The sequence below is a fragment of the Nocardia sp. NPDC059228 genome, from assembly GCF_042754245.1.
GTDB lineage: Bacteria > Actinomycetota > Actinomycetes > Mycobacteriales > Mycobacteriaceae > Nocardia.
This window is the reverse complement of sequence record NZ_JBHZAL010000026.1, coordinates 61,222-118,892: the sequence shown is the minus strand read 5'-3', so window position 1 is coordinate 118,892 and position 57,671 is coordinate 61,222. Positions and strand designations below refer to the sequence as shown.

Genomic DNA, 57,671 nt, shown 5'->3' with positions numbered 1-57,671 from the left:
GACCTGCACGATGGCGCATTGCGCAGCATCGCGCTGGTCTTGCCCGCGCGCCTCCCTATGTCATGCGCGTGTCTAGCCCCACACCGAATGCGGGGCCGGTCAACTGATGTACCCCACCTGTGCTGGCGTACAACCTCTCGATTGACTCGAAAAGCGAACAGCCGCCCGGTCTTTGGACCGGGCGGCTGTGCTGCTGTCAGCGGCGGGTCAGGCCGCGCACATGGACTGCATGACACCGCGCAGGATCGGCGCACCGTAGGTGGTGGGCGCGAACGCGATGGTCTCGGCCGTGCTCAGCGGGGTCAGGACGGCCGAGGCCACTCCGCTGAAGCCCGCCACCGTATTGCCGACAGTGAGCAGCAGGCTGGTGGTGTCCAGGGTGAGGGTGATGAGCGAGAAGACGTCCTCCACCTTCACATCTCCGAGCGCCACGGTGTTGAGCGCACGGCCCTCGTAGATGTCGAAGCCCAGGTTGGCCAGGAAGGTGAGCGGCCCGTAGTCCAAGGAGTCCACGATCGGACCGAGCTGCTCGGTGCGGCGCATCATCATGACGTCGGCGACCCGGTTGCTCTGCAGAAAGCCTTGCAGCGCATCGGCATTGGCGTTCACGGTCGCGGTGTCGACGGGCAGCGCGCCACTGGTGGCGAGGAAGTTGCGGGTGCGTTCGACCAGGTCGGAGGTCTTGAGCTCGGCCAGCGGGGTGCAACTGCCGTCGGCCTTGGTGAGCTGGTTGGCCAGGTCGATGAGCGGCTGCGGCACGTCCACGTGCTCATCGGGCAGGTCGAGTTGCAGCTTCTGGTAGACGCCATTGGCATCGCAGCCCAGCGACAGTTGCGACTGCACCGCGCGCGCCAGCGACTTCACGCCGTTGAACAGCGCGCCCACGATGGGCTTGAGCACGAAGCCGACGGTCGGCACCAGGCTGGCGGCGAACTGGGCCGGGATCTTCACGATCCGGGTGGCGAGGATGAACACCTCGACCACGTCGCGCACCTTCAGCTGCGAGACCGCGATGGTCTGGTGCAGCCGCCCGGTCTTGATGGCGTCGAGGTTGTTGACGATGTAGGTGACGATCGGGTCGTCGAGGAACTGGGTGCGGTCGTTCACCTCGTCCGGGCCCAGTGGCAAACCGTTGCGGTGCACGTGGATGGAGGCAACGTTCTGCCGGAAATCATCGACCGATCGGTCGTATGCGGCCTGCTGCTCGGCGGGGACCACCGTGCGGATGGCGGTGGCGGCCGCGGTGATGACGTCGTCGAAGGTGGCGGCGGTCCTGCCGCAGACGTCCCCGGCGTCGGCGATGTCGGCGGTGGTGAGGGTGTCGCCCTCGTCGGCGCGGGCCGGGGCCGCCGCACCCGGGATCAGGGCGGCCGTGCTCAGCACGGCGGTGATCGATAGCACGCCCACGAGCGGGGCGAAGCGAGCAAGGCGCATGTAATGGTCTTCCGGGTCGAGCGAACGGCACGGCCGCGCGTAGCACACGGCAACAAACTGGTCGGACGGTTAATTCGAGCGGATATGTAATACAGGTCCAATGACGCCGCTGTCTCCGCTTTGGTGAACTCTGCGCAAAACTTTTGCGACCTTTCCCAATCGCTGGGATGACCTACGACATCCGTCGGTCCGCCCGCGCGGACTCGGCCCGCCGGTCTCCGCAACACCGTGGCATCCGCCCCGCACCGGCCCAGTCGGCCCAGCGCGACGTAGCCTCAGCGCGCCTCAGGGTGCTGCCGGTAGTCTGGGCACCCGTGACCGTCGCATCCCCGTTCGATCTCATCGTCGTCGGCTCCGGCTTCTTCGGGCTGACCATCGCAGAACGCACCGCCAACCTGCTCGGCAAGCGAGTCCTGGTGGTGGAACGTCGCTATCACCTGGGTGGCAATGCGTACTCGGAGGCGGACCCGGAAACCGGCATCGAAATCCACAAGTACGGCGCCCACCTGTTCCACACTTCGAACAAGCGCGTGTGGGATTACGTCAACCAGTTCACCGAGTTCACCGGCTACCAGCACCGCGTCTTCGCCATGCACAAGGGGCAGGCGTACCAGTTCCCCATGGGACTGGGCCTGCTGTCGCAGTTCTTCGGCCGCTACTTCACCCCGGACGAGGCCCGCGCGCTGATCTCGGAGCAGTCCGCCGAGATCGAGACCCAGGACGCCACCAATGTCGAGGAGAAGGCCGTCTCGCTGATCGGCCGTCCGCTCTACGAGGCGTTCATCCGGGACTACACCGCCAAGCAGTGGCAGACCGACCCGAGGGAGCTGCCCGCCGGCATCATCACCCGCCTGCCGGTCCGCTACACCTTCGACAACCGCTACTTCAACGACACCTACGAGGGCCTGCCGAAGAACGGCTACACCGCGTGGCTGTCGAAGATGGCCGAGAACGACCTCATCGAGGTCCGCGTGGACACCGACTGGTTCGAGGTGCGTGACGAGATCCGCGCCCAGAACCCGGACGCCCCGGTCGTCTACACCGGCCCGCTGGACCGCTACTTCGACTACGCCGAGGGCGAGCTCGGCTGGCGCACCATCGATTTCGAGACCGAAGTGCTGGAAACCGGTGATTTCCAGGGCACCTCGGTCATGAATTACAACGATGCGGACGTCCCGTTCACCCGCATCATCGAGCCGCGCCACTTCCACCCCGAGCGCGACTACCCGACCGACAAGACGGTCATCATGCGCGAGTTCTCGCGCTTCGCCCAGACCGGCGACGAACCGTACTACCCGATCAACACCCCCGACGACCGCGCCAAGCTGCTGGCCTACCGGGAGCGCGCCAAGACCGAGACCACCGAGGCCAAGGTGCTGTTCGGCGGCCGCCTGGGCACCTACCAGTACCTGGACATGCACATGGCCATCGGCGCCGCGCTCAGCATGTTCGACAATGTGCTGCGCCCGCACCTGGAATCCGGTGCGCCGCTGGTGGACGTCGCCGAATGACCGCCCAACTCACGCGGGAAGACATGACCACCGAGACTCGCGCCGTATCCCTGCTCCAGCGCATCATCCTGCCCCGGCCGGGTGAACCGCTGGACGTGCGCAAGCTGTACCTCGAGGAATCCGAGACCAATTCCCGTCGCGCGCATGCCATTACGCGCACCGCGCTGGCCATCGGCGCGGAGTCGGAGGTCTCCTTCTGCACCTACTTCAACGCGGTCCCGGCCAGCTACTGGCGGCGCTGGAGCGTGCTGAAGACGGTGGTGCTGAAGCTGGAGCTGTCCGGCCACGGTCGCGTGGACGTCTACCGCTCCAAGGCCGACGGTTCGCGAATCCACGTGCAGGGCAACGAGTTCAGCACGCCCGGTGAGGGCGCGGCGGCCGCCGCCTTCGTGGAGTTCGAGGTGGATCTGGGCCCGTTCGAGGACGGCGGCTGGATCTGGTTCGACATCACCACCGACAGCCATGTCGAAATGCGCAGCGGCGGTTGGTACGCGCCGATCGAGGCGCCGGGTGAGGGCAGCATCGCCGTCGGCATGCCGACCTTCAACCGTCCCACCGACGCAGTGAAAACCCTGACCGCCCTCGGCTCCGACCCGCTGGTGCTGGAGAAGATCAAGGCCGTCATCATTCCCGACCAGGGCACCCGCAAGGTGGTCGACGAGCCCGGTTTCACCGAGGCCGCGGCCCGCCTGGCCGGCCGGCTGGCCATCCACGACCAGCCCAACCTGGGCGGTTCCGGCGGATACAGCCGGGTCATGTACGAGGCGCTCAAGACCACCGACGCCGAATACATCGTCTACATGGACGACGACATCGAGATCGAGCCGGACTGCATCCTGCGCGCGCTGGCCTTCTCGCGATTCGCCAAGTCGCCCATCCTGACCGGTGGCCAGATGCTCAACCTGCAGGAGCGTTCACACCTGCACGTCATGGGCGAGGTGGTGGACCGCTCCATCTTCATGTGGACCGCGGCCCCGAACGTGGAGTACGACCACGACTTCGCCAAGAACCCGCTGCGCGACCGCGACAACTCCAAGCTGCTGCACCGGCGCATCGACGTCGACTTCAACGGCTGGTGGACCTGCGTCATCCCGCGGCAGGTGGCCGAGGAGATCGGGCAGCCGCTGCCGCTGTTCCTCAAGTGGGATGACGCCGAATACGGTTTGCGCGCACGTGAACACGGCTACCCGACCGTCACCCTGCCGGGTGCGGCGGTGTGGCACATGGCCTGGTCCGACAAGGACGACGCCATCGACTGGCAGGCCTACTTCCACCTGCGCAACCGCCTGGTGGTGGCGTCGCTGCACCTGCCCAACGACGGCCGGCCGATGGTGGTCAACACCATCAAGGCCACACTGAAACACCTGCTGTGCCTGGAGTATTCGACCGTCGCCATTCAGAACGAGGCGATCCGCGACTACCTGGCCGGACCGGACAAGCTGTTCGAACTGCTGCCGACCGCGCTGGGCAAGGTGCACGCCATGCGCAAGGAGTACCCGGACGCGGTGATCCTGCCGTCCTCCACCGAACTGCCGCTGGCCTCGCACGCCGAGGTGGGCGCGGTCGGCGAGCCGGGCAATCCGATCGCCAAGGTGGCCCGGCTCGGCAAGGGCGTGCTGCACAACTTCCGCAAGGCCAACCTGAAGCACCATGAGACCCCGCAGCTGAATGTGCCCACGCTGGACGCGCGCTGGTTCCTGCTCTCGCAGGTGGACGGTGTCACCGTTACCACTGCCGACGGCCGCGGCGTCGTCTACCGTAAGCGGGATCCGCGAAAGGCCATGGAGCTGTTCAAGGAAGCGATGCGCCTGCGCAAGGAGCTGGCCGAGCGCTTCCCGGAGGTGCGCGAGCAGTACCGTCGCGCGCACGCGCAGCTCACGAGCAAGGCCGCGTGGGAGAACGTCTTCGGTATCGATACTGAATCAGGAAACGAACCCAAATGACCGCTGCTCATACTGCTTCCGGCCCGGACCGCGGCCTGCACGTGGTCCCGGACGCGCCGGCCGCCCCGGTCGCGTCCCCGGCCGAGGTCAAGATCATCAACCTGGTGCAGGGCACCATCGGGCAGCATCCTGCGGTCGTCAAGGCCGCGCGCGGTATGTCGCATTTCGGTGAGCACTCGCTGGGCTGGCTGGGCATCGCCGCGGCCGGAGCGCTGCTCGACAAGCCGCGCCGCCGCCAGTGGGCGGGCGTGGCCGTCGGCGCGTTCGGCGCGCACGCGGCCTCGGTGGTCATCAAGCGCATCGTCCGCCGCCCCCGCCCGCACGATCCGTCCGTGCAGGTCAACGTATCGACGCCGTCGAAGCTCAGCTTCCCGTCCTCGCACGCCACCTCCACCACGGCGGCGGCTGTGTTGCTGGGCAGGCTCACCGGGCTACCCTTGCCTGCGGTGCTCGTCCCGCCGATGCTGCTCTCCCGGGTCGTCCTCGGCGTGCATTACCCCTCCGACGTGCTGGCGGGTTCCGCGCTGGGCGCAGCATCAGCCGCAGCCGTGCTCGCCGCCGAAAAGAGACTCGCCAAGTGACAGCCCAGGAAAGAGCCACCGTTGACATGAGCGAAGAGCCGACCACCACCGACCTGGCAGAGGCGGTCATCAAGGGACCGCCGAAGACGTTGGGCGGCGGCTTGATCAAGGCCATGCGCCCCCGGCAGTGGATCAAGAACGTGCTGGTGCTCGCCGCGCCGCTGGCCGCCGGGAAGACCGCCGGCGGCACGCTCGTGATCACCGACCTGTCGGTGCTCGGGCACGTCGCCATCGCCTTCGTGGTGTTCTGCATGGCCGCCTCGGGCATCTACCTGGTCAATGACGCGCTCGACGTGGAGGCCGACCGGGCGCACCCGACCAAGCGTTTCCGGCCCATCGCGGCCGGCGTGGTGCCGGTGAACCTGGCCTACGGGCTGTCGGCGGTGCTGCTGCTCGGCTCGATCCTGTTGTCCTTCACCGCGAACTGGCATCTGGCCGTGGTGATGGCGGTGTACATCGGCATCCAGCTGGCCTACTGCTTCGGTCTCAAGCACCAGGCGGTGCTGGACATCTGCATCGTGTCCTCGGGCTTCCTGCTGCGCGCGGTCGCCGGTGGCGTCTCCTCGGATATCCATCTGTCCCAGTGGTTCCTGCTGATCATGGCGTTCGGCTCGCTGTTCATGGCGGCCGGAAAGCGCTACGCCGAGTTGAAGATCGCGCTCGACACCGGTGCCAAGATCCGCAAGTCGCTGGAGTACTACACGCCGACTTACCTGCGTTTCGTCTGGACCCTGTCGGCCACCGCGGTCGTCGTGTTCTACGGTCTGTGGGCGTTCGAGCAGGATCGTGCCAAGGACACCATCTGGTTCGCCATCTCCATGATTCCGTTCGTCATCGCCATCATGCGGTACGCGGTGGACGTCGACGGCGGCGAAGCGGGTGAGCCGGAAGAGATCGCCCTGGGGGACCGTGTCCTCCAGTTCCTCGCAGTCGCCTTGATCGGAGCCCTGGGTGTCGCTGTCTATCTCACCTGACGTGGTAGAGGGAGAAGAGCGAGAGACGGGCGCGCCGACGGCACAATTGCCGGTCGGTCGCGCCCGTCGGCGTGCGGATGCCTCCGCACGCTTCTCGCGACTATCCCGCGCCACGTTCATCGGTGGGATCGTGCTGACCGCGATACTGTTCGCGGCCGGCGCGTGGCAGCGGCGCTGGATCGCCGACGACGGCCTGATCGTCCTGCGCACGGTGCGAAACCTGATGGCGGGCAACGGTCCGGTCTTCAATCCGGGCGAACGCGTCGAGACCAATACCAGCGCGGCCTGGACCTACGTCGTCTGGTTCTTCAGCTGGCTCACGCACATGCGACTGGAGTACGTGGTGCTCGGCATCACGCTCACGCTCTCGGTGCTGGCCATGGTGTTCGCCATGCTGGGCGCGGCCCGGCTGTGGGGCGGCACCGGGTCCGCGCTGCTGGTGCCCGCGGGCGCGCTGGTCTACATCGCGCTGCCCCCCGCCCGCGACTACGCCACCTCCGGACTGGAGAACTGCCTGGTCATCTTCTGGCTGGCGGTGCTGTGGTGGGGGCTGATTCGCTGGAGTCAGGCCGAACGGGTGCGTCCCGCAGGCTTTTTCGGCCTGGTGTTCTTCGCCGGGCTGGCGCCGCTGGTGCGGCCGGAGATGACGGTGGTCGGCGGCCTGGCGCTGCTGATCCTGTTCTGCGCGCCGGTACCGCAAACCCGGCTGCGGCCCTGGGTCTTCCGCTGCCTGGTGGTCGCGGTGGCCGGCCTGGTGCCGCTGGGATATCAGATCTGGCGGATGGGCTACTACGGCCTGCCCTATCCGAATACCGCCGTGGCCAAGGACGCCGGTGGCGCGAAGTGGCACCAGGGCGTCATCTACATGTGGGACCTGGTGGGTCCCTACTGGCTGTGGCTGCCGCTGCTGGTGCTGACGATCGCCGCGATCGTGCTGGTCCGGCAGCGCCGGGCCGACCATCCGGCCGCCGCAGACGCGACCGCCGGCGCCGGAGACAAGAACTGGCGCGCGCGGATTCACCGTTTCAGCGTGTGGCTGCGCACCCCCGCCGCGATCGTGACGCTCATGGTCGGCAGCGGTGTACTGCTCACGGTCTACGAGGTTCGCGTCGGCGGCGACTTCATGCACGGCCGCATGCTGCTGCCGCAGCTGTTCCTGCTGCTCCTGCCGGTGTCGGTGCTGCCGCTGCGGCCCGCCCGGGGCTTCGGCCGGGGTGAGTCCGGAATGCGCGGCCTGGACTGGGCTTTCGTACTGGTGGCGGCCGCCTTCGTGGGCACGGCGGGCTGGGCGCTGTTCGCGGCGAACACCACCGCCATCACCACCGGGACCAAGATCCGCGCCAACGGCATTGTGGACGAGCGCATCTACTACGTGCTCAATACCGGGCACGACCACCCGATCCGCGCCGAGGACTACCTGGACTATCCGCGCATGCGCGCCATGGTCCGGGACATCGCCAACTCGCCGGATGGTGCGCTGCTGCTCAACTCGCCCTCGTTCATGAACTGGTATCTGGTGCCCGCGCCGGTGCCGGAGGGCAATGGCGAGCACGTGGTCTTCTTCTTGAATCTGGGCATGACCAGCATGAACGTCCCGCTGGACGTGCGTGTCATCGACCAGATGGGTCTGGCGTATCCGCTTGCCTCGCATACCGATCGGCTCACCGACGGCCGCATCGGGCACGACAAGAACCTCTACCCCGACTGGGTGGTCGTGGACACCGGCATGGTGGACCGGCACCCGTGGATGCCGTGGTTCCTGGACGAGAAGTGGGGCGACCAGGCCCGAACGGCGCTGTCCTGCCCGGATACTCAGGCGATGCTGGCCTCCTCGCGGGCGCCGCTGACCTTCGACCGCTGGCGGCACAACCTGATGCAGGCGTTCGACTTCGCGAAGTACCGCATCGACCGGGTACCGAAGTACGAGATCCAGCGCTGCCATCTGGAGGATCCGACGCAGCCGGCGCCGCCCGCGCCGCCGAGGTGATCCGCGCGCTGCACGTGTGAAAAGACCCCGCATCCTGTCCGGATGCGGGGTCTTCGCTTGTCCGTGAGGGGGTTTGACCGAAACATCACGTTCAGGGGTGTGAGTTGTGGTTAGCTATCTCGATTTGGTAACACCCCGGCGCGGGTTTCGCGATAAGCTCCGCGAGTACTCCCGACGCCGACCAGAAACCCGCTGTGCGGCAACGGTTGTCGCAATACGAACCCGGGCGGGTGGACAGGGAGGCCCGGGGCGTACGGACGGAAGGCCGAATATGCGGGGCGTGACGGTTCAGGGTGGGGCGCGGAGCTGGTTGCGGAAGTCGGTGCTGGCCTTGGCATTGGCGACCGTGGTGCCGATGGGGGTGTCGGTCCTGGGCGCGCCCGCCGCGCAGGCCGCGTTCGGTCCGGACGGGATGGACTTCTACGTCGACTCCAGCATGGGCCCGATCAAGTCACGCGTATTCCGTGCGGCAGACGGCAATACCAACCGGGTGGTCTACGCGCTGGACGGTGAACGCGCGCGTGAGGACGACAACGGCTGGGAGATCAATACCGATATCGCCCACGCGCTGACGGCCGCCAATATCAATGTCGTCATGCCGGTCGGCGGCCAATCCAGCTGGTACGCCGACTGGAACTCACCGAGCACCTTCCTCGGCATGCCGGCGGGCACCGCCTCCGGGCAGTCCGGATCCGGTGCCACCCAGGTACTTTCCGGCGGTCCCGGCAAGTCCTACACCTACAGGTGGGAAACCTTCCTCACCACCGATCTGCCCAACGCGCTGCGGGATCGCCTGGGCTTCAGCACGACTCGCAACGGCATCTTCGGCCTGTCCATGAGTGGCGGTTCCGCGCTGATGATGGCGGCCTTCCACCCGAACCAATTCGCCTACGCCGGTTCACTGTCCGGTGCGCTGGACCTGTCGCTGCCCGAAATGCGCACCGCTGTCCGGCTGGCCATGGTGGACGCCGGCGGCTACAACATCGACGCGCTGGCCGGGCCGAAGGACCTCAAGTGGCAGCACCTGGATCCGTTCCAGTTCGCGCCCAAGCTGAAGGCCAACGGCACCAAGATGTTCATCTCGGCGGGCAGTGGCCTGCCCGCGTCCACCGACGCCATCAACGCCTCGACCATCGAGGCCATGGGCATCGAGGCGGTGGCCCTGGTCGGCACCAAGGCCTTCCAGACCCGCTGGGCGGCGCTGGGTGGCGGCAATGTCGTGTACGACTTCCCGGCCGTCGGCGTGCACAACTGGCGCAACTGGGAAGCCGAGCTGAATCGGATGCTCCCGGACCTGTCCGCGAACATCGGGTGAGCCGGGCCGATCGGCGGTGAATTCTCCGAGAGTTTCGAGAGTCGCAGCGCGCCTTCGATATTCACCTTGCGTTATCGGGGATGCTGAAGTCGCGCAATGTGGTTCGCGCAGTATGGAGTGATAGTTGATGCGTATGAGTCTGCGGGGGCGGAATTCGACTCTCGAGTCGCACGCTGGCGCTGATGTGCGCCACATTCCTCACCGACAGTGGCGCTCGTCACTTTTGTCACGATCCGATAACGTCTCGTTGGCCCGCGCACGATAGGGTCGCCGAGACCTCAAACGTGGTTACGAGCACACGGTGAGACCGAACGACCGGAAAGGCCGGACAAATAAATGCGAGGCGATAGACGTCACAGATCCCGCGGTTGGCTCAAGAATTCCGTGGTCGGATTGGCGCTGGCGATTGCACTGCCGTTCGGGGTGTCGGCGGTCGGCGTCGGCACAGCGAACGCGGCACTGGACCCCGACGGGTTCGACTTCTACGTCGACTCGGCGTCCATGGGCCCGGTCAAGTCCCGCGTCTTCCGCGCGGCCGACGGCAATACCTCCCGCGTCGTCTATGCCCTCGACGGCATGCGCGCCCAGCAGGACCTGAGCGGCTGGGAGATCAACACCGACATCGCGCACGCGCTGACCGCGGCGAACATCAATGTGGTGATGCCGATCGGCGGCCAGTCCAGCTTCTACGCGGACTGGAACGCGCCCAGCAGCGTGCTCGGCGTGGGTGACGGCGCCGGCTCCTCCTCCGGCTCCGCCAAGCTGGGCTCCGGCTCGGCCTCGGGCTCGTCGTCGGGCTCGGGCGCCTTCCAGATCCTGGGTGGCGGCCCCGGTAAGAGCTACCGCTACACCTGGGAGACCTTCCTGTCCCAGGACCTGCCCAGCGCGCTGCAGAGCCGGCTCGGCTTCAGCCGCACCCGCAATGGCGTCTTCGGTCTCTCCATGGGTGGTTCCGGCGCGCTGACCCTGGCCGCCTACCACCCGGATCAGTTCAGCTTCGCGGGCTCGTACTCCGGCTACCTGAACATCTCCGCGCCCGGCATGCGCGAGGCCATCCGCCTGGCCATGATCGACGCCGGTGGCTACAACGTCGACTCCATGGCTCCGCCGTGGGGCCCGCAGTGGCTGCACATGGACCCGTTCGTCTTCGCGCCGCGCCTGAAGGACAACAACACTCGCTTGTGGATCTCCGCCGCGAGCGCGATTCCCGGCGCGGGTGATGTCTCGGGCGTGATGTCGGTGATCCAGGGCATGCCGCTCGAGGCTCTCGCGCTGGCGAACACCCGTGCCTTCCAGGCTCGGATGGCGTCCCTGGGCGCCGGCAACGTCACCTACGACTTCCCGTCGACCGGTGTCCACAACTGGAACAACTGGAACGCCGAGGTCTACCGGATGCTGCCGGATCTCTCGGCCAATATCGGCTGACAGCCGGCTCTCCACGCTGCGAAAAGCCCCCGCCTTCTCTCTCGGGCGGGGGCTTTTCGCATGTCTCGACGCCCTCTCCTGGATCGCCAGGGATACGCAGCGGAAATGGCTGGGAGGCCTGCGCGTGGCTCTGGATCGCTGAGGCGCGGTACCGAATCGTTGAGGATCGATTCGCGACTCGCCGCAGCGACCGCACCCGACACGCCCAGTCGGGCATCCGATACTCAGGTTGTACCGAAGATCTGTTCTGCGTGATCAATGTTCTGCTCAAACCGAGAAGGGCTGGGTCGATGCGGGTTCGAGGGTTCACACGGAAGGTACTGGGCGTCGCCGCTGCCGCCCTGCTGGTTCCCCTGATGGTGGTGATCGAATCGCCACCGGCCACCGCGGCGTTCGACCCGGCCATCTTCGATTTCTGGGCCGATTCCCCGGTCATGGGCCCGATCAAGACCCGCGTCCTGCGCGCTCGCGACGGCAATACCCAGCGCGTCGCCTACGTCCTGGACGGGATGCGCGCCCAGCAGGATCTGAGCGGCTGGGAGATCAACACCAATGTCGCCGAGGTGATGGCGGACCAGAACATCAATGTGGTGATGCCGATCGGCGGCGAGTCCAGCTTCTACGCCGACTGGGATGCGCCCAGCTCGTTCTTCGGCGCCGCGCCGGGCACCGGATCCGCGACCTACGGCACCGGGTCGGGCGTCACCGAGTCCATGGGCGGCGGCCCGGGCAAGAGCTACCGCTACGCCTGGGAGGACTTCCTCACCAACCACCTGCGCTGGGAGCTGCAGAACCGCCTGGGCTTCAACCCGTATCGCAACGGCGTGTTCGGGTTGTCCATGGGCGGCAGCGCCGCGCTCACCCTGGCCGCGTACCACCCCGACTTCTTCAGCTACGCCGGTTCGTACTCCGGCTACCTGAACATCTCGGCGCCCGGTATGCGCGAGGCGATCCGGTCCGCCATGCTCGACGCGGGCGGCTACAACGTGGACTCCATGGCCCCGCCGTGGGGGCCGCAGTGGCTGCGCATGGACCCGTTCGTCTTCGCGCCCACCCTGATCGCCAACAACACCCGGCTGTGGATCTCCGCCGGCAGTGGCGCGCCCAGGCCCGACGATCTGAACATCCCGCTCGGCGTGGCGGCCGACCGGCTGATCCGCGGCGCGCCGCTGGAAACGTTGGCGCTGGCCAATACTCGCGCCTTCCAGGTCCGCATGCTCAGCCTGGGCGCGCAGAACATTGTCTGGGACTTTCCGGCCACCGGGCTGCACGCCTGGACGAACTGGCAGGACGACGCCTATCGAATGATCCCGGATATGTCCGCGCACATCGGATAGACCCGACTCCCGGATGCGGCCGCCGTCCTCGCGGACGGCGGCCGTCGTGTGTTTCGCACCGGGGTGGTGGTCCATCACGGTTTGGTCGCGAGGGGTGTTTCGCCGCCTGGCGACACCGAATATGCGCCTAAGAAAGATCCTGCGGCAACAGCTTCTGCATTTCGGATGTGGTCATCGGAGACCACGCTCGTGAAAGGCGAGTCGATGCGGTCTGTTCGGGTACGCGAGTGGGTGCAGCGGTCAATGGCCGGTTCGGTCCGGGCGGTTTTGGCGGTTTTGGCTGTGGCGGTGACGGTTCCGCTGGCTGGGACAATCGGGGGGATGACGCCTGCGCATGCGTCATTCGATCCGGGCGGTTACGACTTCTGGGTCGATTCCGACATGGGCCCGATCAAGTCGCGCATCTTCCGCGCCCATGACGGCAATACCCGTCGCGTGGTGTACGCGCTGGACGGATTGCGTGCCCGCAACGACCTTTCCGGCTGGGAGATCAACACCGATATCGAGCGGGCGCTCACCGCGTGGAACATCAATGTGGTGATGCCGGTGGGCGGCCAGTCCAGCTTCTATTCGGATTGGGTGGCCCCGTCCGATACCAATGGCCAGACGGTCCCGTATGCCTGGGAGACCTTCCTGACCCGGGACCTGCGCCGTGCGCTGGCCGCCCGGCTGGGCTTCAATCCGCGCGGGAACGGGGTGTTCGGGCTGTCCATGGGTGGCAGTGCTGCCCTGGTGCTGGCGGCCTACCATCCGGATCAGTTCCGTTATGCCGGATCGTATTCCGGCTATTTGAACATTTCGGCCCCGGGTATGCGGGAGGCCCTGCGGGCGGCGCTGCTGGACGCGGGTGGCTTCAACATCGACGACATGTGGGGGCCACCCTGGAGCGAATTGTGGCTGCGCAACGATCCTTTCGTAATCGCGCCGATGTTGCGGGACAACGGCACCAGGATGTGGATCTCCAGCGGCAGCGGTGTTCCCGGTCCGCGGGATGTCGTGGAAAACCCGCTGGACGCGTACAACGTGACGGTGGCGATGGGGCTGGAATCCATAGCACTTACCAATACCCGCGCGTTCCAGGGGCGCATGGACTCCCTGGGCCCCAGCAATGCGGTGTTCGACTACACCTCCGAGGGTGTGCACGCCTGGCCCTACTGGTCGGATCAGGTCTACAAGATGCTGCCGGATCTGAGCGCCAACCTCGGCTGAGTGAAACCGCCAAGCTTCCTTGCGGCGTAAGGGATTTGCACGTTGCCGCGACATCACGAGGGATTCGCGATATGGTCACCGCACCATTACGGTCGTATGCGATAGTGACTGAGTTGATTCACTGAACCAGCCACTCATTAGCGTGGCCTTGCCAACCGCTCGGAGCGTCGAATACCCTCCAGCGAGCAAGTGTGACCAACCCGTGGTAGCGCTTCACTCACAGGGAAGTGTCGGGATTCGCTGTGAGCGGTGATTGCGCATGTCCGAGCATGGCTTTGTCATGCCGGGGGTACGCGATTGACAACTTAAGACACCGCAGCAGCGCAGTGCTGCGGTAGAGAAGGAGCAATATCCATGCGTTTCGGCAGGTCTGCCGTGCCGGGAGGAGTTTCGTCGCGACGCCGTGCGCAGAGTGCTTGGCGCACACGGCTTGTCGCGGCCACCGTCACCGCGGCGGCACTCGCGGTCCCGACCGCCTCCCTGGCCGTCCCGTCCATCGCCTCGGCCGCCCCGGCGTTCGGCCCGATGCACCGCGGTATTCCGGGCAGCTTCGAAGAGCTGATGGTGCCGTCCAGCATGGGCCCGATCAAGGTCCAGGTGCAGTGGGCCAAGAACGGTGGCAGCTCCGCGGTCTACATGCTCGACGGCATGCGCGCCCGCGATGATCGCAATGCGTGGGCCAATGCCGATGAGGGCGACGCCCCCGGCATATTCGCCAACGACGACGTGAACGTCATCATGCCGGTCGGCGGTCAGTCCAGCTTCTACGCCGACTGGGTGTCGCCGTCCAACACCAACGGTCAGAAGTACACCTACAAGTGGGAGACCTTCCTGACCAGGGAACTCCCCGATTTCCTTTCCGGCTACGGCGTTTCGCGCAACAACACCGCCATCGCGGGGCTGTCCATGGGCGGTTCGGCCGCCCTCATGATGGCCGCCTACCACCGCGACATGTTCAAGCAGGCCACCTCGATGTCGGGCTACCTGAACCTGTCCGCGCCGGGCATGCGTGAGGCCATCCGCCTGGCCATGCTGGACGCCGGCCGCTTCAATGTCGACTCGATGGCCGCGCCGTGGAGCCCGGCCTGGCTGCGCATGGACCCGTTCGTGTTCGCGCCGCAGCTCAAGGGTCTGCCGATGTACATCTCGTCCGGTAACGGCATCCCCGGCCCGTATGACGGTGTCGGTTCCGCCGCAGACGTTTTCAACACCGGTAACGCCATCGCGCTGGAGGCGCTGGCGAGCGTGAACACCCGTGCCTTCCAGGCGCGGCTGGGGCAGATCAACATTCCGGCCCAGTTCGACTTCACCGCGACCGGTACCCACAAGTGGCGCTACTGGCACGACGAGCTGGTGAAGGCCCGCCCGCAGATGCTGAGCGCGCTGGGTCTCGCCTAGTAGGAACGACCGCTGCTCGCCCCGGCGATAGCGTGAACGAATGAACCGGCCATCCGACAGGGTGGCCGGTTCTTTTATGCCTCCCCATCATTCGCCGCGACGCGGTAGAAACCTACTGTGACAGCGGTGGCAATTGGTAGATGGGGGAGAGGCGGCCGCAGAGGGCTGGCCGCGCTCGCGGTAGCCACGACGGCCTTGCTGACGGGTGGGGTTGCCGGTTGGGGCGCAACGGCATTCGCGGAACCGGGGGGCGCTCCACCAGCGGGTGAACCGGCGAAGCCCACCAAACCCGATATTCGAAATGTGGTGTGGCTGAGCGACAGACGCGTCGCCCTGTGGGTGGATTCCCCCGCCATGGGCGCTCAGATCCAGGTGCAACTGCTGCTGGCCAGAGACTGGAAAGCCAAGCCGGACAGCAAATTTCCCGTGCTCTACCTGCTCGACGGCCTGCGCGCGGGCGACGATCAGAGCGGGTGGACCAAAGACGCTGGGGCGGAAGGCTTCTACGCCGACAAGAACATCACGGTGGTGCTGCCGGTCGGCGGCGCGGCCAGCTTCTATTCCGATTGGAAGCTGCCCGACAACGGCACGACCTACAAGTGGGAAACCTTCCTCACCAGGGAATTGCCGCCGCTGCTCGACCGCGACTGGCGCACCACGAATGTGCGCGGCCTGACCGGGCTCTCCATGGGCGGCACCGCGGCCATGGCGCTGGCGTCCCGCAATCCCGGATTCGTGCGCTACGCCGCCTCCTTCTCCGGCTTCCTCACGCTCACGACCCTCGGTATGCCGCAGGCGATCGCGTACGCCATGCGGGACGCGGGCGGCTACAACGCCGACGCCATGTACGGCCCGCCCACCGACGCGGAATGGGAATCGCACGATCCCTACGCGCTCGCGGAAAAATTGAAGGGCCTCAGCCTGTATGTGTCCAGCGGCAGTGGCCTGGCGGGCATCCACGACATTCCGGCCGGGGTTCCGGGCGTCAGCACCAACTGGGTCGGCATGGCGCTGGAAGTGCTGGCGCGCTTCTCTTCTCAGCAGTTCGTGGCCAAGCTGGACAAGCTCAGTATTCCGGTGCAGGTGAACTACCGGCCCTCCGGCACGCATTCCTGGCCGTACTGGGATTTCGAGATGCGGCAGTCCTGGCCGCAGGCGGCGGCCGCGCTGGGCGTGGAGGAGACCAAGCCGGACTGCGCCGCCGCGGGCGCGATTCAGCCTGTGGCGCTGGCGAAGTCGTGGCTGGGCGACTGCCTGACCGCGGAGTATCCGGTGGCGGGTGGTGCGGCGCAGGACTTCCGGGGCGGACGGGTGGTGTGGTCGGCGGCCACCGGCGCGCATCCGGTGGGCGGCATGATCGGCGGCGCGTACGCGGGCGCGGCGGGACCCGCTGGCGCACTCGGCTTCCCCACCTCCGATGAAACGCCCATACCGGGCGGAGCGCAGCAGGCTTTCCAGCACGGCACCATCGTTTTCCACGACGGCAGGGCCGAGATACACGCCAGCTGAACCGGATACCCGCCGATTACCTCCGGGTCGACGGTAGAGTGCACCGTTGTCCGTGACTCCCGTCACGTCGGTGTGGTTCCCCCTGCGGTTCAGGAGATCGATCTCTATGGCAGTACAGGGCGCTTCGTCATGCCCGCAGCACGGTTCGATTCGGATGTCCGGACGCGCCCGCGTCAGACGCCGCTGGCGGCGCGCCCTCGCGGTCGTCGCGGCCGTGCTGGCGCTCCCGGCGCTGGCGGCGCCCGCCCTCGCCATGCCCGCGCATCCTCAGCACCGCGCCCGCGAGGGCGGCTTCGAGGAGCTGATGGTGCCCTCCAGCATGGGCCCGATCAAGGTGCAGGTGCAGTGGGCCGCGCATGGCGGCGACGCGGCGCTGTACCTGCTCGACGGCCTGCGCGCCCGCGACGACTTCAATGCCTGGAGCTTCGAGACCAACGCCCTGCAGCAATTCGCCAATGACAATGTCACCCTGGTGATGCCGGTCGGCGGGCAGTCCAGCTTCTATACCGACTGGCGATCGCCCTCGAACACCAACGGGCAGAAGTTCACCTACCGGTGGGAGACCTTCCTGACCGAGGAACTGCCCGCCTTCCTCGAGGGCTACGGCGTCTCCCGGACCAACAATGCGGTGGCCGGACTGTCCATGGGCGGGTCGGCGGCCCTCGCGCTGGCCGCTTATCACCGTGACCAGTTCAAGCACGCCTCCTCGTTCTCGGGCTACCTGAACATCTCCGCGCCCGGGATGCGCGAGGCCATCCGCATCGCCATGCTCGACGCCGGCCGCTTCAATGTGGATTCGATGGCCTGGCCGTGGAGCCCGCAGTGGCTGCGCATGGACCCGTTCGTCTTCGCACCCCAGCTCCGCAACCTGCCCATGTTCATCTCCGCGTCCTGGGGCGTGCTCGGCCCGCACGATCACCCGGACTCCCCCATCAGCATCTTCAACACCGCGAATGCCGTTGTGCTGGAGGCCCTGTCGATGGTGAACACACTCTCGTTCGTGGGCCGGATGACCCAGCTCGGCATCGGCGCCCACTACAACCTCCAGGTCGAGGGCACCCACTCGTGGCCCTACTGGCAGGACCAGCTGGCCACCGCCCGCCCCGACATCCTGGCCGCACTGGGGGTTTGATTCTGGACGTATGCCAACGCGGCCGCTGATTTCGTGGCGGTCGGGGTAACTCCGGGGGTACGCCCGAAATCGGTTTGCCACCTGACCGCCGGCGCGCGTGCGGGACGGCGACGGCTCTCGGCTGTGCGCTGAAGATGCGGGGAGGCAGGTCGGCAACTGGACGTTTGCTGTGGAAAGGTCCGTTTCCGTGTGTCCTGCCGGGACTGGCGGGCTTGCGGAGGTACAACACTTGTGTGGCTGGAGTTGTCCGTGGGATCAAAAGCAGGCGCGTGCGCTGGATGGCATGCGCTGTAGCGGCGCTGTTTCCGCTGGCCGCGGGCACTTTCGCACAGTGCGGACCGGCAAGCGCCGCACCGGATGCGCCCGCCGCTCCCGCGGCGTCCATCCAGAAGATGTCGTGGCTCAACGACCGCCGGGTCGCCCTGTGGGTGAATTCGCCGGCCACCGGCGCACCCATCGAAGTCCAGTTGCTGCTGCCGCGTGACTGGAACGCCAAGCCGGACGCCAGGTTCCCCGTCGTCTACATGCTGGACGGTCTGCGGGCCACCGACGACGAGAACGGCTGGACCAAGGACGCGGGCGCGGCCGGCTTCTACGCCGACAAGAATTCCCTGGTGGTGCTGCCCATCGGCGGCCAGTCCAGCTTCTACGCCGACTGGCTGGCCCCCGACAACGGCCACAACTACAAGTGGGAGACCTTCCTGGTGAAGGAGCTCCCGCCATTGCTGGAGAGCCAGTTCCGCGCCACCGATGCGCGTGCGGTGGAGGGACTCTCGATGGGCGGCACCGCGGCCATGATGCTGGCCGCCCGCAATCCCGGCTGGGTGCGCTCGGCCGCCTCCTACTCCGGTTTCCTCACCCTGACCTCGCTCGGTATGCCGCAGGCGGTCGATTTCGCCATGCACGACGCGGGCGGCTTCGACTCGGCGAAGATGTTCGGCCCGCCGGGCAACCCGGCCTGGAAGGAACACGACCCCTACGAGCTGGCCGACAAGCTCAAGGGCGTGGCCCTCTACGTCTCCAGCGGCAACGGCGTCGCGGGCACCACCGACCCGCTCTCCGACATTCCGGGCATCACAAGCAATTACGCGGGCCTGGGCCTCGAGGTGCTGTCCCGGCTGAGCACCCAGAACTTCGTGGCCAAGCTCAATCAGCTGAACATCCCCGTCTCGGTGAACTACCGCCCGTCCGGCACTCACACCTGGCCGTACTGGGATTTCGAGATGCGCCAGGCCTGGCCGCAGACGGGCGCCGCGCTGGGCGTGGACGCGACCCCCGTCGACTGCAGGACCGGTGGCGCGATCGCGCCGGTGACGCAGGGCAACTCCTGGCTCGGTGACTGCCTCACCGCGGAGTACCCGCTGCCCGGCGGCGTGGCCCAGGACTTCCGCGGCGGCAAGGTGTTCTTCTCGCCGGCCACCGGCGCCCAGCCGGTCGCGGGTGCGATCGGCGGCAGCTACGGCGGACTGGGCACGGCGGCAAGCGCTCTGGGCTTCCCGATCGCGGGCGAGGGCGGCCTGCCCGACGGCCGCGGCCGACTGCAGCCGTTCCAGCACGGGTCGATCTACTGGACCCCGCAGACCGGTGCGCAGGCGGTGCGCGGGGCCATCCTCGACGAATGGGCGAGGCAGGGCTACGAGCGCGGCCCGGCCGGGTACCCCTCCGGCCAGGAGGCCCGGACGCCCCAGAAGGACGGCGCGGTACAGGGTTTCGAGAACGGGCCCATGTACTTCAGCGCCAGGACCGGCGCGCACCTGGTGCAGGGCCTGATCCTGGGCAAGTACGCGCAGCTCGGATTCGAGAACAGCCCTTACGGATTCCCGACCTCGGGTGAGCAGCCGGTGCGCGACTTCGGCCGCTGGTCCGGCTTCGAGGGCGGCAATATCTACTGGAGCCCGCTCTCGGGCGCCTGGGGCGTGCGGACCGGTCCGATCATGGACGCCTGGGGCGCAACCGGATTCGAGAACGGACCGCTCGGCTACCCGATCTCCGACGAGAGCCCGACCCCGGGCGGCACCCAGCAGACCTTCCAGGGCGGCACCATCACCATCCGCGACGGCCGGGCCGCCGCGGCCACTCTCGACGGCCGCCCGATCGCCATCCCCGGCGCCGAGCAGCCCAAGCCGGCCCCGGCCCAGCCGGCCGCCCAGCAGCCCGCATTCCCGCTGCCGGGCCTGCCCGCTCTGCCGCTGCCGGTGCCGCCGGCCCCCGAGGTTCCGGTCCCTGTCCCGGCGACCCCGGCCGCCGCCCCCGCCGCCCCCGCCGCCCCGGCCGCGCCGGCCCCGGCCGCGACCCTCGCGCCTGCTCCGGCACCCGCACCCGCACCTGCCGCGGCTCCGGCACAGCCATCTGCCACGGCTCCGGCTCCGTCCCCGGCATCCGAGCCCTCACCTGCCGATCCCGCGCAGCCCGCGCCCATTCCGGCGCTGGGTCCGGAGGTCCGTCCCAACTGAGACTTTCCGCAGAAATAGCCCTAATCGGCCCTAAGAAGTGGATGTGGTTCCGTTGTGGCCCGGGACTCCGTCCCGGGTTGCGGCTAGCCTGGGGGCGACCTCTTGCCCCTGGACAGATATAGGAAGCGAATTGATGCACGGTACCCGTGGAAAGGTATTCGGCGTGGTGGCCGCCATCGCCGCCGCTGGACTGCTCGCCGCCTGCGGTAGCAACGACTCGACCGCCAAGAGCACGCCCACGCTCACCACGACCAAGACCACGGCCGCCGCGTCCGCCACCCCGGGCGACGCCGCGCCGTCCACGGATCAGCAGGCTCCGCAGGCCGCGCCGGATGCCGGGACCCCCAGCGCCACGGCCGAGCGCCCGGCGCCGGTGCCGAGCCAGTTCCTCACCACCCCGAACGGCTCCCCGGCGCTGTCGGACAAGGAGAAGAGCTTCCTCGACGAGCTGAAGAAGGCCGGTATCACCCCGGGTTCCCCGGACATCGCCGTCACCGCGGCCAATCTGGTGTGCCAGGGTAAGTCGGAGAACGCCCCGCAGGATCAGATCATCACCTACGTGACCGCGATCGCCGGTTCCGATCCGTCCTTCGATCCGTCCAAGATGACGGTCGAGCAGGCGGGCAAGATCTACTACGACGTCGCCTCGAAGAGCTACTGCAACAAGTGACGACGCGACGCCGAATCGGACAAACCCGGTCACGGCCGGTGGGTTGCCTGCTGCTCGCCATCGCGGCGATCGTGATCGTGGTCGTGGTGGCGCTGCTGCTGTGGTACCTGCTGGCCGGACGGTTGCGGCTGCCCGGCCCCAAGCCGCCGGCCCCGCCCCGTCCGAGTTCGCAGCCGGCCACCTGCCCGGACGTGCTCATGCTGTCCGTGCCGGGCACCTGGGAGTCGAACAGCCGCGACGACCCCTACAGCCCGGCCGCGAACCCGGCGTCGCTGATGCTGAACATCTCCAATCCGATCCGGGCCAAGTTCCCCGATGAGCGGGTCGAGGTCTACACCGTCCCGTACGTCGCGCAGTTCTCCAATCCGGTCGCCATTCCGCCGGACGGGCAGTCCTCCTACAACAACAGCCGTTCCGAGGGCGCCAAGCGGGCCAGCGACAAGCTCGCGCAGACCGCCGCCCAATGTCCGCTCACCACTTACGTTCTGGCGGGTTTCTCGCAGGGCGCGGTGATCGTCGGTGATATCGCCGCGCAGATCGGCGCGGGCAAGGGCCCGGTGGCCGAGGACCAGGTGCTGGGCGTGACCACCATCGCCGACGGCCGCCGCGATGTCGGCGATCCGGGCGAGGCCATCGAGATCGGCCCGACCCCGCCAGGCGTGGGTGCTGAGGTGGCGCTCAAGGGCCTGAACGTCCCCGGTATCACGATGACCGGACCGCGCGGCGGCTACGGCAAGCTCACCGGCCGCACCTTCACCATCTGTGCCGCAGGCGATTTGATCTGTGATTCCCCTCGGCAGGCGCTGAGCCCGAACAATATCCTGGGCAGCCTGAACATCCTGGTCCGCGCCGCGGGCAATCCGGTGCACAGCCTCTACAACGGCTACCAGGTGGACGACAACGGCACCACCGCCACCGAGTGGACGGTGAACTGGGCGTCGGGTCTGATCGAAAACGCTCCGCACCCTGCACATACGTAAGCCGTCGCGCAGCGAACCCTATGCGTTCGGGCGCACCCTGGTCGATGGGTGCTTCACCGGCGGTGTGACCCCCACCGACCGACCCCCCAGTTCCGGGGTCACCCGGTAAAGTGCTCCGGGTTGCGACACTGCCGAGACCCGGCGCGTGCGGCAACTCACATCCAGTCCTAGTTGTGTCCTATGTGGGGCGTTCCCCACCCATTTGGAGGCATTCGCGCCGGTCATTCCGTAGTCCAGAGATGTGAGCTGGGAGATGTTCGGCCGCTCCGAAGCATGGCCGGGCAGCTGCTCTGTAACATGTCCCTGGTTTGAGAACATCTAGCCAATAGACGGTCACCGCGCAGACCGCAACACAATTCTGCAGGTTGGCTCTCGTATGGAGCTCCCGCGGGCGAAGAGAGTCGGGGCCTCACAGGTAACAGCGGCAATGCATGCCGTCTCATGCCGCGTGTGCCTCGGAGGAGAAGAAGGAATGGACGAGACTTTCGACGATTACCTCGACGAAACGGGGAACATCACGATTCCCGAGGGACGCACCCTCGTCGACTACGTCGAGAAGCACACTCACGGTAACGACGCCAATGACTTGGCCTACCGCTACATCGATTACTCACGCGAGCGCGACGGTGAGTACCAGGACCTCACTTGGAGTCAGTTCGGTACGCGGCTGCGCGCGGTGGCCGCCCGACTGCAGCAGGTGACCAAGCGGGGCGATCGGGTCGCGATCCTGGCTCCGCAGGGCCTGGATTACGTCATCTCCTTCTTCGCCGCCATCTACGCGGGCACCATCTCCGTGCCGCTGTTCGATCCGGACGAGCCGGGCCACACCGATCGCCTGCACGCGGTCCTCGGTGACTGCACGCCCTCCGCGATCCTGACGGCGAGCTCCTCCGCCGCCGGTGTCCGCCAGTTCTTCCGGTCGCTGCCCGCGGCCCAGCGCCCGCGCATCATCGCCGTCGACGCGATTCCCGACAGCGTCGGGGAGTCCTGGATCCGCCCCGACATCGTGGTCGACGACATCGCCTACCTGCAGTACACCTCCGGCTCCACCCGGGTGCCCGCCGGTGTCGAGATCACCCACCGCGGTGTCGGCACCAATGTGCTGCAGATGGTGAACGCGCTTGATCTGAACGAGAATTCGCGCGGCGTGACCTGGCTGCCGCTGTACCACGACATGGGTCTGCTGACGGTGATCCTGCCCGCCGTGGGCGGCAAGTACATCACCATCATGTCCCCGGCCTCGTTCGTGCGCCGGCCCTCGCGCTGGATCAACGAGCTGGCCGCGGTGTCCGACGGCGCCGGAACCTTCGCCGCCGCACCGAACTTCGCCTTCGAGCACGCCGCCGTGCGCGGCCTGCCCAAGCCGGGCGAGTCGCTGGACCTGTCGAACGTGCTCGGCCTGATCAACGGCTCCGAGCCGGTGACCACCACCTCGATGAAGAAGTTCAACGAGGCGTTCGCCCCGTACGGCCTGCCCAAGACCGCCATCAAGCCGTGCTACGGCATGGCCGAGGCCACCCTGTTCGTATCGGCCACCCGGCACGAGGACGAGGCCAAGGTCATCTATGTGGACCGGCTGGAGCTCAATGCCGGTCGCGTGAAGAAGGTCGAGCAGGGCGCGGAGAACTCCATCGCCCAGGTGTCCTGCGGTTACATCGCGCTGTCGCAGTGGGCGACCATCGTGGACGGCGACTCCATCGACTCGCCCGAGGGCGCGCGTGAGCTGCCCGACGGGCAGGTCGGCGAGATCTGGCTGCACGGCAACAACATCGGCATCGGTTACTGGGGCCGCGCCGAGGAGACCCAGAAGACCTTCCGTAACCAGCTCGCGCATCGACTGTCCGAGGGCAGCCACGCGGAGGGCGTGCCGGCCGACGGCATCTGGCTGCGCACCGGTGACTACGGCGTCTACGTGGACGGCGAGCTCTACATCACCGGCCGCGTCAAGGACCTGGTCATCGTGGACGGCCGCAACCACTACCCGCAGGATCTCGAGTACTCCGCCCAGGAGGCCTCGACCATGCTGCGTCCCGGTTTCGTCGCCGCCTTCGCGGTGCCCGCCAACCAGCTGCCCGCCGAAGTCTTTGCGCAGGACAGCCATTCGGGCCTGAAGTACGACGCCGACGACGCCAGCGAGCAGCTGGTCATCGTGGCCGAGCGCGGCCCGGGCGCGGGCAAGGCCGACCCGGGGCCCATCGCGGATGCGGTCCGCGCGGCCATCTCGTCCCGGCACGGTGTCACCGCGCGTGACATCCTCCTCGTTCCGGCCGGTTCGATCCCGCGTACCTCCAGCGGCAAGATCGCCCGTCGTGCCTGCAAGGCGGAGTACATCGGCGGCACGCTGCGTGGTGGTTACACGCAGCAGGCCTTCCCCGATGCACCAGACGAGGAGTGAGACGACCGTCTCGAAGTTGGATGGCGCGAGCCCGTTCGGTTCGCGCCATTCATGCATGAAAGGCAGTGCCGTTCCGGCACGCGAAGACAGAGCCGTTCGGGCAGGGAACGGCGAGAGTCTCGATAACAACGCCGCGCACCGTGAGCAGACAGGTAGCTTGAGGAACTGATGGCTGAGAACGAGGGCACGGACCCCACCCAGACGACCGAGAACGCACCGGCGGCCGAAGGTGCGGCCACGCAGAAACCTGCTGTGGCCGACATGTCGGTGGCCGACCTGCGGGAATGGCTGTGCCGCTGGGTCGCCGACGCGACCGGGCAGCCGATCGAGAACATCACCGTGGACCGGCCGATGGAGGAGTTCGGCCTGGCCTCGCGGGATGCCCTCGCGCTCGGTGGCGATATCGAGGAGCTGACGGGGGTCGTGCTGAACGCGACCATCGTCTACCAGCACCCGACCATCGCCTCGCTGGCCGAGCGAATCATCAATGGGGAGCCCGACCTTCCGGCCGACGTGGCTGACGACTCGTTCTATACGCAGGGTTTCCAGCCGGGCCAGGCGCACGATGTCGCCATCGTCGGGCTGTCCACCCGCCTGCCCGGTGCGGGCGATACGCCTGAATCCACCTGGGACTTCCTGATCAATCGCGGTGACGCGATTCGCGACCTACCCGAGGGCCGCTGGTCGGAGTTCCTCGACGATCCGCGCTTGGTAGAGCAGATCGCCAAGTCCAACACCAAGGGCGGCTACCTCGACCAGGACGTCCTCAAGAGCTTCGATGCCGAGTTCTTCGCCCACTCGCCGGTCGAGGTGGAGCGCATGGACCCGCAGCAGCGGTGGGCGCTGGAGTTGACCTGGGAGGCATTGGAGCACGCCAGGATTCCCGCCAATACCCTCAAGGGTCAGCAGGTCGGCGTCTTCATCGGTTCGACCAGCACCGAGTTCATGCTCCTCGCGGGCATGGCGGTCGGGAACACCGATCCGGGCACGCCGCTCTCGGCCGAGGGCTACGGCATCATGGGCAGCGTCTCGGCCATCATCCCCAACCGGGTCTCGTACTTCTACGATTTCCGCGGCCCGTCGGTGGCCGTCGACACCGCGTGCTCGTCCTCGCTGGTAGCGGTGCACCAGGCCGTTCGGGCGCTGCGCAACGGTGAGGCCGATCTGGCGCTGGCCGGTGGCACGAACGTGCTGCTGTCCCCGGCCGCGACGCTGGCCTTCGATGCCAATGGCGGCGTGTCGAAGGACGGTCACATCAAGGCGTTCTCGTCGGACGCCGACGGCATGGTCCGCTCCGAGGGCGGCGGTCTGGTCGTGCTCAAGCGGCTGGCCGACGCCGAGCGCGACGGCGACACCATCTACGCGGTCGTCAAGGGCTCCGCGGTCAACAGCGACGGCCGGTCCAACGGCCTGCTGGCCCCGAACCCGGACGCGCAGGCCGATGTACTGCGCAGCGCCTACCGGGATGCCGGAATCCCGCCGTCCCAGGTCGACTACATCGAGGCGCACGGCACCGGCACCCCCATCGGCGACCCGATCGAGGCGGATGCGCTCGGCCGCGTCATCGGCCGGGGCCGAGAGGCCGACAAGCCCGCCCTGCTGGGTTCGGCCAAGACCAATTTCGGTCACCTGGAGGCCGCGGCCGGCGCCGCGGCTCTCGCGAAGGTCATCATGGCGTTGCAGCACAACGTCATTCCGCCGCACCTCAACTACGCGGGTCCCAGCCCCTTCATTCCGTTCGACCAGGCGCACCTGAAGGTCACCGACCAGCCCACCGAATTCCCGCGCTACAGCGGCAAGGCCACCATCGGCGTCTCCGGCTTCGGCTTCGGTGGCACCAATGCGCACGTGGTCATCCAGGAGTACGTGCCGGCCCTCGCCGCAGCGGAGGCTTCCGAGACCAGCGGCCTCGACAACGAGACCACCGACGTGATCGCCGCGGCCGAGGCCATTACCGAAACCGTTGCGCCGGAGCCGGAGTGGGGCAATCGCGAAGAGCCGATGCCGCTGATCCTCCCGGTGTCGGGTTACCTGCCGTCGCGGCGCAAGCGCGCCGCCAAGGATCTGGCCGACTGGCTGGAATCCGAAGCGGGACAGGCGACTCCGCTGGCGGATGTGGCCCGGACCCTGGCCAAGCGCAACCACGGCCGCTCGCGCGGCGTGGTCGTGGCCAAGACCCATGACGAGGCCATCGCGGGCCTGCGGGCCATCGCCGAGGGCAAGCCGGGCACTGGCGTCTGGACCGCCGATTCCCCCGCCGCCAAGGGCGCGCTGTGGGTGATGGCCGGTTTCGGTGCGCAGCACCGCAAGATGGGCAAGCAGCTCTACACCGAGAACTCGATCTTCCGTAACGCTGTCGATCAGGTCGACGAGCTGGTCATGGACGAGGCCGGGTACTCGGTCAAGGAGATGATCCTCGACGACTCCATGGACTGGGACATCGGCACCGGCCAGGTCGGTACCTTCACCATCCAGGTGGGTCTGGCCTCGATCCTGCGCGCGCACGGCGCCGAGCCCGAGGGCGTGGTCGGCCACTCCCAGGGTGAGGTTGCGGGAGCGTACATTTCGGGCGGTCTGCCGCTCGAGGACGCGGTCCGGGTGATCTGCGCGCGCTCGCGGCTGATGGCCGAGGGCGAGGCCATGCTCACCGACGACCAGGTCCGCAATATGGCGCTGCTGGAGTACTCCGCCGAGGAGATCACCAAGCTCGTCGAGACCGAGTTCCCCGAGATCGAGGTCGCGGTATACGCCGCGCCCAACAACACGGTGATCGGCGGCATGCCGGACCAGGTGCACGCGATCGTGGCGCGCGCCGAGGCCGAGGGCAAGTTCGCCCGTGTGCTGCAGACCCGCGGCGCGGGCCACACCTCGCAGATGGACATGCTGCTGGGTGAACTCGCCGCCGAGCTGGCCGGCATCGAGCCCACCAAGCTCAAGCGTGACCTCTACTCGACCGTCCACAAGGACACCGTCTACCGCGCCGGGCACGCGCCCGTGCAGGACGTGGACTACTGGGTCATGAACATGCGCGGCTCGGTGTACTTCACCAACGCCATCCGGCAGGCCGTCGACACCGGTATCACCACCTTCCTGGAACTCGCGCCGAATTCCGTTGCGCTCATGCAGGTCCTGGGCACCACCTTCGCGGCGGGCGTGCACAATGCGGCACTCATCCCGACCCTCAAGCGCAAGGAGGACGAGGCCGCGGGCGTCATCTCCGCGCTGGCGCAGCTGTACGTGCACGGCCACAAGGTGGACCTGCCCTCGTTGCTGCCCGCCGGTGACTACGCCGCCGCGCCGCGCACCGCGTTCCTGCGCAAGCAGTACTGGCCCAAGGTGACCGGCGGTTTCGGCGGCGGCGCGGGCAATGCTCGTGTTCCGGGCGCGCACGTCGCGCTGCCGGACGGCCGCCACGTCTGGGAGGTGCAGGCCCCGGCCGTCACCGACCTGGCCGCACTGGTGAATGCCGCTGCCGCGCAGGTGCTCTCGGATGTCACCGTCGGCGCGTCCATCGCGCACGGCGCGGTCCCTGCCACCGGCACGCTGACCACCACGCTCACCCCCCACCCGGGCGGCGCGTCGGTGTCGGTCCACGCCAAGGAGGGCAATGCCTTCCGCCCGCTCTTCGACGCCGTCGTCACTGCGTCTCTCCCCACCCACGGACCCCTGGCCGCACCGCTGCCGGAATCGGCTGTGGCACAGCCGGTCGCGGCCGTCCAGGCGGCTCCCGCTGCCGAAGTAGTCGAGGCGGCCCCCGGCGAGCGCTGGGATCCCAAGGGCACGCAGACCATCGAGCAGCGCCTGGCCATCATCGTGGCCGAGTCCATGGGCTACGCGGTCGAGGATCTCCCGATGGAGATCCCGCTGATGGAGCTGGGTCTGGATTCGCTGATGGCCATGCGCATCAAGAACCGCGTGGAATACGAGTTCGACATTCCGCAGCTGCAGATCCAGGCCGTGCGCGATGCCAGCCTGCTCGAGGTCGGCAAGGTGCTGCGGTACGCGATCGAGCACCGCGATCAGCTCGATGACATCGCCGCGCGGCAGGCCGCCGGTGAGGAGATCACCGTCGACGCCGACTTCATCTCCGCCGCGCGGGCTGCCATGGCCGCCGGCGAGGACCCGGCCGCGCTGCTGCCCACGACCGAGACCACCGATGTGGTGGCCGAGGCCGAGGAGATCGTCGCGGAGCACGAGTCCGCCGCGCCGATCGCCGAGACCGACGCCGACAATGTGCCCCCGCGCAATGGCGAGGAGCGACTCGCCTTCGCCACCTGGGCGCTGGTGACCGGCAAGACGGCGGGCGGCATCTTCAACCCGCTGCCCGAGATCGACGACACCACGCTGGAGAAGCTGGTGGCCCGGCTGTCGGAGCGGGTCAAGGCCGAGGTCGATCCGGCCGAGGTGCGGGCCTGCAAGACCATCGAGCAGCTGTCCGAGGTCGTTGTCCGCTATCAGGGCAAGAGCTCCGATCTTGAGGGCTTCGTGCGCACGCTGCGCGCGCCGGAGGCCGGTTCGAATGCGGTGCCGGTCTTCGTGTTCCACGCTTCGGGCGGCAACACCCTGGTGTACGAGCCGCTGCTGAACCGGCTCCCGGCCGGGACTCCGATGTACGGCCTGGAACGGGTCGAGGGCACCATCGAAGAGCGTGCGCACCAGTACATTTCGGAAATTCGCAAGCGGCAGCCGGAGGGCCCGTACATTTTCTACGGCTGGTCGCTGGGCGCGGTGTTCGCGTTGAAGGTCGGCGAGATCATGCGCGCCGAAGGTGCGGACGTCCGGCACGTCGGCCTGATCGACCTGGCCATTCCGGTCGAGCCATTCAGTGACGCCCCCGAGGAGCGGGTGGAGCGGATCCGCCGCTACCAGGCGTTCGCGCAGAAGACCTACGGCTTCAATGGGGAACTCGATCAGGAGCAGCTCGAGGAGCTGGCCGCGGCGTCCGACGCGGAGCAGATCGACATCATCATGGAGCTGCTGAAGTTCGCCGGGGTCGACATCCCGGGCGGCGTGATCGAGCATCAGCGCACCTCGTGGATCGACAGCAAGGAGCTGCAGAAGATCGAGCCGTCGAAGTACGACGGCGCCGTCGCCCTCTACCTCGCCGATCGCTACCACGACGGAATGATCGAGCTGGAACCGCGTTTCGCGGACCGGCGGCCGAACGGCGGCTGGCAGGAACACATTCCGAATCTGGAGATCATCCACATTCCGGGCGATCACATCCAGATCATCGACGAGCCCCGGATCGCCACCATCGGCGCCGATCTCACCAAGAAATTGTCGGAGATCGACACCACAACGAAATAGCACCACGACGACACGAGTTCTGGGAAAGTAGGTTTTTGCCGAGAGGAGTGTCCAGTGAGCACCACCGCCGACAAACTCGCCGACCTTAGACACAAGCTCGACATCGCGAGGGAGCCGGCGGGAGAAGCGGGAATCGCCAAGCGGGCCAGGAAGGGAATTCCCTCGGCCCGCGACCGCATCGAGATGCTGCTGGATCCCGGGACTTTCGTGGAAGTCGGTGCGCTGGTGCGCAATCCGGGCGACAAGGCCGCCCTCTTCGGGGATGGCGTGGTCACCGGCCACGGCCTGGTGGAGGGCCGCCCGGTGGCCGTCTTCTCGCACGACCAGACCGTCTATGGCGGTTCGGTCGGCGAGATGTTCGGCCGCAAGGTTGCGGGCATCCTGGAATTCGCGGCCAAGATGGGCTGCCCGGTGGTCGGCATCAACGACTCCGGCGGCGCCCGCGTGCAGGAGGCGGTGACCTCGCTGGCCTGGTACGCCGAGCTGGGCCGGCGTCAGGAACCGTTGTCCGGCTTGGTGCCTCAGATCTCCATGATCCTGGGCAGCTGCGCGGGCGGCGCGGTCTACGCGCCCATCAATACCGACGTGGTGGTGGCCACCGAAGCGGCCTACATGTTCGTCACCGGGCCCAAGGTGATTCGCGAGGTGACCGGTGAGGATGTCAGCCTCGAGGAGCTCGGCGGCGCGAAATCCCAAGCCCAGTACGGCAATATCCACCACGTCGCCCCGGACGAGGCCGCTGCCTTCGAGTGGGTCCGCGAGTACCTCGGCTATCTGCCGTCGAGCTGCATGGAGCTGCCGCCGGTGGTGAATCCCGGGCTGGAACCGGAGATCACCGACACCGACCTGGAACTCAACGGCATCGTCCCCGACGCCGACAATGCCGGCTACGACATGCACGAGATCCTGCTCCGGATCTTCGACGACGGCGCGTTCCACGAATTCGGTGAGGCCGCGGGCAAGAACGTGATCTGCGGCTTCAGCCGCGTGGACGGCCGCACGGTCGGCGTGGTGGCCAATCAGCCCCTGGTCTACGCCGGTGCGCTCGATGCCCGCGCTTCGGACAAGGCCGCCCATTTCGTGCGGCTCTGCGACGCCTTCGAGATCCCGCTGGTCTTCGTCGTCGACACCCCGGGCTTCCTGCCCGGAGTGGAGCAGGAGAAGATCGGCGTCATCAAGCGCGGCGGCCGGTTCATCTTCTCCTTCGTGGAGGCCACGGTCCCGAAGGTCACCGTGGTCATCCGCAAGTCCTACGGCGGCGGCTATGCCGTCATGGGGTCCAAACAGCTGGGCGCGGACGTGAATCTGGCCTGGCCCACCGCCCGGATCGCGGTCATGGGTGCGGAGAGCGCGGTGTCGCTCATCGGCGCCAAGACCCTGGCGGCGGCTCCGGAGCCGGAGCGCGCGGCCATGCGCAAGCAGATGATCGAGTTCTACAACGCCACCGTCGCGACGCCGTGGGTGGCGGCCGAACGCGGCTATATCGACGCGGTCATCGAGCCCGCCACCACCCGCCTGGAAATTCGGCGCGCCCTGCACCTGTTGCGCGACAAGAAGACTCCGGAGAATCCCCGCAAGCACCATCTACTGCCGTTGTAGCCGCGCCTGTTTCGGTGCGCGCCATTGCGGAATTCGGCGCCGGCCATTGCGACCCGCCCTCGTGTGTGAAAACATCTCATTTCAATTTCGAAAATGAGAGCTTGGGAGCGAAGCAGTAATGGCTACCCTTCGAATTCGGCACACGATCATCGGCGGCGCGGCCACCGCCGCGACCGCCCTGGCGGTCCTGTCCGCCGCACCGGCCGCCTCCGCACAGGTCACCGGGCTGTCGGCCGGGACCGGGCTGGCGCACATCAATACCACCTACACCCTGACGGCGTCGGTCGGCGGCGCGAACGCGGGCAGCCAGGTGGGCTTCTGGATCGCAAGCCCGTCCGGCGGCGCAGCCGCGTACATGGGCGCCTCTCCGGTGGATTCCAGCGGTCACGCGACCTACCAGTGGACCCCGACGACGGCGGGTACGTACACGCTCATCGCGAGTGACGACGGCAGCAGCACCAGCAACAACGCCCAGACCATCGGCGTCAGCGTGACCGCGGTTCCGGTGGGCGGCATGGGCACCGGCAGCGCCTCGAAGATTCCGATCATCGGCGGCCTGCTGAGCGGCCTGCTGAGCCAGTTCGGCCTCGTCTGACACCGATTCGCACCGTTTGAAACCGGCCTCGCCCCGCTCACGGGCGGCTTGTTCAGGCGGCTCGCCGATTGCGCTGAATCTATCGGGTGACCCGTACAGATGTGAGAGCCTTCAGCTATGAGTACCTCACCCTTGGCGCTACTCGAAGGCGGGCCGGATGGCCTCGAAACGCGGATCGTCCCGATCACGCCACCGGGCGTCGAGCTGCGAGTGGCGTTCGGGAACGGGTACGAGCGCTACAAAGTGACGTCACGCTGGCAGGACACTCCGGAGGGGAGTCTGCCCGTCTACGAGTGGGTGGCACACGTGGACGTCAAGAAATAGCAACTGGAATTCGATAGGACCCGGAAGAGCAGTGGCCGCCCGCGACGTCGCGGGCGGCCACCTATCATCACGTGTCCCGGGTCAGAAGACGCGCATCTTCCCCGGTGACCAGAACCCGGAGCGGGTCACCACGTGGGTGTCGACCTGCGCGGGCTTGGAGAACTTGGCCTTGGCCGGGTCGGACGGATCCGGATAGAACGGCTCGTACTGCTCCAGGGAGCCCCAGTCGCGGGCGTAGTTGTCCTTCAGATAGGTCGGCACCGTCTTGGAGGCCGACAGCATCTCCGCCCAGCCCAGCGGACCGCCGAATTCCTCGGCCTGCCAGGTATTGGTGGAGCTGATGGCCAGCGGCCGGTCGGGCAGGATGCGGTACTTGGGCGCCGCGTCCACCACACCGTTGCGGTGATCGAACGGGTGCTGGCACGGGAACTGCAGGCCCACGGCCCAGTCCAGCAGGATGGGCTGGGTGGAGCCCAGATAGCTGTTGAGCGACACCAGCTTCGGCACCCGCGGCGGGGTGAAGGCCAGCCACTGGTCGCCGATCAGGATCGGGTCGCGGGCGTAGATGCGGACCGCGTCGGCATTGTCGGGCAGCGCCGAGCGCGGAATGCGCAGGTTGCGCCAGGACGGGGCCGGGCCGACGTCGAGCGGGCGGTACTTGTCGAGGAAGGTGACGGTGCCGTCCGGGTTGTGGTGGCCGTACTCCAGGAAGATGTCCTGGCCGTAGGTCATATTGCCGGTGTCGTCGAACGACATCACGCGGCCGGCCGCCGAAATCACGATCAGCGGTGAGTCGTCCGAGCGCGGCGGTAGCTGATACCAGCTGGAGGTGAGCTCGGCGGGCTGCTGCACGCCGTCCTGGTAGCTGCCCATGACCGGGGTGGTGGCCGGGTCCAGGCCGAAGGGCAGGGCCACGGTGGAGCCGTTCACGCCCTGCGCGCCCTTGCCGCCGCCGGTGCCCGCGTTCTGACCCTTCTCGAAGGCCGGGCCGACGGTCTGGGTGGAGGTGTTGCCGGTGCCCGGCTTCACCTCGACGCTGTCGGCGTCCAGCTTGTCGGCGACGCCGTTGGGGGAGAAGCCGACCGGGCTCTCACCGGCCAGCGGGTCGCCGTTCTGCGGCGGGTGGGCCGGATCGGCGATGGGGGTCAGGTTGCCGCTGTTGACATTTCCCTCGACCAGCACGTCATTGGCGAGCCCGCAGGTGTTGCCGGTGACGGCGTCGATGTTAGAGCGCGCCAGCGAGTACGCCGGGTACTGCTGCACCGCGCCCTTGAGCAGCGACACCACCTCGAACAGCACCATGAGCGCGGCGACCACGGTGAGCGGGATGGCGGCGAACTTGCGGATCCGCCGGCCGCGCTTGGTCTTCCCGTTCGCCATCGGCTTGGCGTAGCCCTCGCGCAGCGACTGCCAGGCCACCACGGCCAGCGCCAGCCCGAACAGCACCAGCATCAGGGTGTTGGACTGGAAGCCGTGCAGGGAGACGGTCTTGTCGAACCACGGCACGCCGTAGCTGGAGACGTACCAGTAACCGTTGATGCCGGAGAAGGCGACGGCGAGGGTGAACAGCAGCCCGGCCAGGAACACCGACCGGTTCTTCCGGGAGCGAAGTGCGGTGGCGGACACGGCGACCGCCGTCACCGCCGCCAGCGAACCCGCGATGCCCGCGTACGAACCGAAGTGGTGGGTCCACTTGGTCGGGTTGAACATCATGAAGAAGATGGTTCCGAAGACCACGCCCATGAGCCGCCAGGTCGGCGCGCTCGCGATGCCCGGCACCTGCCGCCGGCGCAGCAGCACCAGCATGGTGGTGATCAGGCACAGGATCATGAGCAGGAACGCGAAGCGCCGCGCCAGCGAGCCGTCCACGGTCTCGACGAACAGGTAGTAGTAGCGCAGATAGTCCTCGTACCAGGCCAGATTCGGCCCGGTCACCTGCCGCACCCGGTTCGCCTCCATGATTCCGGCGAAGGTCTGATCGGCGAAAACCGCCACCAGCACCAGGAATCCGGCCGCCGAGATGGGGGCGAGCAGGGCCAGATCGCCGAACTGCTTGCGCCGCCGCACCACGATCCGCACCAGCGGCCGGATGCCCGCGAGCAGCGCCGCCACACACATCAGACCGGTCGGCGCCGCCGCCAGCGTGAACGCCGCCACCAGCACCGCGACCGCGGCGGGCAGCAGGCGCGAGGTGGCGATGGCCCGCTCGATGGACACCCAGGTCAGCAGCGCGCCGAGGGCCACGATCGGCTCCGAGCGCAGGCCGTTGTCGTAGGGCAGCCAGAAGGCCAGGAACACCAGGCCGCCGGTCCACAGCGCGACCTGGGACTTCGCCACCGCGTTGCCCAGTCGCGGCACCACCTCGCGGCTGATCACCAGCCAGCACAGGATTCCGCAGAGCAGCGCGGGAATTCGCACCCACGGGCTGGCGGTCGAGACCTCGGCGAAGGCCTGGATGACGTAGTAGTACCAGCCGAACGGCGCCTCGGGCACGCCGAACCAGCGGAAGTAGTTGGCCAGGTAGCCCGCGTGCGGGGCCGCCCGCACCATGGTCAGGATGTAGCCGTCGTCGGAGGTGTTGGCGCCCACGAAGTGCCACAGCAGCAGGGTGCCGATGATGCCGCCGTCCGCCCAGGTCGGCTTCAGCCAGTGCGCCGGCAGGATGCGCCGGTGCCCGCGGCCGTCACTGGTATCCAGCACCGCGAGCGCGCCCATGGCCAGCAGGGTGAGCAGGACCGCGGCGATGATGGCCACCAGCTTGATGACCGTCGGCGAGGAGGAGAACCGGGAGTCCACGGTCATGTGGAACGAGAGGCCCGCCGGCACGCCGCCTTTCATATCGGTGAACACGCCCACCACCTGGGGGCGCAGATCGCCGAGCAGGCGGCCCTCCACGGGCACGGTGACCAGTTCCCGTCCGCCGTCGGCGGTGGGCTTCTCGACGGTGCGGGTGACGCCCTCGAAACTGGCGTAGGTCTGGGTGCTGTCGGATGTGATGACCAGCTGCGAGCACTGGCTCATCTCGGTGCGGGTGGCGCTGGCCACCACGGCGTTCCGGTCCAGCACGTCCACGCTCTCACCGGAGACGCGGACGAACAGGGCCTCCAGGTCCGCGCCCTTGCCCTGCGGCGGCGCCGTTGCCAGCAGGATGCCGCCGCGCGGATCCAGTTGCTGGACCGCGGAACACGGGATGGTGGCGTTCGCGTCGATGGGCACCTGCGACATCAGTGCCGCCTGCACCGGATCGAGCGAACCGCCCTGTGGCCAGCTCACCTCCGCCTGGGTCTGCTGTACCGGCAGGAACGGTGTCGCCAGCGCGAACAGCGCCCCGAGCACGCCCGCGACGATCGCTATGAGCTTCGCGAAGCGATAGTCGCGCGGTGTCGTGGGGGCGGTCGCCGGGGGATTCGGCTTTGTCAGTACAGCGGAGGCGTCTGGCACGGTTGCTGATGGTAGCCCCCCCGCCTCCCCGAGACTTGGCGCACGGCGTGGGAGCCGTTGCCAGTTTTGCACGCGTGCCGGCGGTTGGGTGCCAACCCGATTTTGGCCGTACCCGACGAGTTACCCCCACCTCACGAAATCAGTGGTCACCTCTCATTTCGTCTTGATGGGCGAATCCTTGGCCAGGCCGGAGCGGGACTGGACGGTGACGTCCAGGGTCGGCGCGAAGTTCGCATTCGGGACATAGGGGGTGAACTTCTCGAGCGAGCCCCAGTCCCGGCTCCAGTCGTGATCCAGGTACGACGGCCGGGTCTCGGACCTGAGCAGCAATCCCGTCCAGCCCAGTGGGCCGCCGCCGATGTCGTCCTGCCAGGCATTGGAAGCGTCCTGGCCGACGCGGTCCGGCAGAATGCGCCATTCGGGCACCTCGGCGACGCCGTCGTGGTGATCGAAGGGGCGCTGGCACGGGAAGGCGAGGCCGACGTGCCAGTCCTCCAGCACCGGAGCGCTGTCGCCGACAAGGGAATTCAGGGTCTGCAGCCGGGGCAGCCGGGGCGGGGTGACGGCCAGCCACTGGCGCGGGGTGATGTCGGCGTCATTGAGCACCAGGCGAATCGCATTGGCGCCCGCGGGAATCTGGTCCAGCGGCACGCGCAGGTTGCGCCAGGACGGGCTCGGGCCGATATCGATCGGCCGGATCCGCCCGGTGTTCGTGACCGTGCCCTGGGCGTCGCGGGTGCCGTACTCGACGAACAGGTCCTGCCCGTAGGTCTCGACGCCGTCCTTGTTGAAGGACCGGATGCGCCCCGCCGCCGTCACGACCAGCACCTTGTAGGCGGGATCATTGCGGAGAGTGGTCAGCTTCTCCGCGTTGTACCACTGGGTGGTGAGCTTCGAAACCTGCTGCTCGCCATCGGTGTAACTGCCCTCGACCGGAGTCTTGGCCGGGTCCAGGCCAAAGGGCAGGGCGACGGAGCTGCCGTTGATGCCGGCCTCTTCGCTCTTGCCGCCGCCGGTGCCCGCGCCGGTGGTCTTGGACGTCTTGTTGCCGGACTTCTCGTTGACCGAGTTGGCCCCGCCGGTGACGGTCTCCTCCGCGTCCGCGGTGAGGTCGGAGGCGACGCCATTGGGCGTGAATCCGGTGCTCTCGGCGGACAGACCGTCGGCGTCGGATCCGGTCCACGGGTGCAGCAGCGAATCGGCGGTATCGGTCTCCACCAGCACCTCGTTGGCCAGCCCACACGAAGCACCCTGCAGCGCACGCAGATTCGACTCCGCGATGGAGTAGGCCGGGTACTGGCCGACGGCAGCCTTGGCCAGCGACAGCACCTCGAACAGCACCAGCACGGCCGCCGCGATGGTGAGCGGCATGCTGGCGAACCTGTCGAAGCCGCGCGCCGGTTTCGGCTGCGTGTACGGCTCGCGGAAGTGCTGGTAGGCGGCGATGAGCAGGCACAGCACCGCCAGGCCCAGGAACAGCGTGGAGAAGCCCTTGCCGGCGATGAGCGGCGCCTTGTCGAACCACGGCACGCCGTAGCTGGACACGTACCACCAGCCGTTGGGTCCGGTGAAGGTCATGGCCAGCAGGAAGAACACCGCGGCGGTGAACAGCGTGCGGTTGCGCGGCGAGCGAATCCCGTTGAGCCCCACCGCGACCGCGGCCAGCGCCGCCACCGATCCGGCCAGTCCGGCATACACGCCGAAGTGGTGGGTCCACTTGGTGGGCGTGAACATCATCAGGAACAGCGACATGAAGATGATGCCCAGGATCCGCGCCGAGGGCCCGCGGGAGGTCCCGGGGATGCGGCCGTTCTTGCGCAGCATCACCATCACGCATACGCCCAGGCACAGCAGCATGGCCAGGATGCCGAAGCGGCGGGCCAGCGAGCCGTCGGGGGAGAGCATCAGCAGCGCGTCCCAGCGCGTGCGCTCGTCGAACCAGGCCACATTGGGGCCGATGAGCTTGCGCACCCGGGTCGCCTCCATGACCGAGGCGAGGGTCTGATCGCCGAAAACCACTACCAGCACCAGGGTTCCGGCGGCCACGCCGGGCGTCAGCAGCGCGCCGTAACGCAGCAGCCACGATCCCGGGCCCTTGGCGCGCTTGATGACGACCATGAGCACCGGCCGCGCGCCCGCGATGAGCGCCGCGATGCAGATGAGCCCGGTCGGCCCGGCGGCCAGCGAGAAGGCCGCGATCAGCACGCCCACGGCGGCGGGCAGCAAACGCCCGGTGGCAACGGCCCTTTCGATGGAGCACCAGGTCAGCAGCGCGCCCGCGGCGATGAGCGGCTCCGGGCGCAGGCCGTTGTCGTAGGGCATCCAGGCGGCCAGGAACACCAGTCCCGCGGTCCAGATGGCGACGGTGTCGCGTCGCACCTGTGAACCCAGGCGCGGCAGCACTTCCCGGCTGATGACCAGCCAGCACACGATGCCGGCCAGCAGCGCGGGCAGGCGCATCCACGGGCTGGAATCGCTGATCCGGGTCATCCAGGCCAGCACCTCGTACGGCCAGCCGAAGGGCGCCTCGGCCACCCCGAACCAGCGGTAGTAGTTGGCCATGTAGCCCGAAACCTTCGAGGCCCGAGCCATATTCAGGATGTAGCCGTCATCGGAGGTGTTGGCGCCGATGATGTGCCACACCACCAGCGTGCCCAGCACCGCGATGTCGGCGAGCCGCACCCGCCACCAGTGCGCGGGCAGGAATCGGCGCGGCTTACGGCCGTCGGAAGTGTCCAGCAGGTGCAGCGCGTAGAGGGCGAGCAGGGTGAACAGCACCGCCCCGAGCGTCGCGATGCGCTTGAGCCAGGTCGGGCTGGAGGTGAAGCGCGCGTCGATATCCACGGTGGCGGAGGCGTTCCCGAGCTGATCCCGCTTCAGATCGGTGAACAGGCCCACCACCTGCGGCCGGGTGTCCCCGCCGACCCGGCCGGCGAAGGGCGTGCCGTCCTGGCGGTGCACCCCGGCGAATTCGACCCGGGTTTCAGCGGCGTCAGAGTGCACGGTGATCGCCGCGCAGTCCTGGATCTCCGCCACCGGCGCACTGAGCAGCGGAATCAGCCGCACCAGCACCGATACCGCGCGTCCCTTGCCGGGCTCGTCGGTGACCTTGACGACCAGGCCCTTCGACTCGGCCTGCCCCGAGGCCGCGGGCACGGTCGAGAACAGCGTGCCGGTCGGCAGTTCCCGCAGCACCTGACACGGCAGGCTCACGTCCAGGTTCGATGGCACGTACGACACCAGCGGCGCCGCGACGTCGGCCGTATCCCCTTGTGGCCAATGCAGTGTCGGCCGGTCCTGGTTCACCGGCAGGATCGGCGTGATCACCGCCAGCAGGAATCCGAGTAACCCGGATACCAGGGCGAGGATGCGGAGGCGGTGGAACGCTCGGGAGTCTGCGCGCACGAGCACCGACTCTAACCATCGCGCGCACGGCGGCCGCACATCTCCCGGCGTTCCGGCCGCCTCGAACCGGCTGACCTGTAGCCGAATCGGCGGATGTCCGTCAGGATGGTTGTTATCCGAACTGGGCGTGGGGCCGGGCCGGAAGACGAAGAGGAAGCATGACCGAGCTGCGACCTGGCGAAATCATCGCCGGGTATGTGATCGCGCGGCGAATCGGGGCCGGGGGTTCGGGCGTCGTCTACGCGGCGCGGCATCCGCGGTTACCCCGGCTCACGGCCCTCAAGATCTTGAAACGCGAGGATGTCGCCGAGGACGACGAGGTCTGGCGGCGTTTCGAGCGCGAGGCCGATATCGCCGCCCACTTCGACCACCCCAATATCGTGCAGGTCTACGACCGCGGCGTCGCCGAGAACCAGTTCTGGATCTCCATGCAGTACATCGACGGCGTGGATGCCGCTGAACTGCACCGTGTTTCGCCCGACCGGGGCCTGCGCATCGGCACCGAGATCGCGGCCGCACTGGATTACGCGCACGGCAAGGGCGTCCTGCACCGGGATGTGAAGCCCTCCAACATCCTCATCGCCGATCCCGACAGCGGCCGCCCCGAGCGCGCCCTGCTCACCGACTTCGGCATTGCCCGGCTGCGCGACGAGACCACCAAACACACCCATACCGGAAATATCTCCGCCACTTTCGCTTTCGCATCACCGGAGCAGGTGAGCGGCCGGCCGGTGGGCCCGGGCTCGGACCAATATTCGCTGGCCTGCACACTTTTCGTGCTGCTCACCGACCGCCGGCCCTTCAGCGCCGACAATCCGCTGGGCTGGGTGCACGCCCACACCCGGGAGCGGCCGCTGCGCCCGAGCGAGGTGAATCCCGAGCTGCCGGCGGCCCTGGACGAGGTCTTCGACCGGGCCCTGGCCAAGGCTCCGGAGGACCGCTTCGACAGCTGTGCGGACTTCGCCTATGCCGCCACCGAGGCGTACTACTCCGATCCGGCCCTGGCGGTGACCGCCGCGGCCGGTCTGCTGCCGCAACAGCCGCCGCGGCAGCTCCGGGACTGGGGCCGGAAACCGCTGTGGCAGCGCGTCTTACACCGGCGCGTCCTGGTCCCGGTGGCGGCGGCCGCGGTGACGGCCGCGGGCGTGGGTTTCGCGCTGCACCACGGCGATTCGCCACCGGTCCGATCCGGACCGGGCCTGGTGCCGGACACGTTCGTGGGCACCTGGCTGGCCACCGAGGGACAGACCAACTACCGGCTGACCGTGCAGCAGGCCAAGATCGGCGATCCGGTGCTGTCCAATCGCGTGGACGGCGTGCTGCCCGACGGTTCTCCGTTCCACTGCGAATTCTCCGCGCCGCTGGACCGGGTGCCCCACGAGGGCGACCGCCTGATCATCGGCACCTCCGAGATCGTGGTCCGGGAGCCGGCCAATGCCTGCCGCGCCAACGGTCCCACCACCCTCACCCTGCTGCCCGACGGGCGGATCAGCCGCAAAACCGATGTGAGCGGGCTGATCACGTACAGCAGCGCGGATGCGCTGGTCTCGTCCTGGGGACGGGACGATGCCGCCATCGCCCGCGCCTTCCCCAGCCTGGTCGGGCAGCTCGCCTCCACCGGCACCGCGGTGGGCTGGCAGGGCGGATCCTGCCGGCCCCGGGATCCGGGTCCGGGCGAGGCGGCCCAGGGCGCGCATCGCGTGCTGTGCAATGGCGACGACGGCACCGGCCAGGTGCACTTCGACGTCTTCGACTTCGACACCCGGCCGGGCAGTTCCGTCGCCGCGGTCTTCTTCGGCAACAACGCCCGTGTCACCACCCGCACCCACGAGGACGTGGCGGGCGCCCTGACCGTCACCACGGCGGCCGGCGTGGACCCGGCCGCCACCCAGGACACCGAGGCCCATCGGGCGCTCGCCGCCGTCTCCTTCCCCGACGGTGATCCGAGATCGCGCTTCGTCATGGTGCTGCGCTGGCCCGGGCACACGGTGAACAGCCTCCTGACCGACTGGCTCGAAAGGGCTCCCCTGAAGTAGGTAGGTGCGCGGCCATGGCCGATCTGAAGCCGGGCGAGGAGATCGCCGGATACGTCATCGAACGCTGGATCGGGGCCGGGGGTTCGGGCACCGTCTATGCCGCGCGGCATCCCCGGCTACCGCGCCTGGCCGCGCTCAAGGTCTGCAACCGGGACGAGGTGACCGCCGACGCCGAGGGCTGGCGGCGTTTCGAGCGGGAGGCCGGCATCACCGCCCGCTTCGACCATCCGAACATCGTGTCGGTGTACGACCGCGGCCTCGACGACGGACGCCTGTGGATCGCCATGCAGTTCGTGGAAGGCCCTGACGCGGACAGTCTTTCGGGCCTGGCCCCCGAACGGGCGCTGCGCGTCGGCGGGGGCATCGCCTCCGCCCTGGACTACGCGCACGGCAAGGGCGTGCTGCACCGGGATGTGAAGCCGTCGAACATCATGCTCTCCCCGGCCGAGGACGGCCGCCCGGAACGGGCCCTGCTGACCGACTTCGGCATTGCCCGGCTGCGTGACGAGACCACCCACGTCACCAAGACCGGGGACATCTCCGCGACCTTCGCCTTCGCCTCGCCGGAGCAGGTGTCGGGCCGCTTCCTGGATCCGCGCACCGATCAATACTCGCTGGCCTGCACGCTTTTCGTGCTGCTCACCGGATCCCGGCCGTTCCTGGCCACCGATCTGGCGGGGCTGATCTACGCGCACACCAGCACGCCGCCCCTGCACGTCACGCAGGTACGCCCCGATCTGTCCGCGGGCTTCGACGCCGTCTTCGACCGCGCACTGGCCAAGCATCCGGATGAAAGGTTCCCCAGCTGTACGGATTTCGCCGACGCCGCCTGGGCGGCGTGGCGAGCGGTGACCACGCCAACCGTGCTGAGCGCACCGCCGACGGTGCTGACCACGCCGCCGATCGGCTTCGTCACCGATCCGGCCGCGCTGCGTTCGCCCCGCACGGATCCGACGGTGCTGCGTTCCCCGCACACCGATCCGGCGCTGCTGCGCTCACCCCGCACCGATCCGACCGTGCTCGGTCCCGGGCGCTCCTACACCGAGCCCGGCGCACCCGCGTACGGCGTGGCCTACGGTGCGAGCAGCGGATCGTTCGACGACGCTGCGCCGCACCGGCATCGGGTCCCGGAACCGGCGCGGTACGGGTCCGGGGTGGGCCGCGGCGTGCTCACCGGGCTGCTGGCGGTGCTGGCCGCGACCGTGATCGCGGGTGGCGCCATCCTGGTGACGGTGGATCTGGAGAGCCACGGCAGGACAAGTGGCGCACCGGTGTCCGCGTCGGTGCCGACCGTGGCGACCGCGGTGCCCACCGGCGGCCAGAGCCCGATCGCCGCCGTGCCGCCCTCGACTCTCGCGGGCCGGGTGCCGGGCGACTTCATCGGTCAATGGGCGGGCACCAGCGACGCCAATACCGACGACTACCGCCTGGTCATCCGGCAGGGCAACCTGAACGACGATGTGGTGACCTCCACGGTGCTGCGCGACAATCGGCCGATCTGCGTCTTCGACTATCGCCTGCTGGGCGTTCCCGGCACCGGCGACATCACGGTCGGCGCCGGCACCCTCGTCTCCGGCGGCTCCGGCTGCCACCCGCAGAGCACCCACGAATTGCTGGTGAGCAATGGCAGGATCACGCGCGCGCTCTCGACCAGCGGATACGTCACCTACACCCGCGTCGGCTGACTACGCCGGAGCGCTCGCGCCCACCAGGTCGCGCACGTCCCAGAGCCAGACGCCGTCGACGTATCGGGCGGGGAAGCCGATCAGCTGGTCGACGGTCAGGCGCAGCGTGTCGCTGTTGTCGGTGGGCGGCAGCACCACCACGTCGGCCCGCCAGTAGCGCAGATCGGCCAGCGCCTGCGCCCGGATGGCGTCGTCCACGACCGGAATCGTGTTGGACCGCTGCGCCTTCATCAGCAGGCTCGCGGTGGGCCGGTCGTCGGGGCCGTAGCGGCCCTTCTTGGAGGTGCCGGTCGGACCGACGAAATAGCCTCCCGCGAGCGGGAATTCGAAGCCGGACTCGGCCTGCCAGTGCAGCGCACGGGCGTCCGGCGGGGTCGGCGGCGGCGCCACCACCACCGAACCGTGCGAAACGTATTGGCGCACCGTGCCGTCCGCGAAGAAGTCCGGGGTGGGCGGGCGCTGCACCGCGGGCAGGATGGTCGGGGTGAGCGGCAGCAGGGCGAAGGCCAGCGCGCCGAACAAGGCCAGCGGCCGCCAGTCGGTCGCCGAGACCTTCCAGTAGTCCAGGGCACGCTGGGTGGCCAGCGCCAGGATCAGGGCGATGGCCGGAATCGCGGCCATGGTGAAGCGCGACTCCAGCACCGAATTCAGCAGCGGCACATCCTCGAGCCGCTGCCACGGCAGGGTGATGCCGGTGTTGTGGTGGCCGATCATCAGGGTCGCGCCCAGCGACAGCACGGTGAACGCCACGATCACCGCGGCGGCCGCGCGCACCGCCCGCTCCCGCCACATGAGCGCCACGGCCACCGTGACCACGATCCACAGCGGCCAGCCGAAGTACGAATTCTCCTCGGTGGGATTGATGGCCACGTTCTGCCCGTGCGAGAACATCCCGCCCAGCGACTCGGACGGGAACTGGAGCAGCGCCTCGAGGTCGTTGTTCATCGGCCCGTGCTCGATGGACCGGTAGGACTGCGGGCCGAAGAACTGCCACCACAGCGGAATCTCGGTGAGCGCCACCGTGATCAGCGCGGCCAGCAGCACGGTCGGGGTGATGGCGCGCAGCGCACGCCACCCGGTGCGCGGGGTGTGCAGATGGTAGACGAGCGCGAAGACGCCGAAGGACAGCGCGAAGATGAGCAGCGGCTCCTCGCCGAGCGCGATCTGCAGGGCCACCAGCAGGCCCAGCACGAAGGCGTCACGGTTGCGCCGCGCCTTGCGCACCTCGCGGGTGAGCTCCGCGCGCCGGGCCATCCGGATCAGCTGCAGCACGATCAGCGGAAGCAGCGCCAGCACAGCGAAATTCGGGTGTGCGTTGGCGTGCGAGATCATGGCCGGGGCGAAGCCACAGAACAGACCGCCCACGGCCGCCGCGAATTTCGACGCCACCAGTTCCCGTGAGAACAGCCAGTACCAGGCGAACGCGGTCCCGAACAGGCCCACGGTGAGCACCAGCACGAAGGTGACGGTCGGCCCGAACATCAGGGTGACCGGGGTGAGCGGCACACCGACGCCGAACATGGCGGTATTGGCCATCATGTTCACGCCGTCGGGATAGTTCTGCAGCAGCGAGCCCAGCGGGTTCTCCAGATGCGCGACATTGTGGGCGGTGACCGCGAAGAACCACTCCCACATGGTCTGATCCTGGCCGCTCTTGATCAGGTAGCCGCGATCGGTGTGCAGCCACTGACCCGACAGCACCAGCACCGCCAGCGACAGATACGCCGCGGCGACGATCAGATCGGCGCGGGCCAGCCGGATGCGGCGGGCGACGCGCTGTGGCCGAGAAAGCTTGGGGCGAGCCGTTACCGGGCCGGCGTGGTCGAGAACCGCTACCGCCGAACCGCCGTCGTCCCCCGGGCTGGATGCCCACCCCTGTGTCACGCGCAAACTCCTCGGTGCCTTGCAACGCAAACTCTTGGGTGCCTTGCAATCAGCGGCCCACGCTACCGGGTTCGACAGAGATTGCACTGGCAAGTCACGCAGTTATCCACAGAAGCCGGTGTCTATCCACAGAAACCGGAGGATTTCTGGGGATAAGTGATCCTGGTCTCGCACAGGTGTTCAGACCCGCACAACCAGGGTGAACGGTCCGATATTGGTGATCCGATAGTGCGCGTCGTCGAACAGCGCCTTGGGGAAGGACACTGTGAAACGCTTCACATTCGGGTCGTTCGGGTACACGTCCTGCGAGAGCCGCAGCGTGTAGTCGTCGCCCGAACGCCGGAACAGGAAGGCATCCGGCGCGCGCCAGCGGCAGTGGTTCAGCGCGTCGGTCAGCTCCTGCGGCGTCTTCAGCGTGCTCCAGCGCTGGATCTCGGCGGTGCGCGCCGCGAAGTCGGCCAGCGGGTTCGCGTAATGCGAAGTGAGAGCCTGGAATCCGTAGTACGGGTAGATGGCCAGGAAGCTGGTGTCCGCGGTGAGCACCACGCTGGCGTCCCGCGGCCGGCCGGTCTGCTCCAGCAGTGTCGCATCGACCTCGCGGTAGTTCGACACCGCCGACGGCGGCCGCTTGTCGGCGCGGAACCCAGTGCCGTCGGTATCGGTGTAGGCGGTGGTGATCTCCGCCGCCAGCACCGTCGGAATGCCCTGGCTGAACCCGATCGCACCGGCCACCGCGACCGCCGCCGCGGCGATCCGGAACCGCCCGGGCTCGTTCAGCGCCTGGTAGATCGCCCGCGCGCCCTCGGCGAAGGCGAACACGCCGGCGGCGGACAGCAGTGCCAGGAGCGGGGATTCGAGCCGGAACGACAGCAGCGTGGTCCCGGCCGCCGTGGCGGACATCGAGAGCAGCGACCACAGGTAGATGGCGAGCACGCCCACGCCGAGCGCTTGTGCGCGCCGCGAACTGGCCGCGCGCAGTAGCAGCCAGACGGTCCCGGCCAGGCAGAAGACCCCGAGCAGGTCGAAGTCGAACATGGGCAGCGGCAGCCGTGACCCGGATTCGGGCAGGTAGTGCAGGGCCGTCCCAGAGCTGGCGGTGGTGCCGCGCAACGCCTTCAGGAAGTACGGCAGCCACACGATCAGCGCCAGCACGCCGGAGATCGCGCCGATCCCGATGAGCCGCAACAGGATCGGCCACAGCGACCGCCAGGTACGGTGCGCCCGCGCGGTGAGGCCGAAGGCGACCAGCGCCATCAGGCACACCGCGAACACGGCCACCAGGAAGTACAGCGTGTAGAAGGTGGCGAACAGCCCGAGTAGCAGTCCCGCGCCGATCACCGCGCCCCAGCCGCCCGCGGTCCGCGTCGCCGCCCCGGTGTCGGTTGCGTTCCCGTCATCGGTCGCGTTCCCGGTCTCGCCCGGCCGATAGAGCGCGCCCCATGCCAGCAGCAGCAGCGGTCCGAGCAGCAGCACCAGCACTGCGCTGTAGGCCTCGGGCGAGCCGTAGGCCAGCGTCACCGCGGTCGTGGCGGCGGCCACCGCCACGGCCCAGTCGGCGCGAATCAGGTTGGACCACAGGACGAGTGCGACCACCGCGGCGACCGCCAGCCCGATGATCGCGTACGGCTTGAACGCCTCCCACCCGGCCATGCCGGTCAGCGCCGCGAATCGCCCGCCGAACCAGAACCAGCCCGCCGGGTAGTAGGGCGGCAGGTCGATGTAGTTCATGTCGTGCAGCGCCGCGCTGTCGGTCAGCCGCGTCAGATACTGCGTCCGGAACTCCTGGTCCACGGACATCCCGAACAGGTACAGCTTCGTCGCGGCCAGCGGCATGCCCAATGTGACGGTCACGAAGGCCGAAAGCCCGGCCCAGGACAGCACTTTCGCCAGCCGGAGCCACCTGTGCAACCGCAGCAGCACCACCGCGACCACCAGCACGGCCAGGGCGGCCACCTGCCCCACGGTGGTGAGTGCGCGAGTCACATTGGAGGAGTTGAAGGCCGGCCAGTGCACGGTCGCGAACGCCTCGAGCCCGACCGCCGCCACCACGCCCGCCACCACCGCGGCGAGCACCGCCTCCCCGGCAGCCCCACCGGCCTGCCGTGCCAGCACCCCCATCCGTCCGCTCGCCCGCTCGCTCATCCGCACCCTGCCTCCGCATTCGTGTCCATGGACCGCGCGCCAGCCTAGCCAGTGCGGTGCACGCGAACCCGACCGCCGGGCCCAACCACCGATGTCCGGGGTCTTCGGGCCGGAACGGCGCATGCCGCGCCCGGGTGCCGGACGCGGCATGCGTATCGGTGCGAGAACGTGTCGCCTAGATGGGGAGGCGGCGGAAGATCGGGCGCGGCACGTGGCGCAAGATCATCATGACGTAGCGGAAAACGCCGGGGGCCCAGACGATTTCCTTGCCCTTCTCGGAGGCGGCGACCGCGAGGAGGGCGACGTCCTCCTTGTTCACGGTGAGCCCGTTCTCCTTGGCGTGCGCGGAGAGCCGGGTGCGCACCATACCGGGGCGGATAACCGTCACGCGCGGACCGAACTTCGCGACCGCCTCGCCGAGACCCAGGTAGAAGCCGTCCAGGCCGGCCTTGGTGGAGCCGTAGACGAAGTTGAACCGGCGCACGCGCTCACCGGCGACCGAGGACATGGCCAGGATGCGGCCGAAGCCCTGCGCCTTCATCTTCTCGCCGAGCAGCACGCCGACGGAAACCGCCGCGGTGTAGTTGATCTCGGCCATCATGACGGCCTTGCGCTGGTCCTGCCAGAAGATCTCGCCGTCACCGTCGATGCCGAACGCGACGATGGCCACGTCGACGTCACCGTCCGCCCACGCCGCGTCGATCACGGCCGGGTGGCTGTCGGTGTCGAGCGCGTCGAAGTCGATGACCTGCACCTCGGAGGCGCCGGCGGCCTTCATCTGCGACACGGCGTCCTCGCGCAGCGGGTCACCGGGCAGAGCGGCCAGGATGATGCGCGCGGGACCCTTCTTCAGGTACTCGGCGCAGATCGCCAAGCCGATCTCCGAGGTGCCGCCCAGCAGCAGAATGGATTGCGGGTTCCCTACCGCATTGATCACTGAAGCTCCAGCCTTCTCGCCATATCGGACATGAAAACGCCTGTGGGATCCACGCTTCGGCGGATCTTGATCCACTCGTCGATCCGCGGGTACATCTTGTGGAAGGTGTCCGCGTCGGTCCGTGAATCCTTGGCAGTGTAGAGGCGACCGCCGAATTCCAGGACGCGCCGGTCCAGTTCGCGCACGAAGTCATTGAGACCGGGGCGGACCGGGAAGTCGACGCAGATGTTCCAGCCCTCCATGGGGAAGCTCAGCGGAGCCGGGTTGCCCGGGCCGAAGAACTTCAGCACATTGAGCGCCGAATGGTGACCCGACCGCTGGATATCCACGATGATCTTGGTGAATTCATCGAGCGCCTCGGGCGGCAGCACGAACTGGTACTGGATGAATCCCTTGGACCCGTAGGCCCGATTCCACTCCGAGACGACGTCCAGCATGTGGTAGAACTGCGTCAAGTTCATCAGTTTGCCGGTGTAGTTGCCGCCGAGCGCGTAATATGCCTCGCCGACCATGCCCAGCGTGAACTTGTTGGCCGCGAAACTCGGGAAGATATCCGGCACCGTCAGCAGATTCGGCGCATCGAACTTCAGCGGATTCTTGCGCAGCTTCTTCGGCAGCTCATCGAGCTTCGCCAGCCGTCCGCGAGACACATTGGCGCGGCCCAGTTTCGGTGGCCCGGAGATCACATCGAACCAGGTGGAGGAGTAGGTGTAGTTCTCCTCGGACCCGTCCTTGTGGACCGCGATGGTCTCGTCCAGGCCGGTGGTCTTGATGCCGTCGGAGATGAAGTACGCCGTCTCGGTGGGCGTCATCTCGATGGTGGCACGCAGGATGATGCCGGTCAGGCCATTGCCGCCGACAGTGGCCCAGAACAGCTTGGCGTTCTTCTTCGGCCCGATGGTCTGCACCTTGCCGTCGGCGGTGAGTAGATCGATGGACCGCACGTGATTGCCGAAGCTGCCCGCGCTGTGGTGGTTCTTGCCGTGGATGTCCGAGCCGATGGCCCCGCCCACGGTCACCTGCCGGGTGCCCGGCAGCACCGGAACCCACAGGCCGAACGGCAGCGCCGCCTTCATCAGCTGGTCGAGGCTGACGCCCGCGTCCACGTCCACCAGCCGGGAGTCCCGGTCGATGCGGTGGACGCGGTTGAGTGCGGTCATGTCGACGACCAGGCCACCCGCGTTCTGGGCGTGATCACCGTACGAACGGCCGAGGCCGCGGGCGATGACGCCGCGCCGCAGGTGCGCGGGCTTGGAGTCGTTGTCCTCCGCGACCATGGCGACCGCCTTGGCGATCAGCTCCGGGTCATCGGTGGAGAGCACTTCCGAGGTGGTGGCTGCGGTGCGACCCCACCCGGTCAGGCGCCGGGTCTGCGTCGGCAGGTCGAACGAACCCGATGACGCCGTGCCCGCTGTGTCTTTGCCTACGACGGGGCCCTCGCCTGCCGAGCTGGGCTCGGTGGCGGCCGCGGTGGTGGTCTGAGCTTTCGTGGACATCGGCATAGAGGCTACAGGCATAACCGTCTCGAGGCTTGTGTCCTTTGTCCCGGGCATTACTCTTCTGCGTTGTGACCGCGGAACCCCATCTGCCCCTGCCGCCCGAGCTGCCCCTCGTCGATGAACCGGGTGGTACGGAGGTTGATCTCAAGACGCAGATCATCCGATTCGCGGTCACCGGTGGCCTGTCCGCCATCGTCGACTTCGGCCTGTACACGCTGCTGTTCAAGCTGGTCGGACTGCCGCTGCCGGTGGCCAAGTCCATCAGCTTCATCGCGGGCACGACCACGGCCTACCTGATCAACCGGCGCTGGACCTTCCAGGCCGAGCCGAGCCGCAAGCGCTTCATCGCGGTGGTGCTGCTGTACGCGGTGACCTTCGCGCTGCAGGTCGGTATCAACCAGCTCTGCTATTACGCGCTGCCCGATGCGTGGTGGCGGATCTGGCTCGCCTTCTGCGTCGCGCAGGGCACCGCCACCGTGATCAACTTCATTGTCCAGCGCGCGGTGATCTTCAAGATCGACTAGGCGGCGCTGGAGTCAGGACTCGACCAGGGCGTTGGTCTCTTCCTTCGCCCGGAAGTAGTCGCCGCCCTTGGCGCGCACATTGTCGGTGCCCCACTGGCGCTGCTCGCGCTGGGCCGGGACCAGGTGCGGAATGTGCTTGCGGCAGTGGATGTAGGCCTCCTCCACATCCACCACCACCCAGCGCTCCGGAATGCGGCCCCGGGTATCGGCCGGCAGGTCGGGGACACAGCGGCGCATGAGCGGGTCGTCCACGATGCGCGCGGTGCCATTGAGGTGCAGGCCGATCAGGTCGTGCACGAAATCGATCATGAGAATGCCGACGTGGGGGTTCTCGAGAATATTGCCGAGGCTGGCCATGACGCCGTTGCCGCGGTATTCGGGATAGGCGACGGTGCGATCGTCGATCACGTGCAGGAAGCCCGCTGTGCCGGCGCGGAAGCTGGCATCGCATTCACCGTGCTTGTCGGAGGTGGCGATGAAGGCCATGTCCATGCGCCGGATGAAATCGATCATGTGGGGATTGAGCCGATCTCGCACCTGATCGGAGTAGAAGCGTTGTGCCCGTTCCTCGGTACCGTATCGCTCCTGCAGTTCCCGTTCGCCGTCGCTGCCGTTTCTGATACCGGGCATCGTGCGCCCCCTTTGGTAGCTGAATACCGGATGGAAGAGGCTCGGCCACGAACTTCGGCCATCCGAAATCCTATACGGTTTAACTATTTTCGTGTGGCAAATGCGTGAACCGGCGGATCTGCCCTGGTGGGGCTCCCTCGACTGTTGCCGGACAAACCTTCCCGGGGGAGGATCCTCCCGGATGAAAGGACCCACAAGGGACCTTTGGCCCTTAGCTGCGGGGATGCTGCTCGTCGTTCCGGACCACAGGAATGCGAGACCCCCAGGGGGCGAGGGGATTTCGCATTCCTGATTTGTCCATTTCGCGGAGCTGCCGGGGTGACGTGCGGCCGTCATCCCCCTAGGTGGCGCCGATCTTCGGTGCTCGAAACATAAATACCGACGGGTCGTTCACGGCACACCGGCTCCGGTCGCAACGCACGGTGTGGTCCGGCTCCGCCTCACACCCGGGTCAGCGTCACCGGCACGCCATTGAACACGGCGTTCCCGGATGGGGCGTCCACCAGCGAATCATCGGTCAGCACATTGGCATTCACCCCGGCGTGCTCACGCGCGACGGTCTGCGTGCTGTCCCCGTGTCCCCAGCCGTGCGGCAGGCTGACCACACCGGGCATGATGTCCTCGGTCGGCTCCACGTCCACGGTCAGCGTGCCCGCCGCCGATTTCACCACGGCCTGCCCGTTCAACCCCAGCCGCGCCGCGTCCTCCGGATGAATGTGCAGCGTGCACCGATTCGACCCGCCCACCAGTGGCGGCACATTGTGCAGCCAGCTGTTGTTGGACCGCAGCTGCCGCCGCCCCACCAGCACCATCTCCGGCCGCTCGACCCCCAGCCGGGCCCGCAGCCGGTCCAGGTCGGCCAGCAGTTCGGCGGGCGCCAGCTCGACCCGGCGAGAGGCTGTCCGCAGCACGCCCGGCAGCCGGGGCTCCAGCGGACCCAGGTCGATGCCGTGCGGATTGTCCAGCAGCACTTGCAGATTCAGCTTGCCGCGCCATTCGTTGTCGTCGTCCGGCGTGGTGGACCATTCGCCGAAGGGGCCCAGGCGCAGCATCAGGTCCAGCCGCTGTTCGGTGGTGTCGGTGCCGAGCAGTTCGGCGCGGCGGTCGGCCAGGCCGGCCTTGTGCAGGGTCCCGGCGATGACGATCTCGTCGACCGCACCGAGCGGATCCAGCCCGGGCTGGGCTTCCTGGCCCGAGACGGCCAGGGCCAGCCGCGCAAGTACCTCGGCCTCGGACAGCTCGTTCCCGCCGAGCGGCACCAACGGGCGCGAGTAGCGGGCGTAGTTGTGGACCGCGAAATTGAGCAGCGCGAAATCATAGTGCGGCGACTGCAGGATGCGCGGGGGCGGCAGGATGACGTCCGCGTGGCGGGTGGTCTCGTTGAGGTAGCGGTCCACACTCACCATGAATTCCAGTCCGGCGAAGGCGGTGTCGAGGCGCGCGCCGCTGGGTGCGGACAGCACCGGATTGCCCGCCACCGTCACCATGGCCCGGATCTGCCCGTCGCCGGGCGTGCGGATCTCGTCCGCCAGTGTGGCCACCGGCAGTTCACCCATGGCCTCGGGCAATTCGCGCACCCGGCTGGCCCAGCGCGCGAGGCGGAACGGCCGCGACCGCACGATGCCCAGCGCCGCCCCCGTCGCGAACATGGCACCGCCGGGCGAGTCGAAATTGCCGGTGAGCACATTGACGACATCCACCAGCCACTGCGTGAGCGTGCCGAATTCGGCGGTGCAGGTGCCGATCCGGGCGTAGACGGCGGCTGTCGGCGCGTCGGCCAGCTCGCGCGCGATGCGCACGATAGTCTCGGCGGGCACCCCGGTGCGCCCGGACACCAGCTCCGGCGTGAATTCGGCTGCCGCGGACCGCACCTCGTCCAGCCCGTTCACCTCGACCCGGACGTCGGTCAGGCCCTCCGCGAACAAGGTGTGGACGATCCCGAACAGCAGGTAGGCGTCGCTGCCCGGCCGCACGAACACGTGCTCGTCGGCCAGCTTGGCGGTGCGCGTGCGCCGTGGATCCACCACTACCAGCCGCCCGCCGCGCTGCCGCAGCGCCTTCAGCCGGCCCGGGAAATCCGGTGCGGTGCACAGCGATCCATTGGACTCCAGCGGATTCGCGCCCAGCATCAGCAGATAGCCGGTGCGGTCCAGGTCCGGCACCGCCACGGTGAGCGGATCACCGAACATGAGACCGCTCGACACCTGCTTGGGCATCTGGTCGGCGGTGCTGGCGGAGAACAGGTTCCGGGTGCCCAGCGCCCGGATCAGCAGCGGCACATACAGCGCCCCGGCCACGGTGTGGGCATTGGGATTCCCCAGGTACAGCCCCACCGCCTGATTGCCGTGCGCGGCAGTCACCTGCGGCAGGCGCTCCCGGATCACCCCGAAGGCCTCGTCCCAGCTCGCCTCCCGCCAGGTGTCGGTGGCGCGGTCGCGAATCATGGGCGCGGTCAGCCGATCCGGATCGGCGTCGAGATGTCCGAGGGTGGCGCCCTTGGGGCAGATGAAGCCCCGGCTGAAGGGATCGGTGTGGTCACCGCGCACCGAGACGATGTGATCGGTGCTGTCCAGGGTGAGCTCGAGGCCGCACACCGCTTCGCAGAGCGGGCAGGTGCGTAGCAATGTCCGGGGGCTGTCCGTGACGTGGGTCATACCTCATGATCACCCGGAAACGTACCGGGCGGAACACCTCTGGCCGTCGGTAATGCCGGACGCGGGCTCCCGGCGGCCGCGAATGCCGGAGCCTCGGATCATGTCCGTTATCGCTTAATTTGCAACGTTCGGACGCGGACGCGGCGAAACCCGCGAGCGCCGGGGTGCACTCGCGGGTTTCGTGTCGTTGTGAGAGCCGGTGGCCTCAGGAGGCGATACGGGCCGCCTGCGGCGCTCCCTTGGCGGCGGCGCGGACACCGGCGGCGATGGCGACCACCGGCGGGATCCAGCGGGCCTCGTGCGGGGCGACGCCCCAGCAGGCCGCACCGGCGGACAGCTTGGTCGGCGGCAGCGGGATGCCGGCGCCGTCGGCGTAGACGACCACGCCGGACTCACGCAGGGCCTCGATGGCGCGCTCGGCCTTGCGCAGGCCGGTGACGAGGTGGATCTCGCGGCGCTCGGCGCCCGGGATCTCGATGACGGGACCGGTCAGGTCATTGGCCCGTAGGTAGCGGCGCACGAAGGCGGCGGTGTCGCCGGTGACCTCGATGCCCGCGATGTTCTCGTCGGTGACCAGGCACACGCCATTGGCGGTTTCGGCGACCGTCCAGCCGCGCCGGATGTAGTCCTGCGCGGATTCCGCAACGGCTGACGAAAACGTCGTACGCACTGGTTTCTCCATTCCCCGGTAGTTCTGATTCCTGCTCTGTGCCTCGTATCGGAGCGGGGGGTTCGCGGTGTTACACCTTCTTTTTCAACTCGGGTCCGGTTGTGTTCCGGAGGGGCATTCGTCCGGTTTGTTCCGACCCGATGGGGACGCTGGCCCAGCTGCGACACGACCTCGAGGTAGCGGCTCTGCCTGCGCCAACACCGTCAAGGGGTCTGCCGTCGGATCCGGAGCCCAGCACCTGCCCGAGGGCGTGACGTGTTCTACACCACACTGTCTCGTCCTGCGACACCCCGGCATGACCGGAGACACTGAGTCGGCCGAAAAGGTCTGCGGGAGAGGAGATCGTCGGCATGACCGATCAATCGGGCGGGAACACGGCCGAACTCGAGGAGTACGACGAGTTCGACGAGATCATCACCGAGGGGCGCTGGGCCGCCTTCAAGGAGTCCGCCACCCGGCGCATGTCCCGACGGCTGGCCGCGGACGAGGAGGCCGAGGAGCCGGTCGAACCCTTCGCCAGCCCAGGCGCTTTCGGCTCCTGGAGCGTGGACGCCGCCCGCGCCCTGCTGGACCTGCAGTTCCAGCGCGCCGCCACCCGCACGCTGCTGCCCCTGGCGTATCTGCTCGGCCTGGCGAGCGCCGTCGCCATCCCGATCGTGGGAACCGTAGGGCTGTGGCGAATCTCGGCCTGGCTGGGCATCGTGTTCGCGGTGGTGTTCGCGGTCCCGCTGGGCCTGGTGATCGCCGCGGTGGTGCGCCTGCTGCTGGAGTTCGTGCTCAATGCCTCCCGGCTGGCGGCCCGGGTCGCGCACATCTCCGATATGGCCGACGATCTGTTCCAGGCCCTCTCGGATGTGGCCGAACCGGTCAATCAGCTGTCCAAAGATGTTCAGGCAGTTCAGTTCTGGCGGTTCCGCCGGCGCTCGTCCCGGAAGTAGGCCGGCCGGCGGCCGCTATCCTGGCCGCGGGGCGGTGCGAAATCTGCCCCCCAGGCCCCGTCCCGCGTCCATGGATCGCTGAGTTTTCCTGTGCAACAATGCGATCGCAACACTGGTTTAGGGGGACGAATGGCTCTACCGCAGGGGATTACCGGATCTACCGTGCCGCGCCGCCAGCTCGGCCGGCACCTGCGCGACCTGCGCAATCGCGCGCGCATGACGACCCGGGTGGCCGCGCAGCGCTTGGAATGGTCCGAGGCCAAGATCTGGCGAATCGAAACTGGACAGACGTCTTTGCGCAGTCTGGATGTCGAGGCCATGTGCCGCATCTACGGCGCTCCGGAGGACGCCATCGAACCGCTCACCACGCTGGCCCGGGAGACCAAGGCCCGCGGCTGGTGGACCGAGTTCAGTGACGTGATCGACGAGGGCTACGAGGTCTACATCGGGCTCGAGGAGGCGGCGAGCCGGCTCACCAGCTATGAGAACGAGCTGGTGCCAGGGCTTTTGCAGACCGAGCAGTACTACCGGGCGGTGCTGGCCGGAGCCTACCCGGGTATCTCCGCCGAACAGCTGGACCGCCGGGTCCGGGTGCGCACCGCACGCCAGTCGCTGCTCACCCGCGCGGAATCGCCGCTGCAACTGGATGTGGTGATCGCCGAGGCGGTGCTCTGGCATCGCATCGGCGGCGACGACGTGACCCGCGGCCAGCTGGACCGGCTGCGCAAACTCGCCGAACTGCCCAATGTCCGGCTGCGGCTGCTGCCCGCCGAGTGCGGCTATCACCACGGCATGGACGCGGGCCGCTTCGTGCTGCTCGAATTCCCCACCGCCGCAGGCGAACCCACCGAGCCGCCGGTGGTGTACGTGGAAGCCCTCACCGGCTCCTCGTACCTGGACAAGGAGCACGAGGTCGAGCGCTACCGCGAGGCCTTCGCGGCGGTGAGTTCCATTGCGGTGGACGCGCTTCCGGTCATCGAGACGCTGCGCGCGGCGGTCTAGCCCAGATTCTGGGCCAGCACCTCACGGTGCGTGGGCGCGGCCTGCCGATGCAGTTCGCGCCCTTTTTCCGTGACGCAGACGAAGATCGCGCGGCGATCCTCGGTACACAGCGTGCGGTCGACCAGTCCGTCGCGCTCGAGTCTCGCCACCGTGCGGGAGAGCGCGCTCTGACTGAGATAGATGTCATTGGCCAGATCGCTCATCTTGCAGCTGTCGCTGCCGGATTCGACGAGGCGGTCCAGGGTTTCGAATTCGCTGAGCCCGATGTGGTGGCGGCCTTGCAGTTCCTTTTCCAGAGCGCACGAGGTCGTCGCGTGCCGGGCCAGCAGATCGCGCCACTCGCCCACCAGCCCTGACGCCTCCACCGGCGTGATGACGGGCCGGTCGACGGGCGCTGTCGGCTTCGGCATGCGGTCATCTTAGTCTGTCCGCCGAAAGCATGCAAATGCATTAAATGCTTGTGCATTTGATGCATGCGCATGTACTGTCGCTCCTCGTGACTTCCACCGAGATCCGCCCCGCAGTGAGCGCCGCGGCCGACACCACGCAGTGGACCGCCCGGCTCTGGGGCATGCTCATCACCCTGTGCATCGTGCTGTTCCTGGACGGCCTCGACGTGTCGATGATCGGCGTCGCGCTGCCGTCGATCGGCACCGAACTCGACATTCAGACCTCCACCCTGCAGTGGCTGGTCAGCGGTTACGTGCTGGGCTACGGCGGCCTGCTGCTGCTGGGCGGCCGCACCGCCGATCTGCTGGGCCGCCGCAAGGTCTTCCTGATCGCCCTGGCCGTCTTCGCGCTGGCCTCGCTCGCGGGCGCGCTGGTGAGCTCGCCGGCGCTGCTCATCCTGACCCGCTTCGTGAAGGGCCTGGCCGCCGCGTTCACCGCGCCGACCGGTCTGTCCATCATCACCACGAATTTCCAAGAGGGACCGGCCCGTAACAAGGCGCTGTCCATCTACACCGTCTTCGGCGCCGGCGGCTACTCCATGGGCCTGCTGTTCGGCGGCCTGATGACCGGTCTCGGCTGGCGCTGGACCTTCCTGCTCCCGGTTCCGGTGGCCCTCGCCGCGCTGGCCTCCGCGTATTTCCTCGTCCCCAAGGACAAGCCCGCCGAGGAGGGCGGACACGACCTGATCGGCGCGCTGCTGTCCACCGCCACCATGCTGCTGCTCGTCTACACCGTGGTCTCCGCGCCGCAGGCGGGCTGGGGCTCGGCCCGCACCATCGGATCGTTCGTCGCGGTGGCCGTGCTGGGTGTGGCGTTCGTCTACGCCGAGAGCAAGGTGCGTTACCCGCTGGTGCGCCTCGGCATCCTGCGCAAGCCCACCCTGGTCCGGGCCAGCCTGGCCATCGTCGCGGTCGCCGGTTCGTACTTCAGCTGGCAGTTCATCACCACGCTGTACCTGCAGGACACCCTGGGCTGGTCGCCGCTGAAGCTCTCGATGGCGCTGCTGCCGGTCGGCCTGCTCGTGGTCGCCTCGGCCTTCGTCTCCGACAAGCTGGTCGACCGCTTCGGCACCGGCCCGATCATCGCGATCACCATGGTGATCATGGCCGTCGGCTACCTGCTGTACCTGCGCATCGACACCGCACCGTCCTACCTGACCGTGCTGCTGCCCGCTGTGCTGCTGGTCGGCATCGGCTGGGTCGGGTTCCCGGCCATCAACATCCAGGCCACCAGCGGCATCGACGATGACGAGCAGGGCCTGGCGGCCGGTGTGCTGCAGACCGCCATGCAGGTCGGCGCGGCCATCGTGCTCGCGGTGACCACCGCCATCGTCACCTCGAGCGTGCCGGGCAACCCGACCCCCGCGGCCATGCTCGACACCTACCGTCCCGGCCTGGAATTCGCCGCCGGTGTCTCCATCGTCGGCGCCCTGGTCGCCCTCACGGTCTTCCTCCCCAGGCTGCGGGCCCGCCGCCAGGAGGCCCGTGACCTGGAGGTCGAACTGGTTGGTTGACACGCGATGGTTGCGCTCGCAGCTCACACGGGCGTCGCCTTCGAAAATTACCGGGGCGCACCGCATTACGCGGTGCGCCCCGGTGGCGTAATAACCGATTTCGTAAGGATCCGGGTAACTCGTCGGGGACGTCCAGAGCCGGGTCGGCACCCGACCGCCGGCACGGGTCTGGGACGGGCG

At 67.9% G+C, this 57,671-nt stretch carries 36 protein-coding genes and 1 pseudogene; 26 read left to right on the top strand and 11 right to left on the bottom strand.

Annotated features, from left to right (window positions below; translation table 11 throughout):
• Positions 1 to 207: 207 nt before the first annotated feature.
• Complete coding sequence (locus tag ACFXKA_RS31200) at positions 208 to 1,434, bottom strand: hypothetical protein (RefSeq protein WP_379430022.1); 1,227 nt, start codon at positions 1,432 to 1,434, stop codon at positions 208 to 210.
• Between the two features lie 314 nt (positions 1,435 to 1,748).
• Here ACFXKA_RS31200 and glf point away from each other — a divergent pair, with 314 nt between their 5' ends.
• The 20 genes and pseudogenes from glf to ACFXKA_RS31100 all read left to right on the top strand — a co-directional run bounded on the left by glf (position 1,749) and on the right by ACFXKA_RS31100 (position 32,081).
• Positions 1,749 to 2,945: a UDP-galactopyranose mutase gene (glf, locus tag ACFXKA_RS31195; RefSeq protein WP_379430021.1), complete on the top strand. Its 1,197-nt coding sequence runs from the start codon at positions 1,749 to 1,751 to the stop codon at positions 2,943 to 2,945.
• Positions 2,942 to 4,888, top strand: a complete 1,947-nt coding sequence (locus ACFXKA_RS31190) for a glycosyltransferase (RefSeq protein ID WP_379430020.1) — start codon at positions 2,942 to 2,944, stop codon at positions 4,886 to 4,888. Before glf ends, ACFXKA_RS31190 begins: the two co-directional genes overlap by 4 nt.
• Entirely contained in the window at positions 4,885 to 5,469 is a 585-nt protein-coding gene (locus ACFXKA_RS31185; protein WP_379393091.1) for a phosphatase PAP2 family protein, read from the top strand. Before ACFXKA_RS31190 ends, ACFXKA_RS31185 begins: the two co-directional genes overlap by 4 nt.
• Positions 5,470 to 5,495: 26 nt before the next feature.
• The gene (locus ACFXKA_RS31180; RefSeq protein ID WP_354851072.1) at positions 5,496 to 6,443 is read left to right on the top strand and encodes a decaprenyl-phosphate phosphoribosyltransferase; all 948 of its coding nucleotides are present in this window, start codon (positions 5,496 to 5,498) and stop codon (positions 6,441 to 6,443) included.
• Between the two features lies 1 nt (position 6,444).
• Positions 6,445 to 8,430 carry a flagellar motor control protein ZomB gene (zomB, locus tag ACFXKA_RS31175; protein ID WP_379430019.1) on the top strand — a complete coding sequence of 662 codons (1,986 nt, stop codon included), beginning with the start codon at positions 6,445 to 6,447 and terminating at the stop codon, positions 8,428 to 8,430.
• A gap of 271 nt (positions 8,431 to 8,701) precedes the next feature.
• Positions 8,702 to 9,745: an alpha/beta hydrolase gene (locus ACFXKA_RS31170; protein WP_379430018.1), complete on the top strand. Its 1,044-nt coding sequence runs from the start codon at positions 8,702 to 8,704 to the stop codon at positions 9,743 to 9,745.
• 336 nt (positions 9,746 to 10,081) lie between these two features.
• Entirely contained in the window at positions 10,082 to 11,170 is a 1,089-nt protein-coding gene (locus ACFXKA_RS31165; RefSeq protein ID WP_354851066.1) for an alpha/beta hydrolase family protein, read from the top strand.
• Between the two features lie 290 nt (positions 11,171 to 11,460).
• Positions 11,461 to 12,507, top strand: a complete 1,047-nt coding sequence (locus tag ACFXKA_RS31160; RefSeq protein ID WP_354851063.1) for an alpha/beta hydrolase family protein — start codon at positions 11,461 to 11,463, stop codon at positions 12,505 to 12,507.
• Positions 12,508 to 12,711: 204 nt separating this feature from the next.
• Positions 12,712 to 13,716: an alpha/beta hydrolase gene (locus ACFXKA_RS31155; protein ID WP_379430017.1), complete on the top strand. Its 1,005-nt coding sequence runs from the start codon at positions 12,712 to 12,714 to the stop codon at positions 13,714 to 13,716.
• 354 nt (positions 13,717 to 14,070) lie between these two features.
• Positions 14,071 to 15,114, top strand: coding sequence for an alpha/beta hydrolase family protein (locus ACFXKA_RS31150; protein ID WP_354851060.1), 1,044 nt, complete (start codon positions 14,071 to 14,073; stop codon positions 15,112 to 15,114).
• Between the two features lie 303 nt (positions 15,115 to 15,417).
• On the top strand, positions 15,418 to 16,623 hold the full coding sequence (locus ACFXKA_RS31145) for an alpha/beta hydrolase-fold protein (RefSeq protein ID WP_379430016.1): 1,206 nt from the start codon (positions 15,418 to 15,420) through the stop codon (positions 16,621 to 16,623).
• Positions 16,624 to 16,777: 154 nt separating this feature from the next.
• Positions 16,778 to 17,755 carry an alpha/beta hydrolase family protein gene (locus ACFXKA_RS31140; protein WP_354851057.1) on the top strand — a complete coding sequence of 326 codons (978 nt, stop codon included), beginning with the start codon at positions 16,778 to 16,780 and terminating at the stop codon, positions 17,753 to 17,755.
• Between the two features lie 278 nt (positions 17,756 to 18,033).
• Positions 18,034 to 19,821 (top strand): annotated as a pseudogene (locus ACFXKA_RS31135) (alpha/beta hydrolase-fold protein); the annotation flags it as partial.
• A 520-nt stretch (positions 19,822 to 20,341) separates the two neighbouring features.
• A complete protein-coding gene (locus ACFXKA_RS31130; RefSeq protein ID WP_379430015.1) occupies positions 20,342 to 20,878 on the top strand; it encodes a DUF732 domain-containing protein in 537 nt (178 codons plus the stop codon).
• Between the two features lie 38 nt (positions 20,879 to 20,916).
• Positions 20,917 to 21,858, top strand: coding sequence for a cutinase family protein (locus tag ACFXKA_RS31125; protein WP_379430014.1), 942 nt, complete (start codon positions 20,917 to 20,919; stop codon positions 21,856 to 21,858).
• Positions 21,859 to 22,330: 472 nt separating this feature from the next.
• Entirely contained in the window at positions 22,331 to 24,253 is a 1,923-nt protein-coding gene (gene fadD32 / locus ACFXKA_RS31120) for a long-chain-fatty-acid--AMP ligase FadD32 (RefSeq protein ID WP_379430013.1), read from the top strand.
• A gap of 168 nt (positions 24,254 to 24,421) precedes the next feature.
• A complete protein-coding gene (gene pks13, locus ACFXKA_RS31115) occupies positions 24,422 to 29,563 on the top strand; it encodes a polyketide synthase Pks13 (protein WP_379430012.1) in 5,142 nt (1,713 codons plus the stop codon).
• A gap of 54 nt (positions 29,564 to 29,617) precedes the next feature.
• Positions 29,618 to 31,162 (top strand): acyl-CoA carboxylase subunit beta, encoded by a 1,545-nt coding sequence (locus ACFXKA_RS31110; protein WP_379430011.1) that lies wholly within the window; start codon positions 29,618 to 29,620, stop codon positions 31,160 to 31,162.
• 118 nt (positions 31,163 to 31,280) lie between these two features.
• Entirely contained in the window at positions 31,281 to 31,757 is a 477-nt protein-coding gene (locus ACFXKA_RS31105; RefSeq protein WP_379430010.1) for a hypothetical protein, read from the top strand.
• Positions 31,758 to 31,874: 117 nt separating this feature from the next.
• Positions 31,875 to 32,081 (top strand): DUF5988 family protein, encoded by a 207-nt coding sequence (locus tag ACFXKA_RS31100; RefSeq protein ID WP_379430009.1) that lies wholly within the window; start codon positions 31,875 to 31,877, stop codon positions 32,079 to 32,081.
• A gap of 81 nt (positions 32,082 to 32,162) precedes the next feature.
• On the opposite strand, the gene ACFXKA_RS31095 is transcribed toward ACFXKA_RS31100, so the two are convergent.
• Both ACFXKA_RS31095 and ACFXKA_RS31090 read right to left on the bottom strand, forming a co-directional pair.
• A complete protein-coding gene (locus tag ACFXKA_RS31095; protein ID WP_379430008.1) occupies positions 32,163 to 35,522 on the bottom strand; it encodes an arabinosyltransferase domain-containing protein in 3,360 nt (1,119 codons plus the stop codon).
• 153 nt (positions 35,523 to 35,675) lie between these two features.
• Entirely contained in the window at positions 35,676 to 38,927 is a 3,252-nt protein-coding gene (locus ACFXKA_RS31090) for an arabinosyltransferase domain-containing protein (RefSeq protein ID WP_379430007.1), read from the bottom strand.
• 158 nt (positions 38,928 to 39,085) lie between these two features.
• Here ACFXKA_RS31090 and ACFXKA_RS31085 point away from each other — a divergent pair, with 158 nt between their 5' ends.
• Both ACFXKA_RS31085 and ACFXKA_RS31080 read left to right on the top strand, forming a co-directional pair.
• Positions 39,086 to 40,963 carry a serine/threonine-protein kinase gene (locus tag ACFXKA_RS31085; RefSeq protein WP_379430006.1) on the top strand — a complete coding sequence of 626 codons (1,878 nt, stop codon included), beginning with the start codon at positions 39,086 to 39,088 and terminating at the stop codon, positions 40,961 to 40,963.
• A gap of 14 nt (positions 40,964 to 40,977) precedes the next feature.
• Entirely contained in the window at positions 40,978 to 42,648 is a 1,671-nt protein-coding gene (locus ACFXKA_RS31080; protein WP_379430005.1) for a serine/threonine-protein kinase, read from the top strand.
• Here ACFXKA_RS31080 and ACFXKA_RS31075 read toward each other — a convergent pair whose 3' ends face one another.
• The 4 genes from ACFXKA_RS31075 to ACFXKA_RS31060 form a co-directional block, all read right to left on the bottom strand.
• Positions 42,649 to 44,532 (bottom strand): glycosyl transferase, encoded by a 1,884-nt coding sequence (locus tag ACFXKA_RS31075; protein ID WP_379430004.1) that lies wholly within the window; start codon positions 44,530 to 44,532, stop codon positions 42,649 to 42,651.
• Between the two features lie 180 nt (positions 44,533 to 44,712).
• Positions 44,713 to 46,674, bottom strand: a complete 1,962-nt coding sequence (locus ACFXKA_RS31070) for an arabinofuranosyltransferase (protein WP_379430003.1) — start codon at positions 46,672 to 46,674, stop codon at positions 44,713 to 44,715.
• Between the two features lie 175 nt (positions 46,675 to 46,849).
• Positions 46,850 to 47,611 (bottom strand): decaprenylphospho-beta-D-erythro-pentofuranosid-2-ulose 2-reductase, encoded by a 762-nt coding sequence (locus tag ACFXKA_RS31065; RefSeq protein WP_354838564.1) that lies wholly within the window; start codon positions 47,609 to 47,611, stop codon positions 46,850 to 46,852.
• Entirely contained in the window at positions 47,608 to 49,113 is a 1,506-nt protein-coding gene (locus ACFXKA_RS31060; RefSeq protein WP_379430002.1) for an FAD-binding protein, read from the bottom strand. The genes ACFXKA_RS31065 and ACFXKA_RS31060 overlap by 4 nt, the downstream gene beginning before the upstream one ends.
• Positions 49,114 to 49,178: 65 nt before the next feature.
• On the opposite strand from ACFXKA_RS31060, the gene ACFXKA_RS31055 reads away from it, so the two are divergent.
• Complete coding sequence (locus tag ACFXKA_RS31055; RefSeq protein ID WP_354838570.1) at positions 49,179 to 49,634, top strand: GtrA family protein; 456 nt, start codon at positions 49,179 to 49,181, stop codon at positions 49,632 to 49,634.
• A gap of 12 nt (positions 49,635 to 49,646) precedes the next feature.
• Here the strand turns inward: ACFXKA_RS31055 and ACFXKA_RS31050 are convergent, their stop codons facing one another.
• The 3 genes from ACFXKA_RS31050 to ACFXKA_RS31040 form a co-directional block, all read right to left on the bottom strand.
• Positions 49,647 to 50,264: a pyridoxamine 5'-phosphate oxidase family protein gene (locus ACFXKA_RS31050; RefSeq protein ID WP_379430001.1), complete on the bottom strand. Its 618-nt coding sequence runs from the start codon at positions 50,262 to 50,264 to the stop codon at positions 49,647 to 49,649.
• Positions 50,265 to 50,704: 440 nt separating this feature from the next.
• Positions 50,705 to 52,918: a molybdopterin-dependent oxidoreductase gene (locus ACFXKA_RS31045; protein WP_379430000.1), complete on the bottom strand. Its 2,214-nt coding sequence runs from the start codon at positions 52,916 to 52,918 to the stop codon at positions 50,705 to 50,707.
• A 205-nt stretch (positions 52,919 to 53,123) separates the two neighbouring features.
• On the bottom strand, positions 53,124 to 53,588 hold the full coding sequence (locus ACFXKA_RS31040) for a hypothetical protein (RefSeq protein ID WP_354838579.1): 465 nt from the start codon (positions 53,586 to 53,588) through the stop codon (positions 53,124 to 53,126).
• 350 nt (positions 53,589 to 53,938) lie between these two features.
• On the opposite strand from ACFXKA_RS31040, the gene ACFXKA_RS31035 reads away from it, so the two are divergent.
• A complete protein-coding gene (locus ACFXKA_RS31035; protein WP_379429999.1) occupies positions 53,939 to 54,526 on the top strand; it encodes a DUF4282 domain-containing protein in 588 nt (195 codons plus the stop codon).
• Between the two features lie 129 nt (positions 54,527 to 54,655).
• The gene (locus ACFXKA_RS31030; protein ID WP_354838584.1) at positions 54,656 to 55,528 is read left to right on the top strand and encodes a helix-turn-helix transcriptional regulator; all 873 of its coding nucleotides are present in this window, start codon (positions 54,656 to 54,658) and stop codon (positions 55,526 to 55,528) included.
• Here the strand turns inward: ACFXKA_RS31030 and ACFXKA_RS31025 are convergent.
• Positions 55,525 to 55,938, bottom strand: a complete 414-nt coding sequence (locus tag ACFXKA_RS31025) for a MarR family transcriptional regulator (RefSeq protein WP_379393130.1) — start codon at positions 55,936 to 55,938, stop codon at positions 55,525 to 55,527. The two genes, ACFXKA_RS31030 and ACFXKA_RS31025, sit on opposite strands and share 4 nt — an antisense overlap.
• A 59-nt stretch (positions 55,939 to 55,997) precedes the next feature.
• On the opposite strand from ACFXKA_RS31025, the gene ACFXKA_RS31020 reads away from it, so the two are divergent.
• On the top strand, positions 55,998 to 57,491 hold the full coding sequence (locus ACFXKA_RS31020; protein WP_379429998.1) for an MFS transporter: 1,494 nt from the start codon (positions 55,998 to 56,000) through the stop codon (positions 57,489 to 57,491).
• Positions 57,492 to 57,671: the final 180 nt, after the last annotated feature.

Excerpts from the sequence above, each read along its gene's own strand:
- ACFXKA_RS31200 (WP_379430022.1), bottom strand. The coding sequence starts at position 1,434 with ATGCGCCTTGCTCGCTTCGCCCCGCTCGTGGGCGTGCTATCGATCACC.
- ACFXKA_RS31190 (WP_379430020.1), top strand. The coding sequence starts at position 2,942 with ATGACCGCCCAACTCACGCGGGAAGACATGACCACCGAGACTCGCGCC.
- ACFXKA_RS31185 (WP_379393091.1), top strand. The coding sequence starts at position 4,885 with ATGACCGCTGCTCATACTGCTTCCGGCCCGGACCGCGGCCTGCACGTG.
- ACFXKA_RS31180 (WP_354851072.1), top strand. The coding sequence starts at position 5,496 with ATGAGCGAAGAGCCGACCACCACCGACCTGGCAGAGGCGGTCATCAAG.
- ACFXKA_RS31170 (WP_379430018.1), top strand. The coding sequence starts at position 8,702 with ATGCGGGGCGTGACGGTTCAGGGTGGGGCGCGGAGCTGGTTGCGGAAG.
- ACFXKA_RS31165 (WP_354851066.1), top strand. The coding sequence starts at position 10,082 with ATGCGAGGCGATAGACGTCACAGATCCCGCGGTTGGCTCAAGAATTCC.
- ACFXKA_RS31160 (WP_354851063.1), top strand. The coding sequence starts at position 11,461 with ATGCGGGTTCGAGGGTTCACACGGAAGGTACTGGGCGTCGCCGCTGCC.
- ACFXKA_RS31155 (WP_379430017.1), top strand. The coding sequence starts at position 12,712 with ATGCGGTCTGTTCGGGTACGCGAGTGGGTGCAGCGGTCAATGGCCGGT.
- ACFXKA_RS31150 (WP_354851060.1), top strand. The coding sequence starts at position 14,071 with ATGCGTTTCGGCAGGTCTGCCGTGCCGGGAGGAGTTTCGTCGCGACGC.
- ACFXKA_RS31140 (WP_354851057.1), top strand. The coding sequence starts at position 16,778 with ATGTCCGGACGCGCCCGCGTCAGACGCCGCTGGCGGCGCGCCCTCGCG.
- ACFXKA_RS31130 (WP_379430015.1), top strand. The coding sequence starts at position 20,342 with ATGCACGGTACCCGTGGAAAGGTATTCGGCGTGGTGGCCGCCATCGCC.
- fadD32 (WP_379430013.1), top strand. The coding sequence starts at position 22,331 with ATGGACGAGACTTTCGACGATTACCTCGACGAAACGGGGAACATCACG.
- pks13 (WP_379430012.1), top strand. The coding sequence starts at position 24,422 with ATGGCTGAGAACGAGGGCACGGACCCCACCCAGACGACCGAGAACGCA.
- ACFXKA_RS31105 (WP_379430010.1), top strand. The coding sequence starts at position 31,281 with ATGGCTACCCTTCGAATTCGGCACACGATCATCGGCGGCGCGGCCACC.
- ACFXKA_RS31100 (WP_379430009.1), top strand. The coding sequence starts at position 31,875 with ATGAGTACCTCACCCTTGGCGCTACTCGAAGGCGGGCCGGATGGCCTC.
- ACFXKA_RS31085 (WP_379430006.1), top strand. The coding sequence starts at position 39,086 with ATGACCGAGCTGCGACCTGGCGAAATCATCGCCGGGTATGTGATCGCG.
- ACFXKA_RS31080 (WP_379430005.1), top strand. The coding sequence starts at position 40,978 with ATGGCCGATCTGAAGCCGGGCGAGGAGATCGCCGGATACGTCATCGAA.
- ACFXKA_RS31070 (WP_379430003.1), bottom strand. The coding sequence starts at position 46,674 with ATGAGCGAGCGGGCGAGCGGACGGATGGGGGTGCTGGCACGGCAGGCC.
- ACFXKA_RS31060 (WP_379430002.1), bottom strand. The coding sequence starts at position 49,113 with ATGCCGATGTCCACGAAAGCTCAGACCACCACCGCGGCCGCCACCGAG.
- ACFXKA_RS31050 (WP_379430001.1), bottom strand. The coding sequence starts at position 50,264 with ATGCCCGGTATCAGAAACGGCAGCGACGGCGAACGGGAACTGCAGGAG.
- ACFXKA_RS31045 (WP_379430000.1), bottom strand. The coding sequence starts at position 52,918 with ATGACCCACGTCACGGACAGCCCCCGGACATTGCTACGCACCTGCCCG.
- ACFXKA_RS31035 (WP_379429999.1), top strand. The coding sequence starts at position 53,939 with ATGACCGATCAATCGGGCGGGAACACGGCCGAACTCGAGGAGTACGAC.
- ACFXKA_RS31030 (WP_354838584.1), top strand. The coding sequence starts at position 54,656 with ATGGCTCTACCGCAGGGGATTACCGGATCTACCGTGCCGCGCCGCCAG.
- ACFXKA_RS31025 (WP_379393130.1), bottom strand. The coding sequence starts at position 55,938 with ATGCCGAAGCCGACAGCGCCCGTCGACCGGCCCGTCATCACGCCGGTG.
- ACFXKA_RS31020 (WP_379429998.1), top strand. The coding sequence starts at position 55,998 with ATGCATGCGCATGTACTGTCGCTCCTCGTGACTTCCACCGAGATCCGC.